The following is a 55,595-nucleotide window of genomic DNA, read 5'->3' on the forward strand; positions in this document are numbered from 1 at the left end:
GTATATTGGAAACGAATTCTTCCCAACCGACGCGACATTGTAGATTGCGGTAAGACTATATCAAAATTCTTCTCTGTCGGAATAAATCGCTGCAGCTGTTTTGATGTTCCATCCGAAGAATAAACCAATTCATTTATAACATTTTTTGATCGGTCAACCGTATAACGGCTTACCAATTTTCCATCATTGTACTGTTCAAAAACCGAGTCACCATTGTCAAGATCATAGGCTCTAACAAGCAATTCACCTGACGCGCTTTGTACGGTCGTGAAGTCAGAACTCGTGCTGTTTTTAGTTCCTGCTGCAAAAGAGACCAAAGGAACGGTTAGCAAAAGCGTGGTTGCAAGTGCAAACGATATGAATCTATTCCAAATTTTCATAATTAACCCTCACTGTAGATTATTCTAATAGAAATGGTATACTTTAGGTGTTCTATTCCAAAGATAAGGCTTCACCTATCATCTCTAGGATTAGTTTTTTAAAATGAATAACCTCACTTATCTACTGGCACTTCCAGTAATGGTTTCACTCCGTCCATCGGAATAGTTAAAGGTCGCAGAATACTCCAGCCTATAAGATTTTCCGGGCTTAGTGTTAAAGTTACTGCTCACCATGCAGGTTGAGGTCGTGCTGCTGTTCGAGCAGCTACTTACTTTTTGCCATGTTCCAATTGTTCCCTTTTCATAGAGAACGCCTGAAACGCTGATTTTCTTTACTCCAGTTCGTGTCTGGGCATCAACCTGATAGTATGTTTGGTAAATGGATCCGTTGACCGTACTATCACCTACATACCGCTCAGACTTTTCAGCGGCCATTGCGGTGCAGGCAAAACTCAAGAGAATCACCGCTGAAATAACAATGGACAACAAACGCTTTTTCGACATAGACATACACCTCCGTTTTTTTGCTCCTAACAAGAGCCTTTGTATAATCAACGCAATTCGCATTCGCTTCGTTTCAATTTTCAGGAGAAATTTTTTTCAAATTTTCCATCTTTGTAAGTTCAGACAAAAAGAAAGCCGGACATTTGTGTACTCTCACAAGTGTCCGGCTTTCTTAACGGATACCTTCCGCAATTTTCATAATCTCATCGTATGGAATGTTTCCCATAACGGTATGTGTAATCCCCTGATATTCCCAACTTAGAGTATAAACATTCTTTCCATGTTCATCCGTACTAGTTCCAAGTACGCCATCTGCTTCTCCGACCTTTACGGTTTCGTACACTGTATGCTCATTATCAAATAGGGACTGCTGCCCCGGCTGGATAATTGAACAACGGACAGTGTAGCTTTCCTCTGTTTCTTTTGACGAGTAAACATGTAAAAAGTTTTCTGCTCGTTCAAATTTCTGCGCATCGTCCATTTCAAAGCCGTCCAGCACATAATGATCGCTGTATCCATCCGGTAATCGTTCCAACGGTTCGCCGTCCACTTGATACGTCAGCTGCATCTCAATCGGCAAGAACTTCTGAATCATCGTGTAGACTGCCTTGCGGAAGTCTGCACTTACTGCAAGCGCGCCGAGAGTTAAAATTACCAGCGTCATGGCTACAACAAGCACTCGTTTCAGCACCGGACAGCGTTTATGCAATGCCGCTTTCAGGCGAGCATCCCATCGGGAAGTGTCCGGGTAGCGTTCCTTAAGCTGGGCCGGAGTTGGCAGCTCGTCCAGTTCTTTCTGTGCATCTGCACGGAGTGCCATCATCAAAGCTGCATCAAAAGAAATCTCTGTCCGCTCACTCACGGTTGTTCAGCTCCTTCCACAATAGTTTTCTTCCACGGAAAAGCCGCATCCGAACCACTTCATCTGTCAGTCCAAACGATTCGGCAATCTCCCGGTTGGTGTAGCCCATCGCCAAAAGGCGCAGTGGATCACGGTACATCGGTTTCATCTGTCCGATCAGTTCTGTCAGGTATTGGATGTTATCGGTGCTGACTGCTGCATCATCCGGCACCGGGGCATCATCTGGTGCGTCCGGGACTTCTTCCAGCGGTTCTTCTCGCTGCTTGCGAAGCATATCGTATGCACGGCTTCTACTACAACTAACGAGATAAGCAGCGAGTTCGTGACAGTTTTCTCGATGAATTTTAGAAAAATTTTTGGCAACGTACAAAAACACCTCTTGCAGTACATCTTCTGCCAGATACGAATCGCCCATAATTTTGTAAGCGGTATGGTAGACCAGCCGTTTGTAGATATTATATACATCTATAAATTGTTCTTCTTTGCTTTGATCGTCAAGAACAGCTAAGTACAGGGAAAGCAACACAATCACCTCCAACTGATTCGCATGGATTGGATGTAGTGTACCATGAACCAGCGAAAATGTCGAATGTTTTCCGTTCTGAACGAAGAACAGCCAGCATCATGACCTCACTTACTGTTGAGGCCGTTGCTGGCTGTTCGTTTGGTTTGAGATGTTTCCATCAAAATTGCAGAGTGCAAATGTCTTGAAGCTCTACCTTATATAAATAGAAGCGTTTTGAAAAAACGCGCAGCCTGCATCGGAACGGTGCAGAATGAAGGGGATTGGGCACAGCCCAACAAGCATTTTGCAACGCAAAAATGGCGTTTGTATAGACAAAAGCCCTGCTTGCCACAACAATGCGTCCTTTTTGTCCGCAATTTGTAATTTTCAGATTGGAGAAAAACGCCATGGCAAAGACGAAGGCTGAAGAAAAAGCTCTCAACCTTGATTAGATTTTGTTTAACTGCCGGGATTATCTGCGCGCTGCGCGCAACTCCGGCTCGTTCTTTGAAAAGCGTGATAGCAGCTTCTGTGAGCCGCCCAGCACATCCAGCCCACGGTCATCGTACAAATGGTAGAGGAACGGCCCCGGCCCAGCCAGATAGACGCTGGACACAAAGCCGTTCCAGCCGCCGATGTCCCCCAGAATGATTTCCTGAAGAAGCAGCTCTGGTTGAAAGCTGATCTTGCTGAGATCCCAGTAAAACTGCACTTGTGCATGGGTATCCCCATCTTCATCCTGCTCTGTGGCCGAAAGTTGTTCATCGGGAACTGGGAGGCCCACTCGCTGCCGGATAACGGCAGCAGGGACTCGGCGGGTTCTTCATCGGGATACCCGTCGATCCGCAGAAGGTCCGGCACCGCCGGAAGTGCCCGATAGATCGCGGCGGCTCGGTCCAGCGCCCCCTGAACATAAGCGGGGTTGGTTTTCAGCTTCGCCGCACGCCTATCCAGATAGATTGGTTCCTCCCCGCCGATCTTAAAACGAATGCCCACCGGTGCATGGTAGAACAGAGGGTGTTCCAGCCCAGCCATGCCCAGATCATGTAAAATGTGTTCAAACCGCTTTGCCAGCATGGTATCCCTCCGTTCTCATGTCATTTCATACAGCAGAGCAGCATCGCCCTGCACCAGTTCCAGATGGGAGCGCAGCGTATTAAGCCCGCTTTGCACCGCCTCGGTGGGCAGATCCCAGTCCGGGGCAATTTCAGCGGCCAGCTCCGGGAGATCCTGCTCCCGCAGAGCTGCCAGCAGTTGAGACGCCAGCTCTCCCTCCAGCAGAGCGCAGTCCAGGGTGTCTTCCGTCTGGGGAGCAGGAAAACGGACATCCAGATCCAGTTCGCTCTCACACCAGTCCCAGATGGCCATATAGACCGCGCCGGAGCAGTCACCGTCGGACAACTCCTGCCGCTGGTTATTTTTTATCAGATAAAAGGACGCGATCTGTGACATGGTGGTTCCTCCTAAATGTTATTCGCTTCCATCAGCCCTTCGGCCTGCAACCGGATCACATAGAAAGCCCGCACCCAGTCCAGTTCCTGCTCCATGGAGTCCTCCAAAGCCAGCAGGCGGCGCTTGCCAAGCCTGCGATCCAGAAGGGCAAAGATACGGACAAGGGGATTCTCGCTGACAAGGCTTTTCTCGATGCTCTGGTTGTCAAAGATCCCAAACGCCTCATAGAACACCTTTTGGTCAAAGGTGCCCTGCTCCAGCGCATAGGCATGAGCCTGATTGATGGCCTCTTTTGCGGAGTCGTGATCTTTCAGCGTGGTGGAGCGCAAGTGATGAAATTTCGTCCACACATTTTCAAAATAGGTGTAGTAGTTGCTCCGCAGCACTTCCACGCCGTCCACACGAATGGCGGCCCGGCCCTCATGGTCGGCGCTTTTGCTGTAACTGGTGGCAAAATACTGGATGTGGCCCCGGAGTGCCGGGCACAGGTAGTCATTCTCCAATTTGTTCCGGATTCCACTCCAAGTGGATACTCTACTGTTTGACATAGGTGTTGTTTCCTTTCTGCTGATTCCTACTGCTTTTGGAGATACTCCCGGAAGCATTCGATGAACTCCCGATTCCGCTTAGGGACATCGAACCCCTTCCGATGGGGGAAGAACCCCTCCTGTTCCACATCGTCCAGCAGCTTGGGCAGATTGGAAAACCGGGCAAAGAATGGTAGTGCATAGTCCTGGATCTGCCCGGAAATTTCCTGGATAGAGCGTTCCCGCTCCAGCAGAGTAGATACCTCATAGCGGGGGAAGTCATCATACCGGTGGGTCAGCCGGGCGATGGAGGTACCCACGATACCATCATAGGTTTCCTCCGTCCCTTCCTGCTCACTGCGCCACTGGGCAATCACCGGGGAACTCACATCGAAGAAGGCAGTAAAAGTGGTGGAGCCAAAGCGGATGGAGGGGGAAAAGTAAAAGGAGAACACAAAGATGCCGTCTTTTTTGTAGATGTCATTTTTGCTCTTGCGGTATTTGTAGCCCAGCGGGTTCAAAGGCTCCGCGATCCGCTCACAGGTATAGACGAAGATCTCACGGGGCTTGGTTCCCTTGGGAAAATCCTTCTTCTCCATGTTGCCACCTCAATCAAAATCCATCCAGACCAGGTGTTTTCCGCAGTGGAGGCACTGGAACAGATAGCATTGCAGATGCCCGCCATTGACGGATTCCCGGATCATTCCCTTCTGCTCCTCGTCCCACATGGGGTCGTCCAGCACCTCCTCCAGCACACCCAGGGCCCGCAGTTCTCTGGCACCCACATGGCCCAGGTAGGCGCAGTAGTCGCCGCAGTGGGCGCGCCAGTATTCCTGCTGCCAGCCGGAGTAGCCGGGGGTGCGGTGGATCAGCTCGTCCAGCTTCTCCGGATCGTCTACACCATCATCCACAGAGAAATCATCTTGAAAACTACCGTCATATTTCCGGGCTGCTTCGCCGCTGGCGATGCACTCTGGGCACAGATATGCAATATCCTCCACGGCGTAAAAAGGGGCTGTATAGAAAATATGGGTCGTCTTGCCACAGCAGTCGCAGACAACGCCGTCTGCGGATTCCTCAAAAGCCCCAGTTTCCAGAGGGTTTGGGTGATACCGGAAGGCGGGCAGGCCCAGCTGGGCCTGCCGTTCCTTCTCTTTCTGCTTTTCCTCCGGCGTTTTGGGCTTGGGGAGGGCATAATGATTGCCCCAGTTTTCCGCATAGTCCTTCAGCGTGCCCAGCCGCTTGAGGGTCTTTTTATCGGAACGATTTCCGATTTGGCAGAGCAGTTCGTAGGCGTCCTTCTTAAAGTCCAGCAGGTCATATACATCCACCAGCACTTCCTTGGCCTGCTGATCCTCACTCTGCTCAAGTTCTTCCTTGAAGGTATATAGAGCGCGGACATTGTCTGGACCTTCATTGGTCGCAACAAACTGTTTTTTTAGTTCGATATAGGTTTTCTGATATTCTGTCATTGGTCGCACCTCCCATCAATCCCACCAGAAATACCAGACAGTGGACTGCCACAGGACATCTGCCAAGGAGCCAATGCTTCCATCCTCATTCTGATCCAGATCTGGGCAGAAGCCATATTGCTCCACAGCCACTTCCATAGCTCTTTCCTTGGAGATCGGAGTCGGAAGTTCAAACTCCAATTCATCGTGGCTCATGGCGGCAGGGATGGCACCATGCTGCTCGAACCAGTATTTCGCCACTGCCATCAGGTCCGGCGTGTCGGGGCACTCATTCCAATTTCCAAAGGGCAGATAGGCGAAGATCTCCCAGGGGTTCTTGACCGGAATTTTGGCCAGAATGAGCGGATAGGTCATGTGGCTATCCGAATCCCAATAGCAGGAGAAGCGGTCATTGTCATAGCCGCCCTCCATCTCGCCCAGGACTTCCGCCTCCCAGTCCATGTCATCGTCCTCGGCTTCTTCCTTGCGCTGGCCGGTCAATTCCTCCAGAACCGCCTTTCCGTCCTTGATGGGAGCGGAGAGCATCTTCTTTCGATACTCCTCTACTGTTTTGAGGTCAAATTCGTAGAAGTCCGCATTGTGCTCCGGATCGGCGTTCATCACCAGACACTCCAACAGCGTTTCATCATCCGCCTTGATGAGCACGGGAACAAAGCCCTCCCGTACCCCCAGCCGCTGGGCGTAGCTGTATGCCGACATGATGGGGTCATCATCTGCCATGGATGGGAAATAGGTACACTCGCAGTCCAGATACTCCATGATGGCATGAGCCACTTCGGAAGGCTCCAGCGTGTCCTCGTCGAAGTCCTGTCCCTGCCAGTTTTCAAAGCGTTCCTCAATCACTTGAGCCATGGTCTGATAGTATTTCTCATCAAATGGGATGAATAAGTATGCCTCCTGTTGAAATTCATTGGAGTGGTATCGGGACGGACCAAAATATTTCAGGGCATAGTCATCAATGTCGGCAGGATAGTAGGGGCTGTCGCCCTCTCCGTAGTAATAGCCTGCAAAGGCACGGCCTTGCTGATTGAACAGCACAGAGAACAGACAGCCGTCCAGCTCATCCCGGATAAACTCCCTCAGATCCACATTGGCAGGGTCGGCTTTGACCTGTTTGGCCACTTCGCTGTATTCTTTCAGGAAGTCCTCACCCATCAGGTCGTGCTCCATGCACCAGCGCAGGTAGATGGCCATGTGGTTATAAGCGTTGATGGGGTCAATTGGCAGTTCCTTCTCCTCAATGCTCTCGATATGATAGGAGGCATCGTCCATCTCACCGTCAAAATCATCATTGGAAAGGGTGCCACGGGTGATAGCATCCTGACGATCAGGCTCCACCACAAAGCTGATGCCGTTCATTTTGCCCAGCAGGGCGTCCGCGTCATGGGCCAGCTTATATTCCAATTCATCCCGGTAGAGAGGAATCACCTGATAGAAGTTGACCTCCTCGCCACTCGGCAGGATGCAGACCTCGCTGCCATCTTCGGTATCCTGGGGACCAGTCAGAATGGCGGCGCACAGCTTTGTGTCCTTTGCAAAATCCTCCTCATTGTCCATGGTATGGCCGAAGCCCAGCCAGGTATCGCTGGCAATGGGAAGGCGGGCCAAGGATTTCAGCAGGCGGATGGGCCAGTACCACTTTTCGTCTTTCATGGACTCCTGATCCAGCTTCCAGTCCGCAGGCAGGGCAATGGCCAGCTCCGCCCGCTCCAGCTTATATTCCGCCAGTTCCTCCGGCACATTCATCCGGTGAGCGCCCATGCCCATGGTGACCAGGGTGCAGTAGTCCCGCTCCTCAGAGGGCGGCACCACGCAGATGTCCACATGGATGTCGGGAGAAACCAGCTCATGGAACACATTCTCGAACTTGCCGAAATACTGCTCAATGTGCCCCTCGACGGCTTCCATCTCCTCCTCGGTGTAGACTTCGGGATTACTGAATTCTTCCTCATCCTGCGTGTCATCATTGTCTGAGTGGTCGCAGCTGTCATCCTCCGGATCTCCCTTTATAGGCTCGTAACCGATCTTCAGGGTCATCTGTTCCTCCGGCAGGGAGACGCCGGGGCTGCGGGTGATGGTGTGCTTATCGTCCGCAGAAAAACCGATGGTCTCGCCGTCTTGCAGTGTCACATCACACGCCAGCACATAGGAGGCAAGGCTGGCCAAAAAGTCCCGCAGTTCCTCCGGCTCAGCGTCGGTGTTCAACACCTCCATTTCCTCCTTGCCAAACACATCCATGCCGTAGGTGTAGCCGTTTAGGCCCCCCTCGCTCCGGTACAGGCCGAACCAAACCCAGTTGAAGATGGGCAGTTCGTCCTCTTTGAGCATATCGGCAAGGCCCTCATAGAAACGAGGCTCAAATACCACGCCGCTGGTGTAGACACCGGTGGCATATTTCTGCTTGCAGCACACTGCCATCGCCTTAGTGAACAGCTTACCCCGTTCCAGCAGTTTTTCCTCCTCGCCCAATACAGCCACCACGATATGGGCCTTGTGCGCTTTGGCCACCTCTACGGCCTCTGGCCACATATAGTTGTTTTCGGCGTTGATCTCCGCTTCATTGTCCGGGATGTGACCGTGGAAGAGTGTCACGATCAGCATCATGCCGCCGACCCGCATTACCACAGCGTCATCGCTGTTCTCATCATCTTCGTCGCCCTCATCCGGCTCCTCATCTACGATGCCCCATTCTTCCCGTAGATTCCGGATCAACTGCTCCTTGTCCCATTCCGCTTTGGAGAGGAGCACAGACCCGGCAAAGGAACCCTTATGGTCGGTTCCCTCCTCGTCGGCGTCATCCTCAAGATCCTCTACATCTTCATCCGGATCATAGAGGGATTCATGCTCCAGTCCACGGATAAATTCCTCAAAGCTATCTGCCAGATGGGTGATCTTGTAATCATTTTCCTGATCCACATGGACTACCGCAGGCTCTCCCTGGGGACCGCAAGCTCGGTAGTCCAGGAAAATCATATCGTGTCCGGCGCTTGGACAGTCACAGATGGCCACACCGATGGCAGGATACTCCCACTCATCGATCATAAACTGGCTGCCCAGCTCTCCGCAGAGGGAGCAGCTCTTTTCTCGTCCGATGCCGAAAATGCCGGTGATGGCCACATGGTCATCTGCCCAGCAGGTAGGTTCATCGCAGGGATAGCAGGTGTTCACCGGAATGCCGCCGTTGTGCTGCTTCATCAGCCAGATGTAGGCGGCGGGCAGTTTGTAGCCCAGTTCCTCCTCTACGCTGGCGATCAGCTCATCGGAAGGCGGCTCACTGACAAATTCTTTCAGTGCATACCAATTATCATCCCAGAAGTTGGTGAGGTCGAAGCCCTCAAATGGAGTATCACCGGGCACGAATTTGGCCTTCTTCTTCCGGCTGCGCTGGCGTTTCCGAATCTCCGCCTTACACTCCCGAATTACTGCCGGGGCATTTTCATCCTCCGGGTCCAACTCTGCCCACCGCTGAGCGTAGGGAATGGCCTTTTCCTCCTGGCCGTAGAGATACTGATAGCCATAGGCCATCCGCATATTCCACTCCGCCTTGTCCTGGCCTTCCTCCCGGACGGACTCCAGCACCTCGATGGCGCGGCACAGGGCCTTGTCTCCCTTATAGCGAGGGGTGCCCTCGTCATGGTCCCCGATAATGGCGTAGTTTTCTAGCGCCCGTGCCAAGGCGTAGGCGGTGCGATAGTTCCTCCAGTCCTCCGGGATGGCATTCAGTGCCTGGATACAGCGGGTGTACTCGTCTTCGTCGTTCCACTGCTCCAGCTGAGCGAAGAATGCTTCGGCGTTCTGTTGGGTGTAAGGAATATAGTCCATGCCCGTCAGCGTTTCGTCCAACTCGTCATCCTGATTCTCAGTTTCTGTCCCATCATCTTGTTGCTTTAGGGGTACAGAACCGGCTTCACGGCGGAAGGTGTGGAAGATGGCCCATGGGATGTCCGTGCCTTCAAAGAACTCTTTCGCCATGTTCAGCGCCTCTTGGATGTCCCAGGCGATGAAGTCCACATAGCCACAGTAGAGGCCGGTAGCCCCGCCGGTGAGAGTGAGCACTTCCGAACCATCCCCGCCGGTGAGCACTTCCTCCAGTTTGTCCCGGAAGTCGAAAATTTTCTGACTGCCTTCCTCCTCCCGCAGGGTATCCAGGGGATAGCAGAAGAAGCCCGCCACCGCGCCGTCGGCATGGAGATCGTCCATAAAATCATTGTCGGCATTCAGATAGCCGTTGATGAGCGGCACACAGCAGGTGGAACCGGCCATTACATCCAGCCGCCAATCGGCGTCCGGGTCCTGTTTGGGTTCCATTTTGTAACCAAGGTAGCTCTCCAGATAGGCTTCCGGGTCGGTGGAGAGCTCCAGGCCCTGCTCCCGCAGTTTGTCGGGCAGCTGGGACAGGAGGAAGGACGGCTCTGCCTTGGGTTCCTCCAGCACATCAAAGCTGTCTATGTATCTCATGTGGGAGATCTCGCCCAGCACTTGGTCGGTGAGGGTAGTGAGCATCCACCAGGCCCGGCCTTCTTCCTCTTGAAGCTTAGGCAGCAGCTTTTCACAGTAAGCGGAGATGGCGAAGCTGTTTTCACCCTGTTCCTCCAGCCAGATCTGCACATCATCCCCAGAGATATTCCATCCGTCCTCGGTACGCAGGCCGATGTTCGGGAGGGGCTGACGGCCCACAAGGATGTTCCAGTGCTCCAGCACCTCCTTGGAGGCGTGTTTCTGGAAGTAGACCAGCTCAAACAGCTTGACCTTGTCACCCTCCGGAGTGAGGATCAGCTCGTACTTCTCGCCGTTGAAGCCCATCTCGAAGGAGATTTCATCAAAAACCAGATTCAGGGTTTCCTGCATTTGGGCCACGAGTTCTGCGCCGCGGGTATGGTCTTTGTCCTCGTCCATCATCTGGCGCAGCTCTGCTTCCATCTCGGCAAAGGTTTCCCACCAGTCCTCTGTCCTTTCCCGGAAGCACTCCGAGAACTGAGGCAGAGAAATACCCTTCTTGCACGAGTCAATTAGTTCCTCCATGTCCTGTCGGGTGTTGAGCTTCGGATCATCACCGGGATGCAGTTCCAGAGCTTTTTCAAAATGCCGCAGAGCGCGGCCCTCCTGATCCAGATAATAATAGGCATACCCCATACGGAAATTCCAGGAATAAGTATCTCCCAGTTCCTCCTCATGGGACTGCATCAGTTCCAGTGCCTGGTGAAGCAGCTTCCTTCCCTCCGGCTCGCTGGGGTCCGCCAGATTGTTGTAGGCGCGGGCCAGCTCCATATCAATTTCCGGGGTACGCTCCTCGGCGGGGATGGCCTCCAGCGCGTCAACGATTTTCAGGTGTTTGTCCTCCTCATGCCACTTCTGGCACTGCTTCAAAATGTCCATATCAGGGTCCTCCTCGTCCTCATCCGGTTTCCAGTTTTTGATCTGCTGGAACACTCCGTTCTCATCCCGCTCAAAGGCGCAGGGGGCGGGGGTGTTCAGCAGAGGAATGATGTCGGGATCGTCGTTGCAAATTGTGTTCAGCTTGTAAATCCCGGCGTTGTTGGGGTCGTCCATGTACGCCTCGCTCTCGTCACCAGCGGTGAAGCGCCAGCCACTGTCCCAGCCGCCGTCCGGCTTCTCCCTGTAGCAGTAGCCAACCTTGCAGCCCTCCACTGTGATGCGGTTGGTGGCGATACAGCCATCGGCACCCTCCCAGTCGGGGAGCAGATCTTTTACATCTTCCGCCTTTACATGGTAGTTCCGGTTGCGGCCAGAGGCTTCGTACAGCTCCTTCCGCAGCATCTCCACCTGAGAAGCCATATCCGTGATCTCATCCTCGCCCATCATCTCGCTGATGTCGTATTCCAGCGGGGCATGGACAAAGTCCGCCAGGGCCTTGTCCATGGCCTCGTGCTCCTCCGGCGTAGCAGTGATGCGGATACGGCGGGCGGGGGTGTTGTACTCGTCCAGATCCTGAAGGTTTACACTGCCACTGACGCTGCACTCCAGCAGGATGGCGGCCAGGTCGGTGACCACATCAATGGCGAAGTGGAAGTCCATCTCCACGCCGTCCGAATGGGTGAACTCCAGATACTCCACGGTCTGGCGGAAGTCCCAGTTCTGCTTGTCCAGACCAATCTTGGCGAAAATCTCGCTGAGGGGGATCTCCTCTTGTTTCTGATCCTCCAAAAATGCCATAAGGTTCAGGCTGTCGTCCGAGCCTCCGATAAAGTTGCCCCAGTATTTTTTGATATACATGCGTCATGCCTCCTGTTCCGAGATCAGCCGCTTGATGAGCCAGTCCAAATGCTCTGACCACACAGGAGCGATCTCACCGCTGTCCTCGTTCTTCCAAAGATCCACAATCTCACGGATGCCGTCCTCGTCCGGCACCTCGTTTTTGATGTCGGTGAGCTGCCGCAGCAGGAAAGCAAGGGCTTCTTTGGATGCTGTGAAACCGGTGACTTTATCCCATATAGCTTCTTCATAATCGTAGTCCAGCTTGCCATTATCCTTCCATTGGAAATACAGCTCCGCCAGAGCCATCGCAGTATTGTCAAAGAGGAAGTCGATTTGTGAGAAGTCAGCTCCCAGCATGACTTCCTCTTTCATCAGTTCGATCATCTCGCCCAGATCCATTACCGGATGCTCCGGTACATATTCATTTTTGAGGATGTCCAGTACATCCAGCCCTTCGTCACGCTCTAATGCTTTTATGCCCCATGCTCCCATGTCGGCACCTCTCTTTCTTTATTTTGTATCAAGCTTCTATTGTCAATCATGGTTCTCCAGCCGAATGATAGGCCGATAAAAGTCATAATCTCCGTTTAGTTCATTGTCCTCCTGCACTTCCGGCTTACAGTGGGGCGAACAGGGTAGGAAACCGAGAAATGGGCCCAGCCCACCGCAGATATTGCATCCGCCATCGCCGCCACAGGTGGTAAGTCTATCAGCCTGCACCACTTCCCGCATATAGGGATCGTAGGCGATGGACAGGCCGAAGAAGTTGGGTTCCTCCATGTCATAGGGCCGGTTCTCATCCTCATCCATGTCCTCAAACCAGCGCAGACGCATGGAGTAGTCTAACCCATCTCCCCACGGGAACAGGGTCCGACACCCGCCGCCACACAGGTAGGACCACTCGTCCGCCGTAGGCAGCGAAAGCCCCTGCTTTTCCAGCCCGGCAAGAAGCGCATCGTAGTCTGTGCGGTTATAGATGCAGATCTGAAAGCCCTTTTCCGTCCGCTCAATGCGGGCCGACTGATGCAAGGTAAGACTGCTGCTGTCACTCCAGGCAAAATCACGAAATTCCTTCAGCCAGTCAGGGTGGGCGGTCAGCCTGGGATCGTCCATCTTGACTGGCTCCCAGCAGAGTTCCTCCAGCTCCCGGCCCACCAGCATGGGGCCAATGGCCGCCTGCCGAACGGGAGCCATACTTTCCCGGATCATCTCCTCCGGGTTCTGCGGTTCCATTTCCCATTCCCGGAACAGATACTCTAATTCCTCCCGGCTCTCCTGATTCAGTCCCACGGCAAACTGCTCCCAGCCCAGGGTGACGGTATCGCCGGGGACAAAGACGAACTCCCGGCCATCTTTCTTGAAGATGCCGGTGGTGCAGTTCTGGCCCCAGCGGTCAAAGGTATGTAGACCGAGAAAGGTCATATCATAACGAGCAGCCAGGCTTTCCATCAGCGCCTGCTTCTCGGTTGTATCCATTTGATTGAATTGGGGACGAGACAGTTTTTCGTTCATAGTAAGTTCTCCTTCGATTCGTTTTGCGTGTTCCAGCAGATAGCTCCGACCATCCTGCTTGGCCCGTTCCAAGTATTGTGGAAGCAGGTCGGAATGGATGGCGTCCAGTGAGACCAGAACGGCGATCCGCTGGTATTCCTGAAGTTCAGGAGAGTAACAGTTGCGCTCCCAGAACAGCGGAGCGAACTGTTCCACACAGTCAGGACGCAGAGCGGGCATCGCCAAAAGCGCCCGCCGGCTCACATATTCATTGGGGTCCTTTGCGAAATCTAGAATTATATCCCTGACTTCCTGACTACATGAGCATTCCGGCAGATAGGCGGCAAACTGCCACTTGGCCTCACTCTCATTGGAGGCTGCGGCCCTGCGGCAGAGGCACTCAAACCATTTGGGATGGGAAGTGGTTTCCTGTATAAATCCCTCCGCTTCGTTGGCTCTGGCAATTAAATAGACCATCTCATCCAGCAGAATGCTGTCTGCCATTTCTGCATCCATTTGGGTCAACACATGGCAAAAGGCATCAAATATATCATTCCACGCAGGGTAATCGACCTCCCATGCACCGCCGATCTCCTCGGTGGTTTTTCCGGGATAAGTGATTTCCTGCCACTGATGAAATTTTCCTACCTGCTCCAGCAGGCGTTCACGAATGCCCTTTGCCATGTGCTCACCTCACTATTCTCCGAAATGTTCCAGATACAATTCCCGCACGGAATAAGGACCTACAAGGGTTGTTTCCTGTCGGCCATCCCAGGAATACACATGAATTTTGCCCTCGTCCCCAATGTACTGCTGCTCCTCAAAGGATGCAGGGAAGGGGAAACTTTCTACCACGCTCCAGTCAATCTTGGGTTTCAGCCCATCAAACTCCTCGCACTTGAGCCTTTTGAAGTTGAATACCAATGCTGCCCCGATTCCATCGAACAGCAAGTCTGCGTATTCTCTGGGGGTGATGCTCTCGCTTACATTGGCAGCGTCAACATTGACATCCAGAACTTTGTTGCCGCAGTTTGTCCAGATTTTATCAGGAGAGAACCAGGTGGTGCGATCCTCAGTGTCTGCAAAATTCTCACGGGGATACCATCCGTTTGCGCTGTCCGGCTTGACGCCTTCCAGAAGCGGCCCATTATACGGGGAAAGCGGATAATATTGGTGCCGCACCGGATCAAATCGGCCAAAGGCAATTTTCAGCAGATACTTATGCTTTTCGCTGCGCATGAGCTTATGGGGCTTCACGATATGTTCCTCTATCAAACTCCAAATGTACTCATCCACATGGATGGATACACGGGGGCGGCCGAATAGTGTGATTTTGTTGGTGTCTGTATCCACATTGAGCCAGACGCGATTGATTTCAACCATTGTCATTCCTCGCTTTTCAAAACGCTCCGCTATAAAATCGGCTTTCCCAGATGGCCTCAAATTCCGCCTGCTCTATGATGCAGGCGTGGAATTCCTCGCCCCAGACATGGGCGTTCAATTCCTCCACGGTGGGGATCGGCGTGATCTCGATGGCGCCGTCGTAAAGGTCAGGGATGTTACGGGTGCGGCCATTCGCAAAGATGTCGATGGAGCGGAGGGCCAGCCGCTCATTTTCGGTATCCACTTCATAGAGGATGACCGGTGGTTCTCCCTCCGGTGCGCCCTCCCAAAAGAGCTTGATGTACTCGGTCTTGCCAAGATAAGTCCGCATCGTTTTTTCATCAGCACAGGCCGCCCGGATCATTTTGGCCAGCATCATCAAATCGTCGATGTATTGGGAATAGACGCAGAACACATCCTCGTCGGAGTCGAAGTGAAACAGATCCATGCCGCTGTTATTTTTCTCAAACTCCCGGATCACGCCCCGGACCAGCCGTTCCCAGTCTCCGCTGCTGCCGGTCAGTCCCAGCCGGCAGAATTCTTCTGTCCGGAACCCGTCACTGATCTTCAGCAGAAGGGAGATGGCATAGGGGTGGTGGGGAATGAGAAAGAATGGCGCGATCTGCTCCGGCTTTACCCAGATTTTGAAGGGCGGACGCGGATCGGGTATCCAGGGCAAGATTTCCCATTCGTCCTCCGGTCGGTTTCCGTATTGGCAAAGGTCTTTCATAGTGTTCTCCTCATTCGATGTCGTTTCGTTCTTCTTTTACATCCAGTGGAGCGCCGTCCAGAGATGTGATCTGTGACAGTTCTGTTTCCGTCAGATTCTTCAGGAAAATGCAGTATTCATTTGGGTATCCGCCCACAAACTCCATTTTGGGCATCCCGATCTGCTGCGGGTCGGTAATCCACAGGCAGGGTTCTCCCGTTGCCCAAAAGTGAGTCAGCGTAAGAATTTGGCCGTTGTAAATTACTTTCTGTTCCATCCTCATTTCTCCTGCATTTGCCTCAGCAGCTTCACGATCCGCTCCCGGTTCTTTGCGGTTTTCATGAAGGTGGGGAGATGGTCAGCCTGGGTCATTTTCGCTCTTCCCGGCGGCTTTTCCCGCAGGTCGGCGCTGAGATAGCCGATCAAATAGGCAAGATGTTCCCGGTTGAGTGCCCAGACCGACTTACCCTGGAAGGAGGTCAAAAACCATAGTTCCAACCTGAAATAAGGTTCTCGCCCATCCCTGATTTCGCCAATATATGAAAACGCCTCCGCTGTTTTATGAACTTCTCCTGACATGGTTGTTCCACAATAGGGACAGGCCACATGGAGAACGGAAAACTGCTGCTTTGCCTCATCTTCAATATCCACCCGATAGTATCTGCCGCAGTTTTTGCACTGGTTATGGACATCATAGCGGTAGATCGTCCGGTCGCGGGTCTCCTGATGGCCGCAACTCAAACAGCGGAAATAGGCGTTATCCTCATCCGCTGTCACCACACCCGCGCCGTGGCACTTGGGGCATTTCACCTGAATGCCGGAGGTCAGGGCGTTGTATGCACTGTATGTAAAGTAGGGTTTATCGACGATTCGGCTCATGCGCCCACACACTCCTTTCATCCGTCTTTCTCTAAATAAAATCCCCATACGCAGTTGGAGAACTCTCCAGCAGCAAAGCGGTGGATCTGCCCATCAATCTCTACCTGCCAGACCTCGAAGGTATGGTCTTGGTGATAGATGGGGTCTTTGATTTTTACCCGCTTGCCGGTGGTTTGCCAGTCGTAGTCAAAGATGTTCACACCGAACAATTTGCATTGACCGTCCGGGCCAAAGGTTTCATATTCCCAAGCCATGTGATGCCTCACACTTCCGTGCGCTGCCAGCCGTTCAGCCGCTCCTGCACCGCATCAATCTTCCAGCCTTCGCCCACACGCTTCATAAGAAAGCGGCGGTCAAAGCCGGTGTTTTTCTCCCTGGTGTAGATGTAGAGCTTGTTTTTGGTGATCTGCTCTGCGTCAAGGAATTCTTCCCCGTTGTAGGTGCCCTGGGCGCTGTATGAGAGGCCCAGAGGTCGATAGCCCGGACGGGGCTTTTCGCTCACATATTTCTCCCAGATCGTCAGCAGACGGGGCACTGCCTCAGCACCTTCAAACCCGGCCTGCTCCATGTACTGCTCCCACTGCGTCATCTCGGCAAAGAAAGCGGACAGCACCCTGCGGCATTCCGCCGCCGCCTGCTCATCCAGCTGGACGGGCTTTTTGGCCTTTTCCCGCTGGAGCTGGAAGAAGTGTTCCATCTGCTCCTGGGTGAATTGCACATGGGCCACTGGCTCGATGCGGTTGTTGCCAGCGATGGCCAGCAGGCCCTCATAGGTAACGGCGGTATGGTCGATCTGGATGTGGGAGAGCTTGGGGATGGAGGCCGCCTGGAGCAGACCGGCATCATCCAGCCCGGTACGGTTGAGCGTCAGAAGGTCCAGCTTGCAGCCTTGCAGAGCGGACAGACTGCTGCCGTGGATGGCGGCGTTACCGTCCAGCAGCAGATAACGCAGCTTGGGCATAGCGGAAAAAACGGGGAAACAGGCGTCAGTGAGCGCACCGTCCTCCACGCCGAAGTTGGCCATGCTTTTATGTCCGGCAAAAGGGGCAAGCAGTTCATCCGTCACCGGATAGCTTTTCACATGGAAGCCCACCAGGGTGTAACCGGCCAGCTGCTCCATGATCTCTACGGTCAGTTCCGGGACTTCAAACTGCTTTTCTCCGTCTAAGGTCAGGACACCGCTCTCCCAGTTCACTGTCCGCGCCCGTTTTGGTAATTCCATAGCGCGCCTCCTTATTCCTGCTCTTTGTAACTGGCTTCAATGTCGATGAAGCGCACATACACGGCGCAGACTTCGCCCTTTGCGTCATAGCCGAAGTAGACGGGATAGTAACCGTCACCCCAGCCAGAGGCAAAGATGGGCAGATTGCAGTCCGTGTCCGGCACCGTCCAGTTGAGCCAGTCGCCGCAGTCTCCCTGATATTTGGGGTGGGCTTTGGCGTTTTCCTCCAGGAGATCGCAGAACAGGCCGTTGTAGGGGTCGATGTCCGGGTCCTCCTCCAGCCGCTTGGCCCAGTAGGTCTTGAAGGCCGCCTGGGTCTGGATGTCCGCAACACAGCCCATTCCAGCGTCTACGCCAAAGCCAAAATACTCGTCCTCGCCCAATTCCTCGTCCAGATCCTCGTTGCCCACCATGCCCAGCTCATAGCGGACAGGCTTTTCCTGAGAAACCTCCACCTTGACGCAGGCATAGCGGTCGCCGTATTGTTCGCTGGGCACCACACAGATCTTTACGGGGTAAGTCCCGGCGGGGATGGTCTGCATAAACGGCAGAGTGTCCTCCAGCTCCACCAGCGGATCGCAGGCGAAGATCTGCCCGGTGGGGAAATGGACGGCACCGATGTCCAGTACATCCACCGCCATGTTCCCAATCACTTTCTCTGTGAAATGGGCCTCCAAGTCATCTTTACAGGTCAGTTTGTTCTTGATTGCTTCGTATTTGTTCAGCCATTCAGTTGTAGGCATATCAGTTTCCTCCTGTTGATTTTGTTTCTTGATGTACATACTCTTTGAGCCATCCCAATAGCAGTTCACACACCGGCCATCCTGAAAATGATGGTCACAATTCGGGTAGCCATAGAGAATATGGGCACATTCCGGGCACAGCCCCATCATCTGTGAGGAGCCTTTGAAAAACAGGCTGCCGCACTCATCACAAACGGCCAGTTCTTTTTCTGTCATAGGGCTCACCAGTCCCGTTCCCGGATAGCCTCCTCGGTGTCGATGGGAATGTTGAACCACTCCAGAATGTAGGCCACAGTTGCCGCAATGCATTCCCGTGCCACCGTTTCGATCTCGCTGTCGTTCTCGTCAAACTCCTCCTGGAGATCATTGATGCCGCAGACCGCCTCGTCCAGCGTTTCCTGTACCACTTCGGGGTCGGTTTCGCCGTTCTCCAGCAGGTCGATGACCTTCTGAAGCTCGTCCTTGACCTTGTCCACCAGAGAAGCAGGATAGTAATCGTCCTGATACATCTCGTCCAGCAGTTTATAATTGGGGTCAAATGCTTTCATAGGGATTGCTCCTTTCCTCGTGTATGTCAGTCACGCTCAGCTCTCATGGGTGATACAGAAAATCTCCTTGTTCAAATCAAAGTAGATTACCATCAGTTCGTCGGTAATCTCCGGGTTAAAGGACAGATCCAGAATGAAAACTTGCTGGTTCATCTCGCTATCCACCAGACTGCCGAACCGCTTGAGCTTCAAAAAGTCAACCATCTCAGCAAAGGACAGTTTGGCTGGGTCGGTTCCCGGAAAAAGTTCCGCCACAATATCCGGGCCTACATCGTCCCGATGGAACTCCATGAAAAATGTCACAACGCTATGGTAGCGGCTGTCCTCGTCTGCCAGCGCCGCTTTGATGGCGGCTTTGGCCTTCTCCGCCAATTTCTCCGCCTCATCCAGCATTTCTCCCACCGCATCCATGACAGCAGGATCGCCGGTCAGTTCTTCCTCTACATCGAAGATAAAGGGTAGTCCCGATTCCTCGGGAAAGTTGAAGATTTCCTCGCCGGGTATATATGTAAAATCAATGCGTTTACAGTTCAGTTTCATAATGTTATCCTCCTTACCCCTCAATGTTGGCAGTTTTGAGACCCTTTTTCAAGGAGCCGTAGACAGTCACCGCATGGTCGGTGAACATCTCATCGCAGTCAAACCAGGCTGTGAAGCTGCCGCCGGAGGTGACGGACAGGCTCGTCATGCTGATTCGTCGGGCAAGTTCTTCCTCTGTGATGGGGTCGGTTTCCGGATTGCGGGGGTTTTCCTCATCTTGGGAGAGCCAGTTGTTGGCCAGCTCGGTCAGGTTCTTGGCTGCAAGCTCCCGCATGGCCTTATCCCAGGTGTCACAGTCGGCCAGCAGCTTTTTGGCGGCGCTGCGGGCGCGGGTCCAGGAGGGCTTGCTTTCGGCATTGACCTCCAGAGAAAGGCTCACATCCTTTCCGCACCACTGGATTTCGCCCTCGAAGGTATCATAGTCCTTGTCCAGTGTCAGTTCTCCCAGCACCTGGTCCTGGATCACCACCGGCTTGTGGTATTCCTCCAGAACGGCCTGGAGTTCCGGGCAGTCCTCGTGGGCCTTGACCACCTGGGAGATACACCAGGGCTGCACCACCAGATCCTTTGCCCATTCTTCTTTCATCCGGCGAATCTTCAGGCGGCAGATCTGCTCGTTTTGAAAGCGTCCCCAGCCCTTGTCACTGTGACGCTCCTCGTCGGTGACCGGCCAATCCAGTCGCTCCTCTTTGGTGCTGACCTTGCCGGTGTCACAGGACACTATGCCCAGCGTCACAACGGTCATTTCCCAAAAGTTACCTTTCCAGTTAAATCCGCCCCCAATGCAGCGATTGATCAGAGCGACCACTTCCTGCTCCTCGGTCTCATACATCTCATAGAATTCTTCGAACATAGATCATTCTCCTCATTTCTCAAACTCGCCCTCGATCATCCCGTTCAGATACCGGCCGGGATCTGCGATGAAGTCATCCCATTTGGCCAGAGGGTGGAATTCCTCATGCTCTATGTCCAGATACCACAGCTTTTTGTCCCTGGGGCTCCACAGCAGCAGATAGTCGCTGTAGTTGTCCATCTGCACCATGAGGGAGAGCAGCTTCTTCCGTTTCCAGGTCATCTCCTGTACATCCATGAAGGAGTAGAGCTCCGCCCACTTCACCAGTTCCCGCTCTGGAAATTCCAGCCGCAAGGGGCCGGTCTTCAAGTATTCCACCAGCTTGGCAGGCAGCTTGTAGGGCATGAGCTGCCGGACTTTTTCCTGTTCGTTGTGCCATTCCTCCGGTTCCAGGGCTTTTAAGTAGTCGGCCAGCTCCTGATTTTTGTTCTGCACCGCCACGGTGTAAGGCCGGTCACCGTATTTGTCAGCAATGGTGATGTCGGCTCCTTGCTCAATGAGCCAGCGCACCATGGGGAGATTCTTATGCCGAGCCGCTTCGGTGACAGCGGTAGAGGCGTTCGGAAACACCATGTCCGGCTTGTGGTAATTGATGTCTGCCCCTTTTTCCAGAAGCAGCTGGGCAAGTTTGGTATTGCCCTCAGACACAGCGGCCCGGAATGCCTCGCCGCCAAACTTCTCCACTGTGATCCCGGCTTGCTCCAGCACCTGGATATTCTCCGCTCGCTGTCCCCAGCGTACTTCCTGGAAGGCCCGCTCTTTCTGCTTCGAGCTGAGTTTTGCGGCCTGCTCAGCAAAGAGTGCCACCACCTCCGGCCCACAACAGCGGGCGGCGGTGAGCAGCAGGGGCTGTTCCTCTGCCAGACTGGGATCAGCTCCATGCTCCAGCAGGAAGTGGATCATGGGCACATCATTCCGAAAAACCGCAATCTCCAATGGCATCAGCTTGATGTATTCGCTGAGCTGGATGGGAACATCTAAATCCAGACCGCCTTGGAGCAGCGCCTCCAGCTTGGAAGTGTCATGGTCACAGATGGCGGCAGCCGGTTCCGGGAGGGTCTCCCAGCGGCCAATATATGCAATTTGGTACATAAGACACCTACTTTCGTTGTTGTTTCACTTGATAGGGAACGGTCCGGCCCAGCACCCGGCCTTTGCCAACGGCATTGGCTCCCTCATAGATCAAAAATTCCGCATTGTTTTCCAGCGAGGCGTAGTCAATGGTATCTGGATAGAGAGGCTGGGCATTTCCAAAAGCCGGTGTATCAAATATACACTCGGTTCCGTCCAGAAAGCATACACCCAGATATTCCGTAGTTCCAATAACCACAAAATGGGGACAATACTTTCCGCTGACCAGGCTGGGGGGCGTTTTTCGCTTGCCGCTCCAGAAGATGACCTCCACATGAAGCACCGCCCGGTTTTCATTTGTTCCAATCATGCCGCATTCTCCTCTTATCCCACAATGGTGGTTTCCTGGATAGCCAGATTATCGTAATCCATGGCAATCAGCTTTTCAGCGGCCTGTGGGGTACACATAAACCAGGTGCTCATGCCCCAGGCATCCATCCTTGTAACGGTGAAAAAGTCGGTTTGGGCAGAAGTAGGTTCTCTTGCGTCAATATAGTAGTCGGAGTAGAGGTACACCAGATCTACCTCCCGGTCCGGCAGCCACTTGGCCCGGCGCACACGGGGCTTGCCGTTTTTCAGCGTCTTTTCTCTGGGGTTCTCAAACCACGCCAGTTCCTTGAACTTCAGACCGGTGAAGGTATCCATGAGCCGCTGGGCAATCTCCCGGTGGGTAAATACACCGCAGTCCCAGGAGCCCATCAGCCATGTCTGTATAAAGTCGCCCACCTTGCTGCCAGGAGCAGGCGGCCCATAGACGCTCTCATCCGCCCACATGACTTCCATCTTTTCGCACTGATCCGGCCGAGGACAGGACTGCTTGTTGCCATAGCGGTACATGATATTTACATAGCCATAATCTTCGCCGGTTCGGTCATGACCGACGGCTTCCACTTTATAGGCAGTTATGGACATTGCAGTTTCACCTCCTGAGCCAATACAAATCCGCACAGCCCAAGGGAAGAATCAATGACAAATACCCGGATGTGCTCCCGATCCATGCGCTCCCGCAGTTCCTCGATGCCGCAACAGGCGGGAAAGCCGTAAGTGATGGTACCGTCCAGCAGGTCTTTATACTGTTCAAAAAAACCGTCCACGGTGATCTCGTCCATGCCAAAGAGGATGTTGTCCTGGACCACATTTTCAAACCAGTGGGCCAGCAAGCCAGTAAAGTGAACGGATACTTTCTCTCCGGCCTCGGTCTGGGTATCCATGTGCAGGATGTGGGCTTCAAAGTCAGCGTAGTAGCGCAGGACTCTGTTGTCGTGCAGACCATCAAAAGAGCAAATCAGCGTACTCATAGGGATTCCTCCTCGTCCATGAGCTGCTCCTGCACCTCTCTGGGCAGGTCATTCCACAAAATATCGTATGTAAAATCCCGAATCTCCGGGTAACACTCCCGTGCGGTCTTTTCCGCAATATCTCTATTCAGGTAGTGCATCTCTTGGTGGAAAAACCAGTTGAGTTTTTCCATCAGCCGATAGAATCGGATCTGTTCTTCTTGGGTCATGGGATTGCTCCTCCTATTTCAATTTCAGTACAAATCCCCAGATGCTCACCACGATCAGGAGGACGCCCAGCAGGAAGAACACCACACGCCGGTATCCTCTGCTGTGGCGGTGGGCATCCCGCGTACCAGTGGGGTCGCAGAGCCAGTTCCAGTTGCGGATCGCCCCAATTAAAATCACGGCCCCGATGAGCACCGAGGTAATGTACCAATGCTCTTGCAAAAATGCTGTGATCTGTTCGCTGTTCATTCTACTTCCTCCTCACGCAAATACCTGCTGATATTTCTCTTTCAGTTCCTTCGGTGCTGTCTTGATGACCTTGCTACCACCATTTTCGGAATTCTTTCCCCAGATGGCCCAGAGCAGGCTCTGCCAAGCGATGGCCCGGAATTTCGGGTCTTTGTTTTCTTCCGGCAGGAGATAAGCGGAAAAGCGGCGCTTGACTGTCAGCAGCGCATCCAGGCTTTCCGCATTGGCAATCAGGCTGCGAAATTCCTTGGCTGGCTCCAACCACTGCATAGACAATGCGCCCCGCACCAATACCCCCAGCGTCCATGGTTGAAAACCAAACTTCCGGATCAAGGCATGAAGAAATTTTCCTTGCAGTGAGGAGTGCTCGTCGTCGCAGAAATCCAGATACTCCGTTACCAGCGGTGCCCATCGTTCTCCCTCCAGTCCCAGGGCGAACACAGCAAAGGTGCCGGGCATTGCACAGGCTTCATCCGCGAGGTTTTGGTACCACTCAAACTCCCGCATAGCCAGACGAGCATATCGCTCCATAGCTGGATGCAGACTGGGGTACTGCACAGCGCAGGCAAAGAGCTGATTGACTCCCTTTTTAGGAAGACCAGGAATGGGCAGATAGAGTTTTTCCTTTCCACGGAACTCCACCGAGTAACTGCGGGGAAATTCCTCCTGAGAAAGCACCGCACACAGGTAGTCCAAGATTTCCGCATAGCACTCTTCGGTGGCGGCCTTAGCCGTGATGCGGATGGTGGCAAACGCATCGTTGGCTGATGCGGTGAAATGCTCCGTCTTACGGCGCTGGATGTCCTTTGGTAATTTGCCGCTGCCGGCTGTTTTCAGCTGCTTTACCAGATCCGGGCGAAGCTGGGAAACCAGGCCGAGGATATGTTCGGTGGTAAGGGATTCAAAACTCTGTCCATACATCGTGCAGCAGACCGCCACATAGCAGGCAAAGTGCAGCAGACCTTCGTCCACATCCTCCGGGCGCAATTCAGGCAACACCGTGCATGGCGGAAAGACTGTAAAGCCATCGTCCCGCTCTCCCACAAGGAAGAATCGCTCCTGCAACTGCTTTTCTATGTACTTCTCCAATGTATAGCGGATCTCTTCCCAGCCAACCAGCCGCCGCATGGCATCGCAGACGGAAACAGCATCCTCACAGGGAAATTTCTTCAGCAGCAGTCCGGTCAAATACCGCTCCAGCAGTTGATCGGGAAGAAACGGTGTCCCGTTGTGATTTCGCACCACGGTCGGGTAGGCAGAGTGATTTTCACGGGCAGTGCCGTTCAGCATATCCCGAATGCAGAGATCCACCTCCGCCAGCACCTCTGGTGAAGTGTCCGGTTTATGAATCAGATAGTAGCGGTCATTTATGCCGTCGCGTTTTGGCAAACTCATGCTTGATCACCTCTTTTCAGACAATAAAAAAGCCCCACGCCGCACTGTCATAAAGACAGGCTGACGCAGGGCATGAAGAAGCCGCGTTGAAGGAGCCGCATCCACCAGCAGATGTAGTTTCTTCAACAACCAAAATAATTTTTTCGTATCTTAAAGCAGCAAATTGCTGTCCAATATATTTGTTCATAGCGGCACCATTTGTTCTGAGCGTAGTTTTATATCTTATTATATCACAGCACCCCTTCAATGAAAATATTTTGTTGGAAATGCTAATGAAAAATTTTTGTGAATTTGTTAAGGCGCAGGGGCTGTTATCTCCATAGTGTCTGGATGGATCAGAGTGATTACTTTTCCCTGATGCAAGGCATAGTTGACTGTCTGTGCTGTACCTGAGCGCAGCTTTTTCTGATTATCAAACACACCGATAAGGTACTCTGCATGATCGACCATATAATAATTTCTTTTTTTATAACTGGAAACATCCGCAGAATGTGAAATAACAATAGAATCGTTTGCGTTTTGGATCAGCTTTTTCAATCTATGTTTACTCTGATCCGGCCATTTAGAGTCATAGCCGATGAAGGGAACTACAACGATAATTTTAATATAAAAGTCAATATGCTTCATCCGGTTCGGTAGGTGCTGCGGTAATATCGCGGTAGAAAGTAGCCCATGCAGCTTCCTCATAGGGGCGTACAAAAAAGAAGCCAATGCTCAATGGAATTGTCAGCAGAAGAACAAGAGAAATCGCCAGAGCCTCTGAACCGGTGAAATATTTGAGAACCAGAAAACCCTCGGCATACAGTGGCACCGAACAGAGCAGCTCCCAGCCAATGAAGCTGAAATCCAGACAGAACAGCCGCCATTTGTTGCCATTCATGATCCGCCGGGATTCTGTGATCGCTTCATTTGCGGTCAGCGAAGGATGCTCGGACATGATGTAAGGTGTCATCGCATAGCTGTATGTTTTCACGATTCCCGGAATCACCAACAGCAGCGACCAGAGGGCGATGTACAGACCCTGCAGGAATTTCATGCAGAAGCCATCCCACAGACGGTCTTTCTGAGAGAACAAGTCCGAGATGGCAGCATCATTTCCATCTACAAGGTTCAGATTAAAATGAGCATATCCCAGTTGAACTGCACCGCCCACGATCAGTTGGAGGACTGCCCACAGAACAATGCCGGCAAGCAGAACAGCAAGCAGCCGACCGCCGTTGGGCTGGGAGAACAGTTCAAAATGGATGTCCTTTGCCTGATTGGAATTGGATACGGCACTGTTGGAACTGCTCACAATGGTAGCACCGAGCGCACTGGCGGCAATACCTGTCAAAACAGCAGTTTTCCATTTTCCGCGCAGGGCATCGAGAGCGAGCATACGATAGTCGGCAGATACTTTCATAAAAGCAACCTCCTGTCTGAAAACGGCAAGGATTTGTGAAATAGGAAGATGATATGCCACTTTAATTTAGATACGTTTGAAAAGCTAAAAAAATTGCAGCATGAATGAAAAAGAGGCTGTTACACCGGTTTTATCCTTGTGCAACAGCCCCTTCCTTTACTTCAGCAGCTTGTCCAGTTCATCATATTGCATTACTGGAGCTTTGCAAGGATTTCTTCAGCCGTCATACCGCTGGCAAGCAGCTTCTTCAGCACATCTTCTGCTTCGCCCTTCTTTGCTTCTTCTGCTGCTTTTGCTTCGGCGGCAGCTTTTTTGTTTTCGGCTTTGGCAAGTTCCTTGGTGGCGGCTTTCAATTCTGCTTTCTTGGCTTTCAGCTGCGTCTTCAGATCATCGAGATTTGCAGTCAACGTAGCAACCTCAGATTCGATTTTCTCTTTTTTTGCGGCCTTTTCTGCAATGACTGCTACATAATCAACGCTGGCCTTTACAGTACGAGCCTTATTCTTGCTTCCCTTGGGTCTTGCCATAATAATTTCCTCCCATAAAGTGAAATAATTTGATACTTACAAGTATATTTCCAAATAGTCAGAATTGCAATAGGTAACATGAGCCGTCTTCAACTGCCAATGCAAATCTTATTCGGTATGCCCGAAGATCGTCGCAAATGTATTCCTTCAATGGTAACAATCATGGAGATTAGTGTTTATCTGGAGATTAGGTCAGTTTACAAGGAACTACACGCAGACCACGAAACGGGGGCTGCTGACAACAAATAAAGGCTGAATATCAAGCACCGGGGAAGTGCGAGATATTCAGCCTGTTTTGTTGTCCGGGGTTTCCAAAGGGTGTCCCTTTGGCACACGACTTTGCTTGCAAAGTGTAGTGTGTTATACGCTCTGTCGGCGTTGTTGTGAAAATGCCGTTGCCGCCGGGGAGGGCAAGGGCATTTGAAACGGCAGGAAAACAGGGCTGTGATTGTGTGGCGTGAAGCCGCAAGCGCAGGACTTGTTTCATCAGCAGACAGGGCGTATATGAAAGCCCCCGTCCCTCGTCCTACGCTCCGACTTGTGGACAAAGTGTCCCGAAGTTGTGGCCACACTCCCGGAAAAGTAGCAGGACAGCGGGCAACCGTCAAGGCTGAAATGAACGGGTTTACACCCGGCCTTGACCGCCGCCCACCGTCCCACTGAATGGGTGGACAAGGCGGCCAATCCCTCAAAGTGCTTGGCCGCTTTCTTTCTGATTTTGGAGCGTTTCTTTTCTAAAGATTGAAATGGGCGGGGAAGCCATTTTAGGGCTTTCCCGCCTTGATTGCCCATCAGCAAAGACGGGCGGGACTGTCAACGGCGGCGCATGAAATGCGCCGTTCATCTTGACCGTTGACTGGCTCGGCTGGTTTTGCTATCTCCTCGATAAATTAGAATTTGTATTATTCGTGTGTAAATCTTAATAAATAACCATCTGGATCTTGCACTAAAAACTCTTTTTGTTCAATAAGTTCTCCATTAGATTCGTATTTATTCAACATCATTTCTCTAAACAACGGATATTGAGAGCGAATAAGCTGTTGATATACTTTATCAATATCATTTACTTCAATAGAAAAATTAACTCCTCTACCAAAAGGATATGCCATTTCAGCAACATTCCAGCCATCATCTCGTAATTCTTCAAACATAAACTGTGAATCTTCAAATGATAGAAACATGAACTTATCTTCTACTCGTTCATATTCAATTTTAAATTGTAATATATTAAGGTAAAATTCCCTCGTTCTTTTTATATCTTTAACTGTTAATTCTGGTATTAGTTTGTTAAATTCCATTCTATCATCTCCACAACTTCCAATTTGTCGCTCTCTTACTTTCTCCCCCGCTGTGGGGTTGGATTTTTCAGCAAGTCCGACTTCTGTGCAATCTTTTTCAGCCACTTCTTTTCTTCCTCGGACAGCTTCTTCAAATTCAATTTGAGGCGCTTACAGATAAACGCCAAAGCCGCTTGCTCCGGGTCGCTGTCTGGGCTGGCAGTTTCCTCGGCAGTCTGCAAAAAATCTTCCAGTGGGTTGTCCTCCGGGACGCTGAAAAAATCGTCCTTATGTGTTTCCCGCAGGTCAAGAGCTATCTTGTTTATGTCCTGCTGTATCACATAGCGGCAAAAGCTGTCATCGTCAATATGGGCGGCGATAAGCTGCCGTAACTGCGGGTCAGTCAAGCCGGGATTGTGCTGTTTCATAATTCTTGCGCTCACAGCGTCCACAATGGCGTTTGCGCTCTGTACCTGTTTGGTTGCTATGCCTTTTACATAGATTTCAAGGTCGGCCATAAGCCGGGGAAAATCCGGGTGTGTTGCCAACTCGCACAAGAGGGAATTATCTACCAGCTTGCTTTTCAATAGCGCAATCATATTATCACTCAAACGCAGGTCTGCAAGATCGGTGTTTGGGTGATTTTTTGTTTCGGACAGCCCCAACAGGTAGTCAGCGGTCACGCCGTAAAACTTCGCCAGCTTGATAAGGGCATAATGGCTGATGTCCTTGAAGTCGTCCGCTTCATAACTTCCCAGCGCAGACTTGGAAAGATGGGTCTGTTCCGCAAGCTGTTCCAGCGTCAGGCCGCGCTCCACACGCAGGTCTTTCAGACGTTCTTGTATAGATAGTTCCATGTCCCCCCTCCTCGTACTATAAACTGGGATTTACTTAACAATATGTGCTGTGATAATTGTATAACTATATGAATTGATAGTGATTTTGATATTTTCAACTTCACATACCAATTTTTTCCTTGTTTGTATATGTTGCAATTTTTATCTAACACCTTATTTTTGCAATACTCAACAACATCTACTGTATCTATTTTTAGATTTCTTTTAATTCTATCAACTCCCATTTCAGTTGTATGAATTTTGTCAATATTATCAAGTAATATCTTTTTATCTTCCATTCTTTCTTCTCCTCAATAATTCCAATTTACCGTTCTGTTTTTTCCATTCTACCACAATTCCGAGAGCGTGGAAATAGAGAGTTTTTCGGGCGGATTTCCTACCTCTTGGATATACGGGACGGGCGGTCATTTAGGTGTAGACTTAGGTTAGTTCATCGATGGACGGCACCTTGAAAACAGAATGACCGTCCGAAAAGGAATATCCGGCGGGGGAAGCACGCAGAGAGCCGACTTCTGGACAAAGTGTCCATAGGTGGCTTCGGGCCACAATGACCCGAAGCTGTGGGGAGCGTGCCAACGCCGGAACACGCCGCAGGAATGGGGCAGGAAGCTTTTTCGGGGAGAACGGCAACGGAGAACAGACGGAGGGACACATGATAGAAAATCCATATAAACGCCTGCCGCCATTAGAGCGCAAGCCGGACGGCACACCCTACCGCATGACACCAGCGCAGAGGAAACAGGCCAATGCCCTGATACGGCGGGAGTGCTGTAACTGTGAGGACGGCAACTGTATTGCCCTTGACGATGGGGACGCCTGCGCCTGTCCGCAGATGGTTTCTTTCTCGGTCTGCTGTAAATGGTTTCGGTGGGCGGTCTTGCCGCTTGCCGGGACGCTGGAAGCGGAGATTTACCGGGGCAGGGACTTGAAACGCTGTGCGGTCTGCGGCGGCGTGTTCGTCCCCAAATCCAACCGGGGAAAATACTGCCCGGACTGCGCCGCCAGAGTTCACAGGCGGCAGAAAACAGAAAGTGAACGGAAAAGGAGGTCTGCTGTGGACAGTTAGACAGGAAAAAAGCCTTGATTTACAAGCCTTCACAAGCCCCAAACCGGGGCAGGTGGTATCAAGTATCATCTTCCCCGGAAAACGGGCTTCTAACCGTCCACAAAACACGCTATGACAAGCACAATTTATATTCATCAGCTGGAAAAGGTGTTCAGCTTTACCCGGCTTCCTAATTTCCTTTTTGAAGCACCTACATTCCAGCCCTTGTCCAACGAAGCAAAGCTATTGTACGCCTTTATCCTGCGGCGGGCAGAGTTATCCCGGAAAAACGGGTGGGCGGACGAGTACGGGCGCATTTACCTGTACTATCCCATCTGTGAAGTGGTGGAACTGCTCCACTGTGGGCGGCAGAAAGCCGTCAACACCCTGCGGGAGTTACAGTATGCGAAGTTGATTGAGATTAAGAAACAGGGCTGTGGAAAACCCAACTGTATTTACCCAAAATCCTATGAAGCGGTTTCAAACACCGACTTCAAGAAATCCGGTTTTGGAACGCCGGAGGGCTGAAAACCGTACTCGATAAGTACGATAATCAATCCTCTTGAAGTACGGAAACCGGACGGTATATAGAAATACAAAGATTAAAAATATTTTATTTATATCCATTCCATTCCAATCCGATCAGAGATAATTTCGGCGGGATTTTCCCTGTGGAAAACCCGCCGGAAAGGAATGGAATGGGGAAAGGAGCAGAATGGCACAACACGCAATTTTGCGTTTTGAGAAGCACAAGGGCAACCCGGCGAGGCCGCTGGAAGCCCATCACGAAAGACAGAAAGAACAATACGCCAGCAATCCCGACATTAACACAAGCCGGAGTAAATACAACTTCCATATCGTCAAGCCGAAGGGCAGATACTACCACTTCATTCAAAACCGTATCGAACAGGCGGGGTGTCGGACAAGGAAAGACAGCACCCGGTTTGTCGATACGCTGATAACTGCCAGCCCGGAGTTTTTTAAGGGGAAATCCCCAAAGGAGATACAGGCGTTTTTCCAGCGGGCGGCGGACTTCCTCATCGAACGGGTAGGCCGGGAAAATATCGTGTCGGCGGTGGTACACATGGACGAGAAAACGCCCCACCTGCATTTGACCTTTGTTCCGCTGACAAAGGACAACCGCCTGTGCGCGAAAGAAATCATCGGCAACCGGGCGAATTTGACAAAGTGGCAGGACGATTTTCACGCCTATATGGTGGAAAAATATCCTGACTTGGAGCGTGGGGAAAGCGCCAGCAAGACAGGCCGGAAGCATATCCCCACCCGGCTTTTCAAACAGGCGGTTTCCCTCTCCAAACAGGCCAGAGCCATTGAAGCCGCCCTTGACGGCATTAACCCGCTGAACGCCGGGAAGAAGAAAGAGGAAGCCCTCTCCCTGCTGAAAAAGTGGTTTCCGCAGATGGAGAACTTCTCCGGGCAACTGAAAAAGTACAAAGTCACGATAAATGACCTTTTGGAAGAAAATCAGCAGTTAGAAGCCAGAGCCAAAGCCAGCGAAAAGGATAAGATGAAAGGCACAATGGAACGGGCAAAGCTGGAAAGCGAACTGCACAACATTCAGCGGCTTGTTGATCGTATCCCGCCGGAAGTGCTGGCGGAGTTGAAACGGGGGCGGCATTATGGAAAGGAAAGGTGATTTTATAAGTAATATCAGATACAAAAAGGAAACAGAGGTCGTAACTTTTCAAGGGAAAGAAATCACGCTGGAAAACCTCTCCCCGGTGTTCACGCCGGAGCAGGAAGCGGCCAAACGCCGGGAACTGGAACAGCAGCTTTATGAGGTGTTCCGCAAGTACGCCGACAGACGGCAGAATGAGGAAGCCAGGGCGTAAGGTTTTCCGAAGCCATCGTTGATTTGCGGGGCTGCTGGCAGTATAATATAAGTGTCAGCAGCTCCGTTTCTTTTTTAAGAAAAGGAGCGACAAAATGAATAACAGAATAGACGCGATCTATGCAAGGCAATCGGTAGACAAAAAGGACAGCATTTCCATTGAAAGCCAGATTGAGTTTTGCAAATACGAATTGAAAGGCGGGAACTGCAAGGAATACACAGACAAAGGGTACAGCGGCAAAAACACAGACCGCCCGAAGTTTCAAGAACTGGTGCGGGACATTAAGCGGGGCTTGATTGCAAAGGTCATTGTTTACAAACTTGACCGTATCAGCCGTTCCATTCTGGATTTTGCCAATATGATGGAACTGTTCCAGCAGTACAATGTGGAGTTTGTGTCCTCTACGGAAAAGTTTGATACCTCTACTCCAATGGGGCGGGCTATGCTGAACATCTGTATCGTGTTCGCCCAGCTTGAACGGGAAACAATACAGAAGCGGGTGACGGACGCTTACTACTCCCGCAGTCAGCGGGGCTTTAAGATGGGCGGGAAAGCCCCTTACGGCTTCCATACAGAGCCGATCAAAATGGACGGTATCAACACAAAGAAGCTGGTGGTAAACCCGGACGAAGCGGCCAATATCCGGCTGATATTTGAGATGTACGCCCAGCCCACAACCTCCTACGGGGACATTACCCGCTACTTTGCGGAGCAGGGGATTTTATTCTACGGTAAAGAACTGATACGCCCCACGCTGGCGCAGATGTTACGCAATCCCGTCTATGTGCAAGCGGACTTGGATGTGTACGAGTTTTTCAAAAGTCAGGGAACGGTCATTGTCAATGACGCCGCCGACTTTACAGGAATGAACGGGTGCTATCTGTATCAGGGACGGGATGTAAAGGCCAGCAAGAAAAACGACTTGAAAGATCAAATGCTGGTGCTGGCTCCCCATGAGGGCATTGTCCCCTCTGACATCTGGCTGGCGTGCCGCAAGAAGCTGATGAACAACATGAAAATCCAGTCCGCCCGGAAAGCCACCCACACATGGCTGGCGGGGAAAATCAAGTGCGGGAACTGCGGATATGCGCTTATGAGTATCGTCAACCGGGTAGGCCGTCAATATCTCCGCTGTACGAAACGGCTGGACAATAAAAGCTGTCCGGGCTGTGGGAAAATCATCACTTCCGAACTGGAAGCGGTGGTCTATCAGCAGATGGTGAAGAAGCTGGAAAAGCACAAGACGCTGACGGGCAGGAAGAAAGCGGCAAAGGCCAACCCGAAAATCGCCGCCCTGCAAGTGGAACTTCTCCATGTGGACAGCGAGATTGAAAAGCTGGTGGACAGTCTGACGGGCGCAAACAATGTCCTGCTCTCCTATGTGAATGTGAAGATAGCGGAACTGGACGGGCGCAAGCAGGAACTTGTGAAGCAGATAGCCGAGTTGACGGTGGAAGCCATCAGCCCGGAACAGGTCAATCAGATTTCCGGCTACCTCGATACATGGGACAGCGTATCCTTTGACGATAAGCGGCGTGTGGTAGATTTGATGATTACCACCGTAGCCGCCACAAGCGACAGCTTGAACATCACATGGAAAATCTGACGGGCGGCACACCTCCCGTCAGATACCTACCCTGTGTAGTCCCTTGTAAACTGTACTTTACCAAAGGATAAATAGAAGCAGTATTAAAGCCGTTCACTACGCAGATTTTCCAGCGTGGCGAACGGCTTTTTTGCTGCCCCTATATTTACAGGTAGGAGTAATCGAAGAAGTCTTTTAATGTAATTCCTAAACCCTGACAAATTCTTTCAATCATCTCTACGCTTAACTGCCCTCCCCGACGGGCGGTGGTTTGAATCGTGGAGTACGATATTCCGCATTTCTTTGCCAACACACACAGATTCATATCACGCGCTTGCATCAAATCCTGAACACGCTTGATCGTATCCACGAAAACTCCTCCCATCTTTTTAGTTCAAAACTTTTCCAACAACCTCGAATCTTTGCTCTGGAGATATAAGGATCGGCGAATATTTGGTGTTAAGAGAAACCAAAACCGGTTGGTTATGCACCACTCCATAGCTGTCGGTAAAGAACTCTGCTTGGGATTTATCTGGGGTATGTTCATCGTATTTTTTCAGATATCCGCAGTCATCATATACGAATATCCCGATATCTCCGCATTCAAGTTCTTCGCAGCGCCTTACCCATACGATCTGTCCGCTATGATAACGTGGCTCCATACTATCACCGCTAACGTATATCCCGAACTCGGCACCAGCCGGAACGCTACTGGCAGGCACTTGTATCTGCTGGAACATTTCACCCTCAAGAAAAGCTCCTAGACCTGCCGATACTGGCAACTCTGATACTGGCATCATTATGCAGTCGATTTTCGCAGGCTTTTCTGCGTCTGGCTGGTAGCGCCGGGATGCAATCAAGTCCATTTCGTACTCGGCAATTTTTTTGCCCTATATCATTTAGAAGGGCGGGTTTCTGAAAGGCCTTTGTAAAGTAGGAAGGTCCTTCCTTAATGTTCAATGCGTGACAGATTGCAACCAGTTGATAGATGCTGGGAGTGGTGTATCCTTTTTCCCATTTGCTGATACCCTTGTCACTGACATCGACGCCATAGTTGTAGAGAAGTTTGGAGAAAGCTACAAGTGAATAGCCATTCTTTTTTCGTACAGCTGCGAGGATCAGACCTACCTCATTACTATCCCTTGCGGCGACTGCATCATAGCACACCGTGGATGGGGCTATGTGCATTTTGGTGAGAGCAGTTTTCTTTTTCATGGCAAGAACACTCCTTTGTGATCCGGTAGCTCTATTATAGTATAGAAAACATAAGAAATCAGCAAGAAATCTCCAAAATGGCGACAAATGCGTAATTGACATCTCCATAAAGTGGGTGTATAATCAAACCAAATCCACAAATAACAGCCTTTTGGTGTTATTTTCGTATGGGATTGTGTTTGTTTGGCGTTTTTTTGCGAGGTGATACTATGAGAAAAGAAAATGTAAGATGTCCAATGTGCGGAACCATGAATTATGATGTGGATCTTGATGAAACCGGTGGCTGGACAAAATGCCGTCTGTGCAAAGCAGTGACCTGCTCTATGGATGAGTGGAAAAAACATACAGTGTCCGTTCCGCTGTTGAACGAAAAACAGCTCGTGGCACGCAGTATGATTCGCAAGTAATGCACGCCGTGTTTTGATAAATCCGCAAAAAGGAGGAATTCTGATGTGTGGTGATTACAACCTTCGCCATGAGAAAAGATACGTCGAAGTGGACGTTCGTTTTACTCCTGACGGTAAGATCCGCCCTCTTGCCATAAACTATGACAAGGCTCACACTTATGGAATTGATCGTGTCTTGGCAGTCAAACATGGGACATCACGCCTAGGCGGAAAAGGTCACTGCTTCACCTGCCTGATCTGCGGTCAGAAGCGGAATCTTTGGCTTGAACGGGGCAAGTGGTTCGTGGAAGCCTACTGCTCCGTGCCGGAAAGCTGTGCTTCGTAATGGCAAGATACTTATCCCGCGCAGATCTTTCGCACATAGCGGGTAAGTATATCGACCAGTACTATACCCGTTTCGGGATCAGTAAAGATGACCCAGAACCCATTGACCCTGAACGGCTCGCAAGTTCTGTTCTTGGGCTGAATGTGAAAATGCTGCCGCTATGCAGCGATGGAAGTATTCTAGGACTGACTGTTTTCCAGAAATGCGGTTTTACCGTAACCTTGGGGGACGGGACAAAGCTTGTGGAGGTGTTCATGCCGAAGGACGTTGTAATCGATTCCGCCCTTGCGTCAGACAGCTGCACCGGATGCCGGAATTTCACGATAGCGCATGAAGCGGCGCACCATATACTGGCTGACCTGTTTCCGAACGACTACGGAAAAGCAGTCAAGTGCCGTGGGCACATTGCCTATCGGGAACGAAACGGACAGCCCTCATGGGAAGAATGGCAGGCGAATACCCTTGCAGCGGAGCTGCTGATGCCAACATTTCTGGTCAACGCCGAAATAGAACATGCAGCGCTGTGCCTGCCAAATGGAATCCTGTACAAATCCGCATCGGACCCGAACTATGAAAGAATTCTGGAGATGGCTGCACGGATCGGGGTATCGTGGTCTGCGATCAGGATCAGATTACAGCAGATGCAGGTCATCAACGGAAAACCCATCCACTGCCATCCATTGGACGTCATTCGATTTGGAGAATAATATGACTTGGTCAAATAATCGCTCTTTTAAGAGTAAACCGCTGAACAATATACAGCAGGCACAATTCAGCATTGGCTGGAGGTTTTGTCCGGTTTGCGGACACAAGCTCTACCAAAAAAACGAGAGCTGTTCAGGCTCTATCAGCATAAAGTGCCTCAAGTGCGGTAACATAGCAACAGTTGACTTAGCCTACCGCAGACGCTGACTTTTTTAGACAAACCACAATTTCAAAAATCGGGTGCATTGCACCCTGAATATGGACTGTTCGTCACCGAGCAACGGGCCATTGCCGCAAGGCAATGTATGAAACGCGCACCAAATAGCCGGGCAACAGCTGATAGAGTGATTCTGCTTTAGAACCGCTCTGTTAGTTGGTTGTCCGGCTATTTTTTAGCCTTCAGGAAGCCTGCTCCCGCAAAAAGGAGCAGGCTTTATGTTTGTCCGTTTTTCGTGGATGCCCCAAGCGGCAAAATATCCGTAGCCTTCCAAATTTTCGACTTTTTACGACTTATCGAAAATTTGGAGGTTTACGATGTCTTTTAATAAAGGCTATGAGTTGAAGAAGTTTGAAGCACACTGGGAAAAGTTGCGCATCGAGTACGCAGCTGCGGGAATGACGAAAGAGGCCATCCAGAAGATGTACGATTATGACCGTCAGCAATTCAATTCGGAGCGTACCTTTATCGAGCGGACGCAGGAATTCACCGCTCCTGCGTATGAAAGCTCTGAGGAAGAAGCGTCGCCCTTGATGCTACGCTATCAGGATGCGATTACCGTGACAGATACTTACCACGAAACTAAAAGCCGTTTTGCATGGATTGGTGAGATTGAGAATGAGCAGTTGCTTACTGCACTCGAAACTTTGAAAACCGAAGATTTGGAAATCATCACCATGTACGCTTACGAGGGATACGACATCACTGAAATTTCTAAAGTCTACGGCGTATCTCGGCCCACTATTAGCATAAAAATCAAGAGAATTACTAATTTTTTGAAAAAGTTTGATTTTGATGCTATGGATTGACCATTCTCGTCGGCTACCAAGTGAAGGGACAATTTCCCAAGCGACATCTGCCGCAGGGCAAAGCGTCCGACTTCATGGTCCTTGAAAACTGAATAGTTCCGTCATCTGGTACTCCGATAATGATACTTCCGTAATTCGCGGCCCGGTCACAAAGCAGACGGGGTGGCTGAAATGCCAATGAAGCGGTACAAGTCCGCTGCCAGATGTTTATGCCCCACTCGCAGGGAGCCGAGGGCGAATATGCGAGACCTTTAATCATATTGATCCGGGAACTGCCGGGTACGTTTTTGCGCATCCGGCAGTTCCCGTTTTTTACGTATCCCAATTTATTCTTTACCCGAATATCCACTTTGATACATATAGGAGGACACTTTTATGGATGAGTTGAACCCCACGGTGCGCGAGCAGAAGATCTACGAGGAGATGGAGCTGACCCCTGAGATGGTCAAGTCCATCCGCACCCTCTGCGGTACCTGTCTGCGGCACTTTGTGGATGCAAAGGCATTCAAGATCGCACTTGTACCCAGCGCAGACCGGAGCATGGACACCTGCACCGTCTGCCAGATGCGGCGCGGCTACGATTATGTAGTCATGCACCGCTGACCCAACCATACCACCATACCTTGAACGAAGCCCGCTGCGGAACATCCGGCAGCGGGCTTTGCACATAACAACATGGAGGTACAATTTTGCAGCAAAACTGGAAATTCCAACGCGGAGACATCTTCTTCACCCATTTCGGGGCGAGCACCGGTTCGGAACAGTGCGGTGACCGTCCGGCGGTCATTCTTCAGAATGACGTGGGCAACTATCACTCTCCGACCCTGATCGTTGCGACCATGACAAGCAAGGCGGAAAAGAAAGTAAACCAGCCGACCCACTGCCTGTTGGAAAACGCAGGGTTGAATATGCCGTCCGTTGTGCAGGCAGAGCAGATCTTCACCATCGACAAGAGCCGGGCGCTGAAGTATCTGGGGCATCTGACCCCGGAGGAGATGCGCAGGGTGGATGATGCAGTGCGTATCAGCCTTGCGCTGAACCCCATGGGCAGCATCCAGCAGATGGAGCCTATCCGGCGCTCTACGGCGCTTTACGCGCCGCCTGAGGTGGTGGATGGCAAACCACCTGTCTACCCCTATACGCCCATCAAATCGTCTTTTGAGAACGCCGGAAGCATCGAGGAAATGATGCTGTACACCGAGTTGCAATCCGCGGTTCATGCCATGATCCAGCGGTTGGAATACAGCTTCACCTTCAATCCCAGCCTGCTCACCAGCCCGAAGCGGAAGCAGCAGGTGGCTGAGATCTTAGAGGAAGCCGAGAAGTACATTTGGAGAATCAAGGAGGAAATGCGATGCGCCTGAACGAAAACAATACTTTCATTGGTATCAACCCGCCGTACCAGCTTTCGGTCATCCACAGCAGCAAGCTAATCTATCCCCGCGAGATCTACCAGCGGGGCGTGGAGCGCAAGCGGGTGGAGCTGATCGCCAGAGACTTCAATGAGTACATCGTTAACGAGCCGAAGGTCAGCTTCCGCAACGGCAGGTACTATGTGATGGACGGGCAGCACACCATCGAGGGCTGCATCCTCCTCAACGGTGGCGCAGACCGCCCGATCCTCTGCAAGGTCTACACCGGCCTGACGATGGAGCAGGAAGCTCTGCTCTTTGCGGAGCAGAACGGTCACGCTGCGCCTCTGTCGGCGGGCATCAGGCTGCGCGCCAAGGTGGTGGGCGGCGATGCGCCTTCCAAGGCGTTCGTCGCAGCCACCAACCGGGTGGGGCTGTCCCTCAACTACGACAGCATGCAGCTGAGCGACTACCGTATCAGCTGCGTGGGCACGGCGCTGAAGCTGTACGACCAGCTGGGCGAAGAAATCTACTGCGAAGCTCTGCGGCACATCGTGGAAGCGTGGGAGGGCAGACCGGATTCCTTCCGGGCGGCTGTCCTGCGGGGCGTGATGTACTTTGTACAGCTGTACCACGGGCAGTACAGCGCGGAGCGGCTTGTCCGTGCGCTGAGCGGCGTCCATCCCATGGAGCTCTACCGTATCAGCCGGGATAACCCCGCCAAGCTTCCGGGCTGGCGGCGGTACGTTTATCCCATCTACACCACCTACAACGGCAAGTGCAGGAAAGACGCGCTGCCGATGAAGTTCTAAACTCAAATATCTCCTTTGGCAAGGGCGATGGTACCCGGAAAAGACCATCGTTCTTTACATATAGTATTTTCTTTCAAATAATTGACATATTGAACTGGAAAGGAGAGGACAGGAATGAGCGAGATCGCAGCCTGCACTTTGATTCAGGAAGAGCCCGACCGCAAGACGGAGCGGTACATGATGATGTTCAAGGATTACCCGGATGTGGTATCCGTAGACATTCTTCAGGAAATGCTTGGCATCTGCCGGAAGAATGCGTATCTGCTGGTCAAGCAGAATAAGATCCACTCGGCGCGTGTAGGACGCAGTTATAAGATACCAAAACTCTGCGTGGTAGAGTACCTGATCGATCAGAATCGGCAACTTGGAGGGATGCGCCTATCAAACTCTCTTGCGCCATCCTTGCAAAACACCCCAGAATCTTCTAAACTTATGATGCCTAAGCAAAGGACGTTTGGCTGCGAACAGAAAGGAGCATAACTATGACAAATGTGGCCGGACATTTAAGAGAACAAAACGGTATGTATCAGATGATTCTGAGCTGGAAAGACACAAATGGAAAGCGCAGAACCAAATCCATCAGCACAGGACTTCCGGTTAAAGGAAACAAAAAAAGAGCTGAATCTCTGTTGCGTAAAACACAAAAAGAGTTTAACCCTGAAACGATGCAGCAGGTTTCCGACCTGCCGGTATCGGAATATCTGAACCGCTGGCTTCGGGAAAGTGTGATGAACCTTCCGCCCGAAACCTATGGCAGATATGCTTATGATCTGGGAAGAGTAGTTGTCCCATACTTTGAAAAGAAGCGGCTGTCTTTGAAAGCACTCTCTCCGCGCGATCTGGAAACATTCTTCCGCTATGAGCGTCAGCAGGAGGAGGCCAGTGTACAGCAGCTTCTTGATTGGCACAAGGAGTTGACCGATGCCCTGCAATATGCCGTTGCCAATAATTGGCTGAAGGTCAGCCCCATCAAAGAAGTTGACCCCTGCCTTGATAACTCCCCGGTACTTTTCACCGACTTCATCACGGACTGGTTGAAAATGATGAAGTCACGAGTGGAAATCACAACCTATGCCAGCTATGAAAGAGCAATCATTCACAAGATCGTCCCATATTTTGAACCGCTCCACTATACATTACAGGATATGGAACAGCATCCCAAATACATCCAAGACTTCTACCAGCATGAGTTGGATCGTGGCCTTACGGCAAACACCGTCATTCACTATCACGCCAACATCCGCAAATGCTTACAGTATGCTTTTCAAATCGGCATGATCCGTTCCAACCCGGCAGATCGCGTTGAACGTCCTCGTAAGGAAAAGTTCAAGTCGGAGATTTACAGTGGTGAAGAACTGGAGCAACTTTTCAAGGTGATTCAAGGTGACCCTTCGGAGTTTGGCGTCATCATGGCTGCATTCTACGGGCTGCGGCGCAGTGAAATTGTTGGTTTGAAATGGGATGCCATTGACTTTGAGAACAAGAAAATCAGCATTCAGCATACGGTTGTGACCGCAAAGGTCAACGGAACGGTAACGGAAATCGCACGAGATAAGACAAAAACAAAGTCGAGCTGCCGGACACTTCCCCTAATCCCTGCCTGTGAGCAGATGCTCAATAAAATGAAAAAGGAGCAGGAGCAGAATCGGAAGGTCTGCGGCAAAAGCTATTGCAACGATTATCTTGACTATATCTATGTAGACCCGATTGGAAAGCGGATTCGGCCCGACTTTCTGAGTCAGCATTTCCCGGATTTTCTGGTCGCACACCAGATGAAGCGTATCCGCTTTCACGATCTGCGCCATAGTTGTGCCAGTCTGCTCTATGCCAATGGCGTGAGCCTGAAGGAGATTCAGGAGTGGCTCGGTCACAGTGACATCAGCACAACAAGCAACATTTATACACATCTGGATTTCTCCAGCAAGGTGTCCTCGGCGAATGCAATCGTCAACATCTTCCCAGAAAACACCAAAGTATAAGGAACTGAGTAGAAAAAGAAAAACAGCCTAAAATCTTTCGATTCTAAGCTGTTTTATGATGGAGTGCCGATGGTGGGACTCGAACCCACATGGTTTCCCGAACGATTTTGAGTCGTTTGCGTCTGCCATTCCGCCACATCGGCTTATATTCAATTTTGGGACATTAGTACCGGTTTCCGAAGATTGGAGGGATGTTCAGGAGGGATGTAAGAAATCCTGCTTCGACAAACTTTCAAAATTCAACGAATACTCGTGGATTTCCTGCACAGACATGAAAAATCACGAAGCGGATTTTGAGTCGTTTGCGTCTGCCATTCCGCCACATCGGCTGATATTCAATTTTGAGACATTCGTACCGGTTTCTGAAGATTGGAGGGATGTTCAGGAGGGATGTAAGAAATCCTGCTTCGACAAACCTTCAAAATTCAACGCACACTCGTGAATTTCTCGTACAGACAAGAAAAATCACGAAGCGGATTTTGAGTCCCCCTCGTCTGCCATTCCGACACACCGGCGCATGTTTTTGAACGACTTTTATTATACCGGATTCTATGGGTAAAATCAAGAGGAAGTTTTGCAGCTTTTCTCAAATTGTCCCGTCCGGTGCAAAATACATAACTCCGGTTCTTGCCCGGCGGCGCGGGCTGTGCTACACTAAGGTCATATCAAAACGTAAAATATGCCCACAAGGAGGGAACCGGACTTTGAAACATCTGCATTCTTTTGCCCGCCGCGCGGCGGCTTTTCTGCTGGCGGCGGTGCTGTGCGTCTGCATCCCGGCGGCAGCGGCTTCGGCTGCCACCACCATCGGCGGGGCCGATACTACCCTGATCCCCGCAGAGGACGAAAACTGTCTCAGCTGGCTGTTTGGCTCCAAGGATAAGATCACCATGCCCTACCTGAACATCAAGGGACAGGGGCTCAAGCGCAATGTCACGCTGGATCTGGTGGACTGTCTGGTGGGCATCACCTATACCGAGCTTGGCTCCATTGGCAGCTATGTCAGCGCCAGCGCTGCGCAGCAGGCGTGGAAGGCGCAGGCGGTGGCCATCCACTCTTATCTGGAATACCACAAACAGTACGGTTCGTCCACCAATGCGCTGATCTACACCCCGGTCAGCCAGATCCCTTCCTCTGCCCGCAACGCCATCCGAAAGGCGGTGCAGGCGGTCAAGGATGAGGTACTGGTGTACAATGGCAGCGTGTGCGATGCGGTATGGTCGGCCAGTGCAGGCTACAACACCCAGACCGGCGTGTACGGCACCTGCGCCAGTCTGGACGCGTGGGGCACGGATGTGCCTTACCTCCAAAGCGTGGAAAGCCCCTACGAGGAGCAGTACCACAACCTGCTGCGCCGGGTGATCGGCAAGGACTACACCTATATAGAATACAACGACAGCCGCACCGGCGAGCCCTACCAGAGCGCCGACACTACCCACAAGGATCTGGGCGGCTTTGTACGGTACAATACGCTGGTGTCCAACGGGCGCAGCTACCGGTACATCAACCAGTTCGTTTCCTCCCGCTACTGCTTTGACTTTGGCACCGATGCCAGCGGCACCCCCTGCATGACCTACTACGGCTTTGGCCACGGCGTAGGCATGAGCCAGTGCGGCGCAGTGGGATACGCCGCCGAGGAAGGCATGAATTACAAGCAGATCTTACAGCACTACTACACCGGGGCGAAGATCCGTACCAGCACTACCCGCAGCGGCGGACTGTTCGGCTGGCTGGCAGGGCTGTTCCGCTGAACGTGTTTGACTGAAATTTTGGAAAAACCTTCTCAAACGCCGCAGGATTTGGTATACTATATCCGTTTGTGAAAAATGAACGGGAAACATAACTGCGTGGAAAAGCGCACGGATTGGAGTATCAGCATGGAGTTGGATCAGGAAAAGCAAAATCAGGAGGCCGCCGAGCGCTGTCGTGCACTGGCACAGCGCATCGTGCGGGAGCTGGCTCCCCGCAGCGTACAGGTGCTGGAGGACAGCGGGCTGCTGGAAAAAGCTTTTTGTAAAATGAATACCGCGGTGGTGCAAAGCGCCCCGGAGCTGCTGGTGGTGGCAGACCCCCAGTGGGTCAGCCTGCCCGCCGTACAGGCGGAAAAGGTGCTGCTGGTGTGCGCAGAATACGCCGGCATGGCAGACTGCGCAAAGCAGCTTGCTGCACAGGGCTTCTGCCGGGAGCTTGCATGGAAGGATCACGGCAAGGAGCAGCTGACGGCGCTGTTCTGCCGCATGGACGCTCCGGAGCTGCCGGAGCTGGAAAACGGCTACGAGCAGCAGCTGGACGTTCTGCGGGAGCGCACCCTGCTGGCTGAGCGCACCGCTGCCGAGCAGTCTGCCCAGCTGGAGCGGCTGCGCAGCGACCTTTCCCTGAGCCGCAGCCACGAGCAGAACTTGGAAAAGACCCTGAACAGCGTGGTCAACTCCACCTTCTGGAAGGCCAGCTGGCCGCTGCGGTATCTGGTAAGCAAGTGCCGCCAGCTGTGGCGCACCTTCCCGCTGTTCGTCTTTTTTGCCACCCTGCGCCGGGTGGGCTTTGCGGGCGTAATGGCACAGGCCAAGGCCAAAAAGGAGTATAAAAAGCTGTTCCCGGGCAAGGCCATGCCCGCCGACCGCTTTGCGGACGTGGAGCTGCTGGTAAAACAGGCCGCAGACCAGCCCGCGGCACCCCTGATCAGCATCGTGGTGCCGCTGTACAACACCCCCCACGATTTTCTGGTGGAGCTGCTGGACTCGGTGCAGAACCAGACCTACCGCAACTGGGAGCTGTGCATGGTGGATGCCGGACAGGACGCGGACGTGGGTGCCCTCGTGCAGGAGCGCGCCAGCACTGACAGCCGCATCCGCTACCAGAAACTGGACAGCAACGAGGGCATTGCGGGCAACACCAATCAGGGCTTTGCCCTTGCCAGCGGCGAGTATATCGCCCTGCTGGACCATGACGACATTTTGCACCCCTGTGCACTGTGGTATGTGGCGGAAGCCATTGCCAAGCAGGGCGCGGACTTTGTGTACACGGACGAAGTGACCTTTGAAGGGGACATCGACCATCTGACGGTCTACCACTTCAAGCCGGATTATATGCTGGATAACCTGCGCTCCAACAACTATATCTGCCACCTGAGCGTGTTCAGCGCGGCGCTGCTGGCAAAGGTGGGCGGCGACGAGCGGGCAGAGTTCAACGGCAGTCAGGATTACGACCTCTACCTGCGCCTGACCGAGCAGGCAGAAAAGATCGTGCACATCCCGCATCTGCTGTACTACTGGCGTTCCAGCCCGGCCAGCGTAGCCAGCAACATCTCTGCCAAGACCTATTGTCTGGAAGCAGCCATGAAGGCCCTGCGCGCCCACTACGAGCGCATGGGCGTGCCGGTGGACGCGGTGACCATGGTGCCCAATACCCCGGGCTTCTACAAGACGGATTACACCATTACAAAGCCCGGGCGGGTCAGCGTGCTGATCCCCAGCTGCGACCATTCGGGCGATTTACGGCTGTGCGTGGAGTCCATCTACCGCAAGACCACCTACCCGGATTTTGAAATCATCATCATCGAGAACAACAGCAAGGAGCCTGCCACTTTCCGCTGCTATGAGCAGCTGCAAAAGGAGCACCCGGACACCCTGCATGTGCTCACATGGCAGGGCACCGGCTTCAATTACAGCGCCCTGAATAACTTCGGCGCACGCGCTGCCACCGGCCAGTATCTGCTGCTGCTCAACAACGACACCGAGGTCATCTCTCCCCGCTGGATGGAGGAGATGGTCATGTACGCCCAGCAGGACCGGGTGGGCTGCGTGGGCGCAAAGCTGCTCTACCCGGACAACACCATCCAGCACGCGGGCATCGGCTTCGGCTTCCTGACGCTGGCGGCGCACATGCACAAGAACTTCCCTGTGGGGCACCCCGGCTATATGGGGCGGCTCTCCTACGCGCAGGACGTGTACGCAGTGACCGCCGCCTGCCTGATGGTGCGCAAGGACGTATACGAGCAGGTGGACGGGCTGGACGAGAGCTTTGCCGTGGCCTTCAACGATGTGGACTTCTGCGTGCGCGTGCGGGAGGCGGGGTACACCAACGTGTTTACCCCCTTTGCCCAGCTGTACCACTACGAGAGCAAGAGCCGCGGGCTGGACGAAAGCCCGGCCAAGCGCAAGCGCTTTGCCTCTGAGGTGGAGCGCTTCCAGAAGCGGTGGGCAAAGCAGCTGGCTGCGGGCGACCCCTGCATGAACCCCAACTTTGACCTGATGAAGGAGGACTTCAGCTTTGACATCAAGCCGCTGGAGTGAGCCTTTGACCCAAACCGAACTGAAAGGGGGAACGCAGATGGAGCTTTCGGCCTGTATCGTGGTGTATAACGGCGCCGGGGAGGCCATCAGGGCCGCCCAGACCGTACTGGACTGCACCCGCCGCTACCCGCTCACCTTATATCTGGTGGATAACGCCAGCCCGGACGGCAGCGGCCAGCAGCTGACCGCCGCCGCCAAGGACGGCACCCTGCGCACCGTCCCCGGGCAGACGGTGCAGGTGCTCTGCCGGCTGGAGAACGGCGGCTTCGGCACCGGGCACAACACGGTGCTCTCGCTGCTGCACAGCCGGGTGCACTTTATCCTGAACCCGGATATCCAGCTGACGGCGGACACCCTGAGCGACCTTGCGGACTGGATGGCGGCGCACCCGGGCGTGGTGATGACCCGCCCGGGGCTGACCTTCCCGGACGGCAGACCCCAGCAGCTGCCGTTGCGCCGGTGCAATGTGCGCGCCATGGCCTACCGCCAGCTGCCCTGTCTGCGCTTCTGGGCAAAGTACAACGACCGCTACCTGATGGCAGACAAAGACCTGACAAAGCCAACCGAAATTGAATTCTGCACCGGCAGCTTTTCGGCGGTGGATACCGCTGCCTTCAAGGCCGTGGGCGGCTTTGACGAGGGGTACTTCATGTATGTGGAGGACGCCGACCTGACCCAGAAGATGCGCACCCGGGGCAAGGCGTATCTGGTGCCCCAGTACACCGCCATCCACGCATGGCACCGCGCGGCGCACCGCAGCCTGAAGCCTTTTTTGTGGCAGCTGCGCAGCCTGCTGCGCTACTTTTCCAAGTGGGGCTTTGCGTGGTAAAGGAGGTACTGCCATGAAGATGAGTGAAGTGCTGCTGATCAAGCTGGATACGAATGGATTTGAGCGTTTTTACAACCGGAAAATGCAGGAATGCGGCTGCACTGTGCTGCCGATCAGCGATTTCCGCCGGGAAAAATACGGCCTGAGCGTGCTGCGGCCGCTACAGCTCCGGCAGCTTACGCCGCGCTATCTGGCGCAGTATCGGCTGATCGTGCTGTTTGAGGAACCGGCACTGTTTTTGTACCTGAAAAAACGGATCGACCCGAGCCGGACAAGGCTGGTGCTCTGGAACTGGAATATCACCAATCGCACATGGCTGCGCGGAAATGCTCCGCTGCGCCGCCGCTGCGAAAACTGGACGTTTGATGCAGTAGATGCAAAAAAGTTTGGCTGGAAGCTGAACGAGCAGTTCTATTTTGCGCCGGAGGCCCTGCCTGTCCGGGAAAACGCAGACGGCAAAGCCGGTCTTACGGCATTTTCGGCCTGTGTCGATAAGGGACGCTATCCCATGATGAAGGAAATGCGGGAGGCGCTGCGCAGGCAGGGCGTTGCCACGGATTTCTGTCTTGTAAGTGAGCCGCTCCGGCGGTATGCGGCTGAGGACGCCGCGTGGATCAAGACAAAAGGACTGCCGTACGAAGAGTTTTTGCAGCACACCATCCAGAGTGACATTGTGGTGGAGGTGGTGCAGAGCCGGCAGGTGGGCATTACGGTCCGGGCGCTGGAGGCAATGTTCTATCACAAAAAGCTGATCACGAACAACGCTGCGATCCGTAAGACCCCGCTGTATCATCCGTGCAACGTCCTTATCTGGGAGCCGGGTGCGCAGGAAAAACTGCCTGCCTTTTTGCAGGCTGCGTATCAGCCGCTGCCGGAAGCGGCAGAAAAACGCTACACCTTTGCAGCATGGCTGGATAACTTTTTGCAGCCGGGAGCAGCAGACTGAGTGCAGCCAAAGAAAAATACAGGAACGGCTTTGCCAGAGAATTTTTTCTGGAAGAGCCGTTCTTTCTTGCTTTTTCTGTATTTTCATAGTAAAATAAAGTGTACTGCCATCGTCTTTTGCAAAAATGCGGACGCGGCAGACCCAAAATTGTTTACAGCGGACGCAGCTCCGCTTTGAATTAAGCTGCACATCTTTTTATCAGAAAAAAGGAGTGCACAAGTATGAAAGGCATTATTCTCGCCGGCGGTGCCGGCACACGGCTCTATCCCTTGACCATGGTCACCAGCAAACAGCTGCTGCCGGTCTACGACAAGCCCATGATCTACTATCCGCTGTCCACCCTTATGCTGGCGGGCATTCAGGATATCCTGATCATCTCTACCCCTACCGATACGCCCCGCTTTGAGGCGCTGCTGGGCGATGGCAGCCAGTACGGCATCCATCTGCAGTATAAGGTGCAGCCCTCCCCGGATGGTCTGGCACAGGCCTTTATTCTGGGCGAGGAGTTCATTGGCGACGACTGCTGCGCCATGATCCTGGGCGATAACATTTTCTACGGCAACGGCTTCTCCAAGCTGCTCAAGAGCGCCGTGGCCAACGCAGAGAACAAGGGCCGCTGCACCGTGTTCGGCTACTATGTGCAGGACCCCGAGCGCTTTGGCATCGTGGAGTTCGACAAGGACGGCAAGGTGCTCAGCGTGGAGGAAAAGCCCCAGCATCCCAAGTCCAACTACGCCATCACCGGTCTGTACTTCTACAACAAGGAAGTGGTGCAGATGGCAAAGCAGGTAAAGCCCTCTGCCCGCGGCGAGCTGGAGATCACCACCCTGAACGATATGTACCTGAAGAAGGACGAGCTGGATGTGCAGCTGCTGGGCCGCGGCTTTGCATGGCTGGACACCGGCACGATGGAGAGCCTTGTGGAGGCTGCCGACTTTGTGCACATGATCGAAAAGCGTCAGGGCATCAAGATCAGCGCACCGGAGGAGATCGCTTTCAAGTACGGCTGGATCGACCGCGACACCTTGCTGGAAAGCGCCGAGCGCTACGGCAAGAGCCCCTACGGCCAGCATCTGAAGAACGTGGCCGACGGCAAGCTGCGCTACTAAGCATAAGGAAAGGCACATTGGTATGAAAATCATTGTCACAGGCTGCAAGGGGCAGCTGGGCACAGAGCTGCTCAAGCAGCTGCAGGAGGGCCGCAGCGAGCTGGGTCCCATCCCCGAAAAGCTGCTCAACGCTACGGTGATCCCGGTGGATCTGCCGGAGCTGGATATCTCCAACTACAGGATGGTGGACGAGTTCGTGCGGCGCAACCGCCCGGATATCATCATCAACTGCGCCGCCTACACCAACGTGGACGGGTGCGAGGTGCACCACGACGATGCCTTTAAGGCAAACGCCCTTGGCCCCCGCAATCTGGCGCAGGCTGCCGAAAAAACCGGCGCACGGCTGGTGCACGTTTCCACCGACTATGTGTTCTCCGGTCGGGAGAACGGCGGCATCCCGCAGGATGAAGCCACCCTGCCCGGGCCCATCAGCGCCTACGGCTCTACCAAGCTCATGGGCGAAAAGTATGTGGAGCGGTTCTGCCACCGCCACTTCATCGTGCGCACCGCATGGCTGTACAGCTACTACGGCAAAAACTTTGTCAAGACCATCGTGAACGCGGGCAAAAAGTTCGGCAAGCTGGAGGTGGTCAACGACCAGTGCGGCAACCCCACCAACGCTGCCGACCTCGCCCACGAGATCTTGCAGCTGTGCGTGACCCACGAGTACGGCCTGTACCACTGCACCGGCGAGGGCATCTGCTCGTGGTACGATTTTGCTGCCGAGATCATCCGCCTTTCCGGTGTGGACGCTACCGTTGCCCCCTGCACCAGCGAGGAGTACAAGGCAAAGCACCCGGACAGCGCCGACCGCCCCAAGTGGAGCGCACTGGACAACCGGATGCTGCGCTGCACCGTGGGCAACGATGTCCGCGACTGGAAGGATGCGCTGGCCTGCTTCTTCGCCCACTGGGACGGCGAAAACGGCATGAAGGGCTGAGAAAAAACTGAAAATCCCCCCTGCGGAAGAACTGAGGATGTATCATGTTTGATGCGATTTTTGGCAGATCTGTCAAGATATTAAAGATCCTTGCAAAGGTGCAGTGTGTGCTGGCCTTTGTGCTTGCATCCATGCTGTGCGGCGCGGTCCATGAAATGCTGAAGCCTTTCAGCCGGTTTTCAGCCATCGTGCTGGGGCTGGTGGTCGCCGTGGTGTTCTGGGTGCTGCAAATGTTCCTTGCATGGGCGCTGTACGCCTTCGCGGAGCTGGTGGAGTACACCAAAGAGACCCACAAGGAGCTCAGCAACATGAGCGAGGGTCTGGCACGGTACACCCAAGCCACCTATGAGGAGCTTCACAGCATGAACAAAGGGCTGGAAGCATACACCGACGCCATGGGCAAGACCATGAACAGCATTGTGGCAAAGTACTGCTGCGCCGAGGAGGAACGCGCCCGCGCCGCAGCCCGCCCGCAGTCCGGGGACAACAACAAATAAATAAAGAGGGATACTGACCTATGAAAACCTATCTGATCACCGGCTGTGCCGGTTTTATCGGTTCCAACTTTGTGCACTATATGCTCAAAAAATACCCGGAGATCCTGCTGGTCAATCTGGATAAGCTGACCTACGCGGGCAATCTGGAAAATCTGAAGGACGTGGAGGGCGACCCCCGCCATGTGTTCGTGCAGGGCGATATCTGCGACAAGGAGCTGGTGGAGAGCCTGTTTGCAAAGTACGATTTCGACTACGTCATCAACTTTGCCGCCGAGAGCCATGTGGACCGCTCCATCAAGAACCCCGAAATTTTTGTGCAGAGCAACGTGATGGGCACTGTCAACCTGCTGCAGCGCGCCAAGGAGGCATGGTACGACGCCGATGCCAAGACTTGGAAGGAAGGCAAGAAGTACCTACAGGTGTCCACCGATGAGGTGTACGGCGCTCTGGGTGCAGACGGCTTCTTTATGGAGACCACGCCCCTGTGCCCCCACAGCCCCTACTCCTCCTCCAAGGCCAGCGCCGATATGTTCGTCATGGCCTTCCACGACACCTACGGCATGCCGGTGAACATCACCCGCTGCTCCAACAACTACGGCCCCTACCAGTTCCCGGAGAAGCTGATCCCCCTGATGATCAACAACGTCAAGCACCACAAGCAGCTGCCCGTCTACGGCGACGGTATGCAGATCCGCGACTGGCTGTATGTGGAGGATCACTGCAAGGCCATTGATATGGTGGCAAACGGCGGCAAGATCGGCGAGGTGTACAACGTGGGCGGCCACAACGAGCGCCCCAACATCTTCATCGTCAAGACCATCATCAACCAGCTGCACGACCGCCTGCAGGACGAGGGCATCAGCGAGGAGCTGATCAAGCACGTCGCCGACCGTCTGGGCCACGACCGCCGCTACGGCATCGACCCCACCAAGATCAAGAACGATCTGGGCTGGTACCCCGAAACTCCCTTTGAGAAGGGCATCGTGCTGACCATCGACTGGTACCTGAACCACGAGGAGTGGATGAACCACGTCACCAGCGGCGATTACCAGAACTACTATCAGGATATGTACAAGAATAAGTAACAGATTGTAAATTTGAACTCCCTCTGCACCGTGAGATGCAGAGGGAGTTTTTGGTTGGGGCACGAACCCTCTCAGTCACCTGCGGTGACAGCGCCCCCGAAGGGGGAGCGCGCCCTCTCAGTCAAGCCCTGTCGGGCTTGCCAGCTCTCCCAAAGGGAGAGCCAAGAGCACTGCCGGAAACTTTCTCATTACACTTAAAACTTTAGCAACGAGCCTTAGACCTTGGCTCTCCCTTTGGGAGAGCTGGCGCGGGAGCGCCTGAGAGGGCGCAGCAAGGCTAATGGGTGCTGCCCCTCATCCGGCGCTGCGCGCCACCTTCCCCCGGCGGGTGAAGGCTTCAGCGGCGGCGGCAATGTTTCCGGCAGCACCCAAAGGCTCCCCCTTGGGGGAGCTGTCGCGCAGCGACTGAGGGGCTATAAATGGAGAAGCGAAAAAAGCGTTAAAGCGATAGCGCCGACTGGCGCAGCGCTAGCTTTTTTGTGCTTCGACTTCTTCTTTAGGTTTGTTAAGGGCGAGGAGCCCTTGGAAACGGGTTGCGGCACCCAGCATCCGCTTCGTGCCTTGGGCGGCACTCGCGTCTTGCTGGCCGCTGCCCCAACAACTCCTCCCTGTTTCCGCCGCTGGCGGCGGTCGTCGTCGTTGCTGTTGCGGGGTGGGTGGAGTCCAGAGGTAGGGAGGGGGGAGTCGGAACACCCCTCCCTGCCTCTGGCCCAGCGGAGCGTCCCTGCACGCTGACGGCAGGCAAAAACTTTCCCCGCGGAGCGGCGCGCATTCTAAATCGTCCCGCTCCCGGTGGTCTCCACCACAAAATCCGCGTTTTCGGCTATGCCGTACTGCGCAAAGTACCCCTCCTCCAGCGGCACCCACCGGGCGGCAAAATCCGCGTAGCGGGCGCCCTCCCGCGCCTGTAAGCGCCGGGTCTGCTCGGCCTTGGTGCAGGTCACAAACACCCGCAGCGTCTCGTAGGGGTGCAGCAGCGGGTGGTGGCTGTAACTGCCCTCTAAAATCACCAGCGGCTGCGCGGGCAGCTGTGCCGGGGGCAGATAAGCCCCCTCCCGGCAGCTGTACGCCCGGTAGTCCACCGTCTGCCCCGCGTAGGCCGGGCGCAGGGCTTCGTCCCGCAGACGGGTAAGGTCCATGTTGGCGCAGGGGGTGTGTGCCCAGTCCGGGCTGCGCCGGGCGGGCGGCAGGTAGAAATCATCCGTGCGCAGCAGGGTGCAGCCGGGCAGCTGCGCCGCCAGTGCGTTGGCAAGGGTGGTCTTGCCGCTGCCGCAGCGGCCGTCCAGCGCCAGCACCAGCGGGCGGGTGGGCTTTTGCGCCAGCGCAGCGGCAACCAGCGCAGACAGGGTGGACGCGGTGATGGGTGTGGGCATGGGTTTGGCCTCCTTGGCAGGGTGCGCCCCAAGGGGCAGACCCGAGAATACCCCGATTATATCATAACCGCCGCCGGAAGGGTAGCACGGACGCGGTTTGTCATAAATAACTTTTTTGCCGGAAGGGCTTGACACGCCCCGCTGCGGTGTGGTACACTACTGACGTTAGAAATAACTAACCATGTGAGACCCCACCGGCAGTGCCCGCAGCCCGGGCGTGCTGCTTCTTTTTTTGAAGTGATGGTTAGCTGCGTCTTACTTATAACAGCCCGGCATCCGGGGCACACTGACCCTGACACCGCCGCCAAAGGAGAACCGCCATGGAGCGTGATTTTGAGACCGTAATGATCGAACAATGTGCCCCGGTACTGGCGGGGCTGAAGCCTGCGGGGCTGTTCCGCTACGAAACGCGCGACCGTGCCGATCTTGCCCGGCGGGTGGCGGGCTGGAACGCCCAGCTGAACCCCAAGGGCTTGCAGGTGCGGGTGCTGCGGGGGTGCATTGCTACCCGGCAGTATCTGGTGTACGTCTACCGCGCCGCCAAGCTGCAAACGGTGCTGGCAGATGCCGCCGTGCGCGGCTTTTTAGCCCGGGAGGGCTACCGTCTGCCGGAGGACGCCGCAGACTGCGGTGCCTTGCTCGACCAGCTCAGCCTGCGTCTGTGCTGTGCGGCAGAGGCGGCGGATTTCCCTCATGAGATCGGGGTATTTCTGGGCTATCCGCTGGAGGACGTGGTGGGCTTTATCCGCCACCGGGGCAAGTGCTTTACCTGCTGCGGGTGCTGGAAGTCCTACGGCGACCCCGCCGCCGCCCAGCAGCACTTTGACCAGCTGGCCAAGTGCACGGCGGTGTACCTGCGGCTGTTCCACAGCGGCACGCCTATTTTAAAGCTGGCAGTGGCCGCCTGAAAAATTGATATTCTCTTTTCAAATACTCTCTTTTATCCTGGCAACTCTCCTATGCATCCGACACAGGAGAGAGCGATCCTCCTTTTTACACATGACCGCCCGGTGCAGTTTTGACCCCTGTGCCGGGCGGTCGTGTGTTTGGGGGACGATTTTGAATGCGCTCCGCGTTGCTCTGCGCATAAATAGCGGAAAGATTATTTATAATTTCGGGATAGCGGAGCGCCTGCGGGCGCTCCGCTATCCCATTTTCACGGGAGGGGGTCGTGGAGGGAAACGGCATTTGCAACGCCGCTTTCTGCGAAAGCGCGGCGCTGCGGGGCAGCAGGCTCGCCCTCTCAGTCACCTGCGGTGACAGCTCTCCCAAAGGGAGAGCCAAGAGCACTGCCGGAAGCTTTCTCATTGCACCTAAAACTTTAGTGATGAACTTTACGGCTTGGCTCCCCCTTTGGGGGAGCTGGCGCGGGAGCGCCTGAGAGGGCGAGGACGTTTGCGGGAGCGAACCCTCTCCGTCTTTGCTTCGCAAATCCACCTCCCCCGAAAGGGGGAGGTTTTGCTCTACTTACCGGAAGGAGCCGAAAAGCTCCCCCTTCGGGGGAGCTGGCATCGAGCGCAGCGAGATGACTGAGAGGGTTCTTCTCTCGTCACCCTGCCCTATAAAAGGGCAAAACGACCCTCTGAAAATGTAAACATTGGCTAACTTTTACTTCAAAAAATAGAGTTAGTTATTGATGATTTTGATAAAAATGCAGGGCGATACCGGCATAAATTTTGTTTGTTCATATAAACTAACTATGAGATATGAAAAAACTATTGACAAGCTTGGTTAGCAGCGGTAAACTATCTACGCTGATAGTTACGGCTGACTAACCACCGCAGCATCACATATTTTTCAAGGGAAGGGGAGCACAGCGATGATGCCTTTGACGATGACAAAAGCAGGCGAGACCGTCACCATCCGCAGGATCAGCGGCAAGGACGAGGTGCGGCTGCATCTGGCCGAGCTGGGGTTCGTGGTTGGCAGCGAGGTGACCGTGGTCAACGAGATCGCGGGCAACCTGATCGTGCAGGTCAAGCAGAGCCGGCTGGCACTGGATAAGACCATGGCAAGCCGCATCATGGTGGACTGAGGCAGCGCCTTCCCGGTGCTGCATGAAATACTGCAAGGGAGGAACGAGTACGATGAAAACACTGAAAGACGTAAAGGTGGGCGAGACCGCCACCGTGGCACGGCTGCACGGCGAAGGCCCGGTGAAGCGCCGCATCATGGATATGGGCATCACCAAGGGGGTGCAGATCTATGTGCGCAAGGTAGCGCCGCTGGGCGACCCCATGGAGCTTACCGTGCGCAACTACGAGCTGAGCGTGCGCAAGGCCGACGCTGAGATGATCGAAGTGGTCTGATACGACCAAAAGGGAGGAAAGGTATCCGCAATGAGCATTAAAATTGCACTGGCCGGCAACCCGAACTGCGGCAAAACGACCCTGTTCAACAACCTGACCGGCTCCAACCAGTATGTGGGCAACTGGCCCGGCGTGACCGTGGAAAAAAAGGAAGGCAAACTCAAGGGCGACAAGGACGTGATCATTCAGGACCTGCCCGGCATCTACTCACTGTCCCCCTACACGCTGGAAGAGGTGGTCTCCCGTACTTACCTTGTGAAGGAGAAGCCCGACGCCATCCTGAACATCATCGACGGCACCAACATCGAGCGCAACCTCTACCTGACCACCCAGCTCATCGAGCTGGGCATCCCGGTGGTCATGGCTGTGAACATGATCGACTTGGTGCGCAAGAACGGCGATAAGATCGACCTGAAGAAGCTGAGCGCAGAGCTGGGCTGTCAGGCAGTGGAGATCAGCGCGTTGAAGGGCGAGGGCACCGAGGCCGCCGCAAAGGCTGCGGTAGCCGCCGCCAAGGCCGGCAAGACCGGCGAGCTGCCCCATGTGTTCACCGGCAGTGTGGAGCACGCCATTGCCCACATCGAAGAGTCCATTCAGGGCAAGGTGGACGACCGCTTCCTGCGCTGGTACGCCGTCAAGCTCTTCGAGCGGGACGACAAGGTGCTGGAAGAGCTGAAGCTGGACAAGGCACTGGTGGACCACATCGACGAGCACATTCAGGACTGCGAAAAAGAGATGGACGATGACGCCGAGAGCATCATCACCAACCAGCGCTACGCCTACATCAACACCGTGGTGGGCAAGGCTGTCAAGAAGAAGGCCCGCGTGGAGCACCTGACCGTTTCCGATAAGATCGACCGGATCGTCACCAACCGTGTGCTGGCACTGCCCATCTTTGCAGTGGTGATGTACCTGATGTACTCCCTGTCCATGGGCACCTCCATTGCGGACGGCGGCTGGGCCATCGGTACCTTTGCCACCGACTGGACCAACGATGTGCTGTTCGGTGAGATCGTTCCCAATGCGCTGGGCGGCTTTTTGGAGAGCATCGGCGTGGCGGGCTGGCTGTACGGCCTGATCATGGACGGCATCGTGGCCGGTGTGGGCGCGGTGCTGGGCTTTGTGCCCCAGATGCTGGTGCTGTTCTTCCTGCTGTCCATTCTGGAGGATGTGGGCTATATGTCCCGTGTGGCCTTTATCATGGACCGCATCTTCCGCAAGTTCGGCCTTTCCGGCAAGAGCTTTATCCCGGTGCTGGTGGGCACCGGCTGCGGCGTGCCGG

Annotated in this window: 66 protein-coding genes, 1 tRNA gene and 2 pseudogenes (2 of these 69 cut by a window edge); 26 read left to right on the forward strand and 43 right to left on the reverse strand. The window is 53.4% G+C overall.

Annotated features, from left to right (window positions below):
- The 38 genes and pseudogenes from MTP36_RS03560 to MTP36_RS03745 all read right to left on the reverse strand — a co-directional run.
- Positions 1-380 carry the start of a hypothetical protein gene (locus MTP36_RS03560; protein ID WP_143406017.1) on the reverse strand. It extends 466 nt beyond the left edge of the window, so the window shows 380 of its 846 coding nt (coding positions 1-380); it begins with the start codon at positions 378-380; the stop codon falls past the left edge of the window.
- A 117-nt stretch (positions 381-497) separates the two neighbouring features.
- Complete coding sequence (locus MTP36_RS03565; RefSeq protein WP_227612091.1) at positions 498-884, reverse strand: hypothetical protein; 387 nt, start codon at positions 882-884, stop codon at positions 498-500.
- Positions 885-1,056: 172 nt separating this feature from the next.
- The gene (locus MTP36_RS03570) at positions 1,057-1,746 is read right to left on the reverse strand and encodes a DUF4367 domain-containing protein (protein WP_097791873.1); all 690 of its coding nucleotides are present in this window, start codon (positions 1,744-1,746) and stop codon (positions 1,057-1,059) included.
- Positions 1,739-2,278, reverse strand: coding sequence for an RNA polymerase sigma factor (locus tag MTP36_RS03575; RefSeq protein WP_249254390.1), 540 nt, complete (start codon positions 2,276-2,278; stop codon positions 1,739-1,741). The genes MTP36_RS03570 and MTP36_RS03575 overlap by 8 nt, the downstream gene beginning before the upstream one ends.
- 445 nt (positions 2,279-2,723) lie before the next feature.
- Positions 2,724-2,963 (reverse strand): DUF3885 domain-containing protein, encoded by a 240-nt coding sequence (locus MTP36_RS03580; RefSeq protein WP_249253623.1) that lies wholly within the window; start codon positions 2,961-2,963, stop codon positions 2,724-2,726.
- A 161-nt stretch (positions 2,964-3,124) separates the two neighbouring features.
- Positions 3,125-3,328, reverse strand: a pseudogene (locus tag MTP36_RS16035) (DUF3885 domain-containing protein); the annotation flags it as partial.
- Positions 3,329-3,343: 15 nt separating this feature from the next.
- Positions 3,344-3,703, reverse strand: coding sequence for a hypothetical protein (locus MTP36_RS03585; RefSeq protein WP_006059613.1), 360 nt, complete (start codon positions 3,701-3,703; stop codon positions 3,344-3,346).
- 11 nt (positions 3,704-3,714) lie between these two features.
- A complete protein-coding gene (locus MTP36_RS03590; RefSeq protein WP_006059612.1) occupies positions 3,715-4,251 on the reverse strand; it encodes an SF0329 family protein in 537 nt (178 codons plus the stop codon).
- Between the two features lie 26 nt (positions 4,252-4,277).
- Positions 4,278-4,829: a DUF4304 domain-containing protein gene (locus tag MTP36_RS03595; protein WP_006059611.1), complete on the reverse strand. Its 552-nt coding sequence runs from the start codon at positions 4,827-4,829 to the stop codon at positions 4,278-4,280.
- Positions 4,830-4,838: 9 nt separating this feature from the next.
- Positions 4,839-5,702 carry a CbrC family protein gene (locus MTP36_RS03600; RefSeq protein WP_249253625.1) on the reverse strand — a complete coding sequence of 288 codons (864 nt, stop codon included), beginning with the start codon at positions 5,700-5,702 and terminating at the stop codon, positions 4,839-4,841.
- A gap of 15 nt (positions 5,703-5,717) precedes the next feature.
- Complete coding sequence (locus MTP36_RS03605; RefSeq protein ID WP_249253627.1) at positions 5,718-11,936, reverse strand: immunity protein Imm33 domain-containing protein; 6,219 nt, start codon at positions 11,934-11,936, stop codon at positions 5,718-5,720.
- Between the two features lie 3 nt (positions 11,937-11,939).
- Complete coding sequence (locus MTP36_RS03610; RefSeq protein ID WP_006059608.1) at positions 11,940-12,410, reverse strand: DUF4259 domain-containing protein; 471 nt, start codon at positions 12,408-12,410, stop codon at positions 11,940-11,942.
- Between the two features lie 42 nt (positions 12,411-12,452).
- Positions 12,453-13,430 carry a hypothetical protein gene (locus tag MTP36_RS16040; RefSeq protein ID WP_442900284.1) on the reverse strand — a complete coding sequence of 326 codons (978 nt, stop codon included), beginning with the start codon at positions 13,428-13,430 and terminating at the stop codon, positions 12,453-12,455.
- Between the two features lie 675 nt (positions 13,431-14,105).
- Positions 14,106-14,798 (reverse strand): hypothetical protein, encoded by a 693-nt coding sequence (locus MTP36_RS03620; RefSeq protein WP_008982539.1) that lies wholly within the window; start codon positions 14,796-14,798, stop codon positions 14,106-14,108.
- Positions 14,799-14,808: 10 nt separating this feature from the next.
- Positions 14,809-15,522, reverse strand: a complete 714-nt coding sequence (locus MTP36_RS16045) for an immunity 51 family protein (RefSeq protein ID WP_050005804.1) — start codon at positions 15,520-15,522, stop codon at positions 14,809-14,811.
- Between the two features lie 10 nt (positions 15,523-15,532).
- Entirely contained in the window at positions 15,533-15,778 is a 246-nt protein-coding gene (locus tag MTP36_RS03635; RefSeq protein ID WP_173015261.1) for a hypothetical protein, read from the reverse strand.
- A 2-nt stretch (positions 15,779-15,780) separates the two neighbouring features.
- Positions 15,781-16,380 carry a hypothetical protein gene (locus tag MTP36_RS03640; protein ID WP_050005806.1) on the reverse strand — a complete coding sequence of 200 codons (600 nt, stop codon included), beginning with the start codon at positions 16,378-16,380 and terminating at the stop codon, positions 15,781-15,783.
- 17 nt (positions 16,381-16,397) lie between these two features.
- On the reverse strand, positions 16,398-16,634 hold the full coding sequence (locus MTP36_RS03645) for a hypothetical protein (RefSeq protein WP_002576922.1): 237 nt from the start codon (positions 16,632-16,634) through the stop codon (positions 16,398-16,400).
- Between the two features lie 8 nt (positions 16,635-16,642).
- On the reverse strand, positions 16,643-17,602 hold the full coding sequence (locus MTP36_RS03650; protein ID WP_097775147.1) for an NTF2 fold immunity protein: 960 nt from the start codon (positions 17,600-17,602) through the stop codon (positions 16,643-16,645).
- A gap of 11 nt (positions 17,603-17,613) precedes the next feature.
- A complete protein-coding gene (locus tag MTP36_RS03655; protein ID WP_442900248.1) occupies positions 17,614-18,345 on the reverse strand; it encodes a DUF4241 domain-containing protein in 732 nt (243 codons plus the stop codon).
- Positions 18,346-18,566: 221 nt separating this feature from the next.
- A complete protein-coding gene (locus tag MTP36_RS03660) occupies positions 18,567-18,893 on the reverse strand; it encodes a DUF5713 family protein (RefSeq protein WP_006877302.1) in 327 nt (108 codons plus the stop codon).
- A gap of 36 nt (positions 18,894-18,929) precedes the next feature.
- A complete protein-coding gene (locus MTP36_RS03665; protein ID WP_249253633.1) occupies positions 18,930-19,433 on the reverse strand; it encodes a DUF2004 domain-containing protein in 504 nt (167 codons plus the stop codon).
- A gap of 13 nt (positions 19,434-19,446) precedes the next feature.
- Positions 19,447-20,286 carry a DUF2262 domain-containing protein gene (locus MTP36_RS03670; RefSeq protein ID WP_249253635.1) on the reverse strand — a complete coding sequence of 280 codons (840 nt, stop codon included), beginning with the start codon at positions 20,284-20,286 and terminating at the stop codon, positions 19,447-19,449.
- A gap of 12 nt (positions 20,287-20,298) precedes the next feature.
- The gene (locus MTP36_RS03675; protein ID WP_249253636.1) at positions 20,299-21,378 is read right to left on the reverse strand and encodes an ankyrin repeat domain-containing protein; all 1,080 of its coding nucleotides are present in this window, start codon (positions 21,376-21,378) and stop codon (positions 20,299-20,301) included.
- 7 nt (positions 21,379-21,385) lie between these two features.
- Complete coding sequence (locus MTP36_RS03680; protein WP_249253638.1) at positions 21,386-21,727, reverse strand: hypothetical protein; 342 nt, start codon at positions 21,725-21,727, stop codon at positions 21,386-21,388.
- A 14-nt stretch (positions 21,728-21,741) separates the two neighbouring features.
- Positions 21,742-22,329 carry a hypothetical protein gene (locus tag MTP36_RS03685; RefSeq protein ID WP_249253640.1) on the reverse strand — a complete coding sequence of 196 codons (588 nt, stop codon included), beginning with the start codon at positions 22,327-22,329 and terminating at the stop codon, positions 21,742-21,744.
- Positions 22,320-22,715: a hypothetical protein gene (locus MTP36_RS03690; protein ID WP_249253642.1), complete on the reverse strand. Its 396-nt coding sequence runs from the start codon at positions 22,713-22,715 to the stop codon at positions 22,320-22,322. Before MTP36_RS03690 ends, MTP36_RS03685 begins: the two co-directional genes overlap by 10 nt.
- Positions 22,712-22,924 (reverse strand): hypothetical protein, encoded by a 213-nt coding sequence (locus MTP36_RS03695; RefSeq protein ID WP_249253644.1) that lies wholly within the window; start codon positions 22,922-22,924, stop codon positions 22,712-22,714. The genes MTP36_RS03690 and MTP36_RS03695 overlap by 4 nt, the downstream gene beginning before the upstream one ends.
- 13 nt (positions 22,925-22,937) lie before the next feature.
- Positions 22,938-23,171, reverse strand: coding sequence for a cytochrome D ubiquinol oxidase subunit II (locus MTP36_RS03700; RefSeq protein WP_154042057.1), 234 nt, complete (start codon positions 23,169-23,171; stop codon positions 22,938-22,940).
- A gap of 12 nt (positions 23,172-23,183) precedes the next feature.
- Positions 23,184-24,566 (reverse strand): DUF6138 family protein, encoded by a 1,383-nt coding sequence (locus MTP36_RS03705; RefSeq protein WP_249253646.1) that lies wholly within the window; start codon positions 24,564-24,566, stop codon positions 23,184-23,186.
- Positions 24,567-24,582: 16 nt separating this feature from the next.
- Complete coding sequence (locus MTP36_RS03710; RefSeq protein WP_249253648.1) at positions 24,583-24,753, reverse strand: hypothetical protein; 171 nt, start codon at positions 24,751-24,753, stop codon at positions 24,583-24,585.
- Between the two features lie 107 nt (positions 24,754-24,860).
- Positions 24,861-25,193, reverse strand: coding sequence for an SLOG family protein (locus tag MTP36_RS03715; RefSeq protein ID WP_015565821.1), 333 nt, complete (start codon positions 25,191-25,193; stop codon positions 24,861-24,863).
- On the reverse strand, positions 25,180-25,968 hold the full coding sequence (locus MTP36_RS03720; protein ID WP_117476743.1) for a DUF975 family protein: 789 nt from the start codon (positions 25,966-25,968) through the stop codon (positions 25,180-25,182). Before MTP36_RS03720 ends, MTP36_RS03715 begins: the two co-directional genes overlap by 14 nt.
- A 191-nt stretch (positions 25,969-26,159) precedes the next feature.
- Positions 26,160-26,495: a hypothetical protein gene (locus tag MTP36_RS03725; RefSeq protein ID WP_015565819.1), complete on the reverse strand. Its 336-nt coding sequence runs from the start codon at positions 26,493-26,495 to the stop codon at positions 26,160-26,162.
- A gap of 688 nt (positions 26,496-27,183) precedes the next feature.
- Complete coding sequence (locus MTP36_RS03730; protein ID WP_249253650.1) at positions 27,184-27,339, reverse strand: hypothetical protein; 156 nt, start codon at positions 27,337-27,339, stop codon at positions 27,184-27,186.
- Positions 27,340-27,397: 58 nt separating this feature from the next.
- Positions 27,398-27,898 (reverse strand): bleomycin resistance protein, encoded by a 501-nt coding sequence (locus tag MTP36_RS03735; protein ID WP_330576282.1) that lies wholly within the window; start codon positions 27,896-27,898, stop codon positions 27,398-27,400.
- The gene (locus MTP36_RS03740) at positions 27,829-28,629 is read right to left on the reverse strand and encodes a helix-turn-helix domain-containing protein (RefSeq protein WP_025486249.1); all 801 of its coding nucleotides are present in this window, start codon (positions 28,627-28,629) and stop codon (positions 27,829-27,831) included. The genes MTP36_RS03735 and MTP36_RS03740 overlap by 70 nt, the downstream gene beginning before the upstream one ends.
- A gap of 30 nt (positions 28,630-28,659) precedes the next feature.
- Positions 28,660-28,907, reverse strand: a pseudogene (locus MTP36_RS03745) (DUF3781 domain-containing protein).
- Between the two features lie 374 nt (positions 28,908-29,281).
- On the opposite strand from MTP36_RS03745, the gene MTP36_RS03750 reads away from it, so the two are divergent.
- The 5 genes from MTP36_RS03750 to MTP36_RS03770 all read left to right on the forward strand — a co-directional run bounded on the left by MTP36_RS03750 (position 29,282) and on the right by MTP36_RS03770 (position 33,133).
- The gene (locus MTP36_RS03750) at positions 29,282-29,695 is read left to right on the forward strand and encodes a cysteine-rich VLP domain-containing protein (protein ID WP_083493473.1); all 414 of its coding nucleotides are present in this window, start codon (positions 29,282-29,284) and stop codon (positions 29,693-29,695) included.
- 111 nt (positions 29,696-29,806) lie between these two features.
- Positions 29,807-30,202: a replication initiator protein A gene (locus tag MTP36_RS03755; protein ID WP_021630612.1), complete on the forward strand. Its 396-nt coding sequence runs from the start codon at positions 29,807-29,809 to the stop codon at positions 30,200-30,202.
- Between the two features lie 187 nt (positions 30,203-30,389).
- Positions 30,390-31,331: a MobV family relaxase gene (gene mobV, locus MTP36_RS03760; RefSeq protein WP_025486255.1), complete on the forward strand. Its 942-nt coding sequence runs from the start codon at positions 30,390-30,392 to the stop codon at positions 31,329-31,331.
- Between the two features lie 4 nt (positions 31,332-31,335).
- Positions 31,336-31,527, forward strand: coding sequence for a hypothetical protein (locus MTP36_RS03765; protein WP_431834718.1), 192 nt, complete (start codon positions 31,336-31,338; stop codon positions 31,525-31,527).
- A gap of 94 nt (positions 31,528-31,621) precedes the next feature.
- Positions 31,622-33,133, forward strand: coding sequence for a recombinase family protein (locus MTP36_RS03770; protein WP_021630842.1), 1,512 nt, complete (start codon positions 31,622-31,624; stop codon positions 33,131-33,133).
- 145 nt (positions 33,134-33,278) lie between these two features.
- Here the strand turns inward: MTP36_RS03770 and MTP36_RS03775 are convergent, their stop codons facing one another.
- The 3 genes from MTP36_RS03775 to MTP36_RS03785 are packed head-to-tail and all read right to left on the reverse strand — an operon-like array spanning position 33,279 to position 34,435.
- On the reverse strand, positions 33,279-33,482 hold the full coding sequence (locus MTP36_RS03775; RefSeq protein ID WP_249253652.1) for a helix-turn-helix domain-containing protein: 204 nt from the start codon (positions 33,480-33,482) through the stop codon (positions 33,279-33,281).
- Positions 33,483-33,501: 19 nt separating this feature from the next.
- A complete protein-coding gene (locus tag MTP36_RS03780; protein WP_249253654.1) occupies positions 33,502-33,978 on the reverse strand; it encodes a S24 family peptidase in 477 nt (158 codons plus the stop codon).
- On the reverse strand, positions 33,860-34,435 hold the full coding sequence (locus MTP36_RS03785) for a helix-turn-helix domain-containing protein (protein WP_330220869.1): 576 nt from the start codon (positions 34,433-34,435) through the stop codon (positions 33,860-33,862). The genes MTP36_RS03780 and MTP36_RS03785 overlap by 119 nt, the downstream gene beginning before the upstream one ends.
- Positions 34,436-34,575: 140 nt before the next feature.
- On the opposite strand from MTP36_RS03785, the gene MTP36_RS03790 reads away from it, so the two are divergent.
- From MTP36_RS03790 to MTP36_RS03830, 9 genes are all read left to right on the forward strand, one after another.
- Complete coding sequence (locus MTP36_RS03790; protein ID WP_242959119.1) at positions 34,576-34,734, forward strand: hypothetical protein; 159 nt, start codon at positions 34,576-34,578, stop codon at positions 34,732-34,734.
- Between the two features lie 43 nt (positions 34,735-34,777).
- Positions 34,778-35,059 (forward strand): hypothetical protein, encoded by a 282-nt coding sequence (locus tag MTP36_RS03795; RefSeq protein ID WP_249253656.1) that lies wholly within the window; start codon positions 34,778-34,780, stop codon positions 35,057-35,059.
- The gene (locus MTP36_RS03800; protein ID WP_249253658.1) at positions 35,059-35,766 is read left to right on the forward strand and encodes an ImmA/IrrE family metallo-endopeptidase; all 708 of its coding nucleotides are present in this window, start codon (positions 35,059-35,061) and stop codon (positions 35,764-35,766) included. The genes MTP36_RS03795 and MTP36_RS03800 overlap by 1 nt, the downstream gene beginning before the upstream one ends.
- A gap of 532 nt (positions 35,767-36,298) precedes the next feature.
- Positions 36,299-36,790: a sigma factor-like helix-turn-helix DNA-binding protein gene (locus MTP36_RS03805; RefSeq protein WP_249253660.1), complete on the forward strand. Its 492-nt coding sequence runs from the start codon at positions 36,299-36,301 to the stop codon at positions 36,788-36,790.
- Between the two features lie 375 nt (positions 36,791-37,165).
- Positions 37,166-37,393, forward strand: coding sequence for a hypothetical protein (locus tag MTP36_RS03810; protein WP_156069510.1), 228 nt, complete (start codon positions 37,166-37,168; stop codon positions 37,391-37,393).
- A gap of 86 nt (positions 37,394-37,479) precedes the next feature.
- Entirely contained in the window at positions 37,480-38,154 is a 675-nt protein-coding gene (locus MTP36_RS03815; RefSeq protein WP_097839050.1) for a type II toxin-antitoxin system PemK/MazF family toxin, read from the forward strand.
- Positions 38,145-38,954, forward strand: coding sequence for a DUF6551 family protein (locus MTP36_RS03820; protein ID WP_156069512.1), 810 nt, complete (start codon positions 38,145-38,147; stop codon positions 38,952-38,954). The genes MTP36_RS03815 and MTP36_RS03820 overlap by 10 nt, the downstream gene beginning before the upstream one ends.
- A gap of 114 nt (positions 38,955-39,068) precedes the next feature.
- Entirely contained in the window at positions 39,069-39,434 is a 366-nt protein-coding gene (locus tag MTP36_RS03825; protein WP_112145399.1) for a helix-turn-helix domain-containing protein, read from the forward strand.
- Positions 39,435-39,436: 2 nt separating this feature from the next.
- Positions 39,437-40,933 (forward strand): tyrosine-type recombinase/integrase, encoded by a 1,497-nt coding sequence (locus MTP36_RS03830; RefSeq protein ID WP_112145397.1) that lies wholly within the window; start codon positions 39,437-39,439, stop codon positions 40,931-40,933.
- A 64-nt stretch (positions 40,934-40,997) separates the two neighbouring features.
- Here MTP36_RS03830 and MTP36_RS03835 read toward each other — a convergent pair.
- Positions 40,998-41,076 (reverse strand) — tRNA-Leu (locus MTP36_RS03835).
- Between the two features lie 561 nt (positions 41,077-41,637).
- Here MTP36_RS03835 and MTP36_RS03840 point away from each other — a divergent pair.
- The 8 genes from MTP36_RS03840 to rfbB all read left to right on the forward strand — a co-directional run bounded on the left by MTP36_RS03840 (position 41,638) and on the right by rfbB (position 50,631).
- A complete protein-coding gene (locus tag MTP36_RS03840; RefSeq protein ID WP_249253661.1) occupies positions 41,638-42,684 on the forward strand; it encodes a SpoIID/LytB domain-containing protein in 1,047 nt (348 codons plus the stop codon).
- Between the two features lie 75 nt (positions 42,685-42,759).
- Entirely contained in the window at positions 42,760-45,225 is a 2,466-nt protein-coding gene (locus MTP36_RS03845) for a glycosyltransferase family 2 protein (protein ID WP_249253663.1), read from the forward strand.
- A gap of 4 nt (positions 45,226-45,229) precedes the next feature.
- Positions 45,230-46,054: a glycosyltransferase gene (locus MTP36_RS03850; protein WP_249253665.1), complete on the forward strand. Its 825-nt coding sequence runs from the start codon at positions 45,230-45,232 to the stop codon at positions 46,052-46,054.
- A 13-nt stretch (positions 46,055-46,067) separates the two neighbouring features.
- Complete coding sequence (locus MTP36_RS03855; protein WP_249253667.1) at positions 46,068-47,000, forward strand: hypothetical protein; 933 nt, start codon at positions 46,068-46,070, stop codon at positions 46,998-47,000.
- A gap of 221 nt (positions 47,001-47,221) precedes the next feature.
- Positions 47,222-48,109, forward strand: a complete 888-nt coding sequence (gene rfbA / locus MTP36_RS03860; RefSeq protein WP_055187040.1) for a glucose-1-phosphate thymidylyltransferase RfbA — start codon at positions 47,222-47,224, stop codon at positions 48,107-48,109.
- A gap of 22 nt (positions 48,110-48,131) precedes the next feature.
- Positions 48,132-49,049 carry a dTDP-4-dehydrorhamnose reductase gene (rfbD, locus tag MTP36_RS03865; RefSeq protein WP_005927376.1) on the forward strand — a complete coding sequence of 306 codons (918 nt, stop codon included), beginning with the start codon at positions 48,132-48,134 and terminating at the stop codon, positions 49,047-49,049.
- 44 nt (positions 49,050-49,093) lie between these two features.
- On the forward strand, positions 49,094-49,546 hold the full coding sequence (locus tag MTP36_RS03870) for a hypothetical protein (protein ID WP_249253669.1): 453 nt from the start codon (positions 49,094-49,096) through the stop codon (positions 49,544-49,546).
- Positions 49,547-49,566: 20 nt separating this feature from the next.
- Complete coding sequence (gene rfbB / locus MTP36_RS03875; RefSeq protein WP_055187037.1) at positions 49,567-50,631, forward strand: dTDP-glucose 4,6-dehydratase; 1,065 nt, start codon at positions 49,567-49,569, stop codon at positions 50,629-50,631.
- 773 nt (positions 50,632-51,404) lie between these two features.
- Here the strand turns inward: rfbB and MTP36_RS03880 are convergent.
- Positions 51,405-52,004 (reverse strand): uridine kinase family protein, encoded by a 600-nt coding sequence (locus tag MTP36_RS03880; RefSeq protein WP_249253671.1) that lies wholly within the window; start codon positions 52,002-52,004, stop codon positions 51,405-51,407.
- A gap of 320 nt (positions 52,005-52,324) precedes the next feature.
- On the opposite strand from MTP36_RS03880, the gene MTP36_RS03885 reads away from it, so the two are divergent.
- The 4 genes from MTP36_RS03885 to feoB all read left to right on the forward strand — a co-directional run.
- The gene (locus MTP36_RS03885; protein ID WP_112090589.1) at positions 52,325-52,912 is read left to right on the forward strand and encodes a DUF3793 family protein; all 588 of its coding nucleotides are present in this window, start codon (positions 52,325-52,327) and stop codon (positions 52,910-52,912) included.
- A gap of 911 nt (positions 52,913-53,823) precedes the next feature.
- Positions 53,824-54,039 carry a FeoA family protein gene (locus tag MTP36_RS03890; protein ID WP_005927389.1) on the forward strand — a complete coding sequence of 72 codons (216 nt, stop codon included), beginning with the start codon at positions 53,824-53,826 and terminating at the stop codon, positions 54,037-54,039.
- A gap of 52 nt (positions 54,040-54,091) precedes the next feature.
- The gene (locus MTP36_RS03895) at positions 54,092-54,313 is read left to right on the forward strand and encodes a FeoA family protein (RefSeq protein WP_005927392.1); all 222 of its coding nucleotides are present in this window, start codon (positions 54,092-54,094) and stop codon (positions 54,311-54,313) included.
- Positions 54,314-54,343: 30 nt separating this feature from the next.
- Positions 54,344-55,595, forward strand: the 5' portion of a protein-coding gene (feoB, locus tag MTP36_RS03900; protein WP_249253673.1) for a ferrous iron transport protein B. It continues 935 nt past the right edge of the window; only the first 1,252 of its 2,187 coding nucleotides appear in the window; the start codon lies at positions 54,344-54,346; its stop codon lies off the right edge, out of view.

It is taken from the genome of Faecalibacterium sp. I4-1-79 (assembly GCF_023347235.1).
Classification (GTDB): domain Bacteria; phylum Bacillota; class Clostridia; order Oscillospirales; family Ruminococcaceae; genus Faecalibacterium; species Faecalibacterium tardum.

Bases quoted from the DNA above. Each gene is read 5' to 3' on its own strand.
- MTP36_RS03565 (WP_227612091.1), bottom strand. From the start codon at position 884: ATGTCGAAAAAGCGTTTGTTGTCCATTGTTATTTCAGCGGTGATTCTC.
- MTP36_RS03585 (WP_006059613.1), bottom strand. From the start codon at position 3,703: ATGTCACAGATCGCGTCCTTTTATCTGATAAAAAATAACCAGCGGCAG.
- MTP36_RS03590 (WP_006059612.1), bottom strand. From the start codon at position 4,251: ATGTCAAACAGTAGAGTATCCACTTGGAGTGGAATCCGGAACAAATTG.
- MTP36_RS03595 (WP_006059611.1), bottom strand. From the start codon at position 4,829: ATGGAGAAGAAGGATTTTCCCAAGGGAACCAAGCCCCGTGAGATCTTC.
- MTP36_RS03600 (WP_249253625.1), bottom strand. From the start codon at position 5,702: ATGACAGAATATCAGAAAACCTATATCGAACTAAAAAAACAGTTTGTT.
- MTP36_RS03605 (WP_249253627.1), bottom strand. From the start codon at position 11,936: ATGTATATCAAAAAATACTGGGGCAACTTTATCGGAGGCTCGGACGAC.
- MTP36_RS03610 (WP_006059608.1), bottom strand. From the start codon at position 12,410: ATGGGAGCATGGGGCATAAAAGCATTAGAGCGTGACGAAGGGCTGGAT.
- MTP36_RS16040 (WP_442900284.1), bottom strand. From the start codon at position 13,430: ATGAACGAAAAACTGTCTCGTCCCCAATTCAATCAAATGGATACAACC.
- MTP36_RS03620 (WP_008982539.1), bottom strand. From the start codon at position 14,798: ATGACAATGGTTGAAATCAATCGCGTCTGGCTCAATGTGGATACAGAC.
- MTP36_RS16045 (WP_050005804.1), bottom strand. From the start codon at position 15,522: ATGAAAGACCTTTGCCAATACGGAAACCGACCGGAGGACGAATGGGAA.
- MTP36_RS03635 (WP_173015261.1), bottom strand. From the start codon at position 15,778: ATGGAACAGAAAGTAATTTACAACGGCCAAATTCTTACGCTGACTCAC.
- MTP36_RS03640 (WP_050005806.1), bottom strand. From the start codon at position 16,380: ATGAGCCGAATCGTCGATAAACCCTACTTTACATACAGTGCATACAAC.
- MTP36_RS03645 (WP_002576922.1), bottom strand. From the start codon at position 16,634: ATGGCTTGGGAATATGAAACCTTTGGCCCGGACGGTCAATGCAAATTG.
- MTP36_RS03650 (WP_097775147.1), bottom strand. From the start codon at position 17,602: ATGGAATTACCAAAACGGGCGCGGACAGTGAACTGGGAGAGCGGTGTC.
- MTP36_RS03655 (WP_442900248.1), bottom strand. From the start codon at position 18,345: ATGCCTACAACTGAATGGCTGAACAAATACGAAGCAATCAAGAACAAA.
- MTP36_RS03660 (WP_006877302.1), bottom strand. From the start codon at position 18,893: ATGAAAGCATTTGACCCCAATTATAAACTGCTGGACGAGATGTATCAG.
- MTP36_RS03665 (WP_249253633.1), bottom strand. From the start codon at position 19,433: ATGAAACTGAACTGTAAACGCATTGATTTTACATATATACCCGGCGAG.
- MTP36_RS03670 (WP_249253635.1), bottom strand. From the start codon at position 20,286: ATGTTCGAAGAATTCTATGAGATGTATGAGACCGAGGAGCAGGAAGTG.
- MTP36_RS03675 (WP_249253636.1), bottom strand. From the start codon at position 21,378: ATGTACCAAATTGCATATATTGGCCGCTGGGAGACCCTCCCGGAACCG.
- MTP36_RS03680 (WP_249253638.1), bottom strand. From the start codon at position 21,727: ATGATTGGAACAAATGAAAACCGGGCGGTGCTTCATGTGGAGGTCATC.
- MTP36_RS03685 (WP_249253640.1), bottom strand. From the start codon at position 22,329: ATGTCCATAACTGCCTATAAAGTGGAAGCCGTCGGTCATGACCGAACC.
- MTP36_RS03690 (WP_249253642.1), bottom strand. From the start codon at position 22,715: ATGAGTACGCTGATTTGCTCTTTTGATGGTCTGCACGACAACAGAGTC.
- MTP36_RS03695 (WP_249253644.1), bottom strand. From the start codon at position 22,924: ATGACCCAAGAAGAACAGATCCGATTCTATCGGCTGATGGAAAAACTC.
- MTP36_RS03700 (WP_154042057.1), bottom strand. From the start codon at position 23,171: ATGAACAGCGAACAGATCACAGCATTTTTGCAAGAGCATTGGTACATT.
- MTP36_RS03705 (WP_249253646.1), bottom strand. From the start codon at position 24,566: ATGAGTTTGCCAAAACGCGACGGCATAAATGACCGCTACTATCTGATT.
- MTP36_RS03710 (WP_249253648.1), bottom strand. From the start codon at position 24,753: ATGAACAAATATATTGGACAGCAATTTGCTGCTTTAAGATACGAAAAA.
- MTP36_RS03715 (WP_015565821.1), bottom strand. From the start codon at position 25,193: ATGAAGCATATTGACTTTTATATTAAAATTATCGTTGTAGTTCCCTTC.
- MTP36_RS03720 (WP_117476743.1), bottom strand. From the start codon at position 25,968: ATGAAAGTATCTGCCGACTATCGTATGCTCGCTCTCGATGCCCTGCGC.
- MTP36_RS03725 (WP_015565819.1), bottom strand. From the start codon at position 26,495: ATGGCAAGACCCAAGGGAAGCAAGAATAAGGCTCGTACTGTAAAGGCC.
- MTP36_RS03730 (WP_249253650.1), bottom strand. From the start codon at position 27,339: ATGAACGGCGCATTTCATGCGCCGCCGTTGACAGTCCCGCCCGTCTTT.
- MTP36_RS03740 (WP_025486249.1), bottom strand. From the start codon at position 28,629: ATGGAACTATCTATACAAGAACGTCTGAAAGACCTGCGTGTGGAGCGC.
- MTP36_RS03750 (WP_083493473.1), top strand. From the start codon at position 29,282: ATGATAGAAAATCCATATAAACGCCTGCCGCCATTAGAGCGCAAGCCG.
- MTP36_RS03755 (WP_021630612.1), top strand. From the start codon at position 29,807: ATGACAAGCACAATTTATATTCATCAGCTGGAAAAGGTGTTCAGCTTT.
- mobV (WP_025486255.1), top strand. From the start codon at position 30,390: ATGGCACAACACGCAATTTTGCGTTTTGAGAAGCACAAGGGCAACCCG.
- MTP36_RS03770 (WP_021630842.1), top strand. From the start codon at position 31,622: ATGAATAACAGAATAGACGCGATCTATGCAAGGCAATCGGTAGACAAA.
- MTP36_RS03780 (WP_249253654.1), bottom strand. From the start codon at position 33,978: ATGGACTTGATTGCATCCCGGCGCTACCAGCCAGACGCAGAAAAGCCT.
- MTP36_RS03785 (WP_330220869.1), bottom strand. From the start codon at position 34,435: ATGGAGATGTCAATTACGCATTTGTCGCCATTTTGGAGATTTCTTGCT.
- MTP36_RS03790 (WP_242959119.1), top strand. From the start codon at position 34,576: ATGAATTATGATGTGGATCTTGATGAAACCGGTGGCTGGACAAAATGC.
- MTP36_RS03795 (WP_249253656.1), top strand. From the start codon at position 34,778: ATGTGTGGTGATTACAACCTTCGCCATGAGAAAAGATACGTCGAAGTG.
- MTP36_RS03800 (WP_249253658.1), top strand. From the start codon at position 35,059: ATGGCAAGATACTTATCCCGCGCAGATCTTTCGCACATAGCGGGTAAG.
- MTP36_RS03805 (WP_249253660.1), top strand. From the start codon at position 36,299: ATGTCTTTTAATAAAGGCTATGAGTTGAAGAAGTTTGAAGCACACTGG.
- MTP36_RS03810 (WP_156069510.1), top strand. From the start codon at position 37,166: ATGGATGAGTTGAACCCCACGGTGCGCGAGCAGAAGATCTACGAGGAG.
- MTP36_RS03820 (WP_156069512.1), top strand. From the start codon at position 38,145: ATGCGCCTGAACGAAAACAATACTTTCATTGGTATCAACCCGCCGTAC.
- MTP36_RS03825 (WP_112145399.1), top strand. From the start codon at position 39,069: ATGAGCGAGATCGCAGCCTGCACTTTGATTCAGGAAGAGCCCGACCGC.
- MTP36_RS03830 (WP_112145397.1), top strand. From the start codon at position 39,437: ATGACAAATGTGGCCGGACATTTAAGAGAACAAAACGGTATGTATCAG.
- MTP36_RS03845 (WP_249253663.1), top strand. From the start codon at position 42,760: ATGAACGGGAAACATAACTGCGTGGAAAAGCGCACGGATTGGAGTATC.
- MTP36_RS03855 (WP_249253667.1), top strand. From the start codon at position 46,068: ATGAAGATGAGTGAAGTGCTGCTGATCAAGCTGGATACGAATGGATTT.
- rfbA (WP_055187040.1), top strand. From the start codon at position 47,222: ATGAAAGGCATTATTCTCGCCGGCGGTGCCGGCACACGGCTCTATCCC.
- rfbD (WP_005927376.1), top strand. From the start codon at position 48,132: ATGAAAATCATTGTCACAGGCTGCAAGGGGCAGCTGGGCACAGAGCTG.
- MTP36_RS03870 (WP_249253669.1), top strand. From the start codon at position 49,094: ATGTTTGATGCGATTTTTGGCAGATCTGTCAAGATATTAAAGATCCTT.
- rfbB (WP_055187037.1), top strand. From the start codon at position 49,567: ATGAAAACCTATCTGATCACCGGCTGTGCCGGTTTTATCGGTTCCAAC.
- MTP36_RS03880 (WP_249253671.1), bottom strand. From the start codon at position 52,004: ATGCCCACACCCATCACCGCGTCCACCCTGTCTGCGCTGGTTGCCGCT.
- MTP36_RS03885 (WP_112090589.1), top strand. From the start codon at position 52,325: ATGGAGCGTGATTTTGAGACCGTAATGATCGAACAATGTGCCCCGGTA.
- MTP36_RS03890 (WP_005927389.1), top strand. From the start codon at position 53,824: ATGATGCCTTTGACGATGACAAAAGCAGGCGAGACCGTCACCATCCGC.
- MTP36_RS03895 (WP_005927392.1), top strand. From the start codon at position 54,092: ATGAAAACACTGAAAGACGTAAAGGTGGGCGAGACCGCCACCGTGGCA.